Annotated in this window: 42 protein-coding genes (1 of these 42 only partly in view); 30 read left to right on the top strand and 12 right to left on the bottom strand. The window is 42.9% G+C overall.

The window, feature by feature from the left end; genetic code table 11:
• The 6 genes from AC3WJC_RS09095 to AC3WJC_RS09070 form a co-directional block, all read left to right on the top strand.
• On the top strand, positions 1 to 378 hold the 3' portion of the coding sequence (locus AC3WJC_RS09095) for a UbiX family flavin prenyltransferase (RefSeq protein WP_492398766.1). 186 nt of this gene lie to the left of the window's left edge; only the last 378 of its 564 coding nucleotides appear in the window; the start codon falls outside the window, past its left edge; its stop codon occupies positions 376 to 378.
• A gap of 97 nt (positions 379 to 475) precedes the next feature.
• Positions 476 to 1,561, top strand: coding sequence for an SGNH/GDSL hydrolase family protein (locus tag AC3WJC_RS09090; protein WP_492398765.1), 1,086 nt, complete (start codon positions 476 to 478; stop codon positions 1,559 to 1,561).
• A 245-nt stretch (positions 1,562 to 1,806) separates the two neighbouring features.
• Entirely contained in the window at positions 1,807 to 5,949 is a 4,143-nt protein-coding gene (locus tag AC3WJC_RS09085) for a CshA/CshB family fibrillar adhesin-related protein (RefSeq protein WP_492398764.1), read from the top strand.
• 42 nt (positions 5,950 to 5,991) lie between these two features.
• Positions 5,992 to 6,957: a PorP/SprF family type IX secretion system membrane protein gene (locus tag AC3WJC_RS09080; RefSeq protein ID WP_492398763.1), complete on the top strand. Its 966-nt coding sequence runs from the start codon at positions 5,992 to 5,994 to the stop codon at positions 6,955 to 6,957.
• A gap of 4 nt (positions 6,958 to 6,961) precedes the next feature.
• Positions 6,962 to 8,917 carry an OmpA family protein gene (locus tag AC3WJC_RS09075; RefSeq protein WP_492398762.1) on the top strand — a complete coding sequence of 652 codons (1,956 nt, stop codon included), beginning with the start codon at positions 6,962 to 6,964 and terminating at the stop codon, positions 8,915 to 8,917.
• A 145-nt stretch (positions 8,918 to 9,062) separates the two neighbouring features.
• The gene (locus AC3WJC_RS09070) at positions 9,063 to 12,479 is read left to right on the top strand and encodes a ThuA domain-containing protein (RefSeq protein ID WP_492398761.1); all 3,417 of its coding nucleotides are present in this window, start codon (positions 9,063 to 9,065) and stop codon (positions 12,477 to 12,479) included.
• Here AC3WJC_RS09070 and AC3WJC_RS09065 read toward each other — a convergent pair.
• Entirely contained in the window at positions 12,463 to 13,527 is a 1,065-nt protein-coding gene (locus AC3WJC_RS09065) for a hypothetical protein (protein WP_492398760.1), read from the bottom strand. The genes AC3WJC_RS09070 and AC3WJC_RS09065 overlap by 17 nt on opposite strands.
• Positions 13,528 to 13,652: 125 nt before the next feature.
• On the opposite strand from AC3WJC_RS09065, the gene eat reads away from it, so the two are divergent.
• Genes eat through eutC form a run of 3 tightly spaced genes read left to right on the top strand, consistent with a single transcriptional unit; the run spans position 13,653 to position 17,135 of the window.
• Complete coding sequence (gene eat, locus AC3WJC_RS09060) at positions 13,653 to 15,005, top strand: ethanolamine permease (protein WP_492398759.1); 1,353 nt, start codon at positions 13,653 to 13,655, stop codon at positions 15,003 to 15,005.
• 1 nt (position 15,006) lies between these two features.
• Positions 15,007 to 16,383, top strand: a complete 1,377-nt coding sequence (locus AC3WJC_RS09055) for an ethanolamine ammonia-lyase subunit EutB (RefSeq protein WP_492398758.1) — start codon at positions 15,007 to 15,009, stop codon at positions 16,381 to 16,383.
• A complete protein-coding gene (gene eutC / locus AC3WJC_RS09050) occupies positions 16,380 to 17,135 on the top strand; it encodes an ethanolamine ammonia-lyase subunit EutC (protein WP_492398757.1) in 756 nt (251 codons plus the stop codon). The genes AC3WJC_RS09055 and eutC overlap by 4 nt, the downstream gene beginning before the upstream one ends.
• Here the strand turns inward: eutC and AC3WJC_RS09045 are convergent, their stop codons facing one another.
• From AC3WJC_RS09045 to purB, 4 genes are all read right to left on the bottom strand, one after another.
• On the bottom strand, positions 17,136 to 17,639 hold the full coding sequence (locus AC3WJC_RS09045) for a DUF4251 domain-containing protein (protein WP_492398756.1): 504 nt from the start codon (positions 17,637 to 17,639) through the stop codon (positions 17,136 to 17,138). It abuts the gene before it with no gap.
• 168 nt (positions 17,640 to 17,807) lie between these two features.
• On the bottom strand, positions 17,808 to 18,356 hold the full coding sequence (locus AC3WJC_RS09040) for a NifU family protein (protein ID WP_492398755.1): 549 nt from the start codon (positions 18,354 to 18,356) through the stop codon (positions 17,808 to 17,810).
• Positions 18,357 to 18,425: 69 nt separating this feature from the next.
• Positions 18,426 to 18,872, bottom strand: a complete 447-nt coding sequence (locus tag AC3WJC_RS09035) for a hypothetical protein (RefSeq protein ID WP_492398754.1) — start codon at positions 18,870 to 18,872, stop codon at positions 18,426 to 18,428.
• Positions 18,873 to 18,875: 3 nt separating this feature from the next.
• Positions 18,876 to 20,219, bottom strand: coding sequence for an adenylosuccinate lyase (gene purB, locus AC3WJC_RS09030; RefSeq protein ID WP_492398753.1), 1,344 nt, complete (start codon positions 20,217 to 20,219; stop codon positions 18,876 to 18,878).
• Positions 20,220 to 20,374: 155 nt separating this feature from the next.
• Here purB and AC3WJC_RS09025 point away from each other — a divergent pair, with 155 nt between their 5' ends.
• The 5 genes from AC3WJC_RS09025 to AC3WJC_RS09005 all read left to right on the top strand — a co-directional run bounded on the left by AC3WJC_RS09025 (position 20,375) and on the right by AC3WJC_RS09005 (position 27,052).
• Positions 20,375 to 20,989 (top strand): TetR/AcrR family transcriptional regulator, encoded by a 615-nt coding sequence (locus AC3WJC_RS09025; RefSeq protein ID WP_492398752.1) that lies wholly within the window; start codon positions 20,375 to 20,377, stop codon positions 20,987 to 20,989.
• Positions 20,990 to 21,071: 82 nt separating this feature from the next.
• Entirely contained in the window at positions 21,072 to 22,424 is a 1,353-nt protein-coding gene (locus tag AC3WJC_RS09020) for a TolC family protein (protein WP_492398751.1), read from the top strand.
• A 150-nt stretch (positions 22,425 to 22,574) separates the two neighbouring features.
• Positions 22,575 to 23,564, top strand: coding sequence for an efflux RND transporter periplasmic adaptor subunit (locus AC3WJC_RS09015; RefSeq protein WP_492398750.1), 990 nt, complete (start codon positions 22,575 to 22,577; stop codon positions 23,562 to 23,564).
• A gap of 24 nt (positions 23,565 to 23,588) precedes the next feature.
• Entirely contained in the window at positions 23,589 to 26,048 is a 2,460-nt protein-coding gene (locus AC3WJC_RS09010; RefSeq protein WP_492398749.1) for an efflux RND transporter permease subunit, read from the top strand.
• Positions 26,049 to 26,056: 8 nt separating this feature from the next.
• Positions 26,057 to 27,052, top strand: coding sequence for an efflux RND transporter permease subunit (locus tag AC3WJC_RS09005; RefSeq protein ID WP_492398993.1), 996 nt, complete (start codon positions 26,057 to 26,059; stop codon positions 27,050 to 27,052).
• Between the two features lie 198 nt (positions 27,053 to 27,250).
• Here AC3WJC_RS09005 and ung read toward each other — a convergent pair whose 3' ends face one another.
• Positions 27,251 to 27,928 (bottom strand): uracil-DNA glycosylase, encoded by a 678-nt coding sequence (gene ung / locus AC3WJC_RS09000; protein ID WP_492398748.1) that lies wholly within the window; start codon positions 27,926 to 27,928, stop codon positions 27,251 to 27,253.
• A gap of 75 nt (positions 27,929 to 28,003) precedes the next feature.
• Here ung and AC3WJC_RS08995 point away from each other — a divergent pair, with 75 nt between their 5' ends.
• The gene (locus AC3WJC_RS08995) at positions 28,004 to 28,555 is read left to right on the top strand and encodes a tetratricopeptide repeat protein (RefSeq protein ID WP_492398747.1); all 552 of its coding nucleotides are present in this window, start codon (positions 28,004 to 28,006) and stop codon (positions 28,553 to 28,555) included.
• Between the two features lie 55 nt (positions 28,556 to 28,610).
• On the opposite strand, the gene AC3WJC_RS08990 is transcribed toward AC3WJC_RS08995, so the two are convergent.
• Positions 28,611 to 28,823 carry a hypothetical protein gene (locus tag AC3WJC_RS08990; protein WP_492398746.1) on the bottom strand — a complete coding sequence of 71 codons (213 nt, stop codon included), beginning with the start codon at positions 28,821 to 28,823 and terminating at the stop codon, positions 28,611 to 28,613.
• Positions 28,824 to 29,046: 223 nt separating this feature from the next.
• Positions 29,047 to 30,768 (bottom strand): lysine--tRNA ligase, encoded by a 1,722-nt coding sequence (gene lysS, locus AC3WJC_RS08985; RefSeq protein WP_492398745.1) that lies wholly within the window; start codon positions 30,766 to 30,768, stop codon positions 29,047 to 29,049.
• 145 nt (positions 30,769 to 30,913) lie between these two features.
• Here lysS and alaS point away from each other — a divergent pair, with 145 nt between their 5' ends.
• Positions 30,914 to 33,628, top strand: a complete 2,715-nt coding sequence (gene alaS, locus AC3WJC_RS08980) for an alanine--tRNA ligase (RefSeq protein ID WP_492398744.1) — start codon at positions 30,914 to 30,916, stop codon at positions 33,626 to 33,628.
• A 74-nt stretch (positions 33,629 to 33,702) separates the two neighbouring features.
• Here alaS and aroQ read toward each other — a convergent pair whose 3' ends face one another.
• Positions 33,703 to 34,116 (bottom strand): type II 3-dehydroquinate dehydratase, encoded by a 414-nt coding sequence (gene aroQ / locus AC3WJC_RS08975; RefSeq protein WP_492398743.1) that lies wholly within the window; start codon positions 34,114 to 34,116, stop codon positions 33,703 to 33,705.
• 42 nt (positions 34,117 to 34,158) lie between these two features.
• Between aroQ and xerD the strand changes: the two genes are divergently transcribed.
• The 12 genes from xerD (at position 34,159) to AC3WJC_RS08915 (ending at position 53,531) form a co-directional block, all read left to right on the top strand.
• Positions 34,159 to 35,061 (top strand): site-specific tyrosine recombinase XerD, encoded by a 903-nt coding sequence (gene xerD, locus AC3WJC_RS08970; protein WP_492398742.1) that lies wholly within the window; start codon positions 34,159 to 34,161, stop codon positions 35,059 to 35,061.
• A gap of 551 nt (positions 35,062 to 35,612) precedes the next feature.
• Complete coding sequence (locus AC3WJC_RS08965; RefSeq protein ID WP_492398741.1) at positions 35,613 to 38,597, top strand: SusC/RagA family TonB-linked outer membrane protein; 2,985 nt, start codon at positions 35,613 to 35,615, stop codon at positions 38,595 to 38,597.
• A 31-nt stretch (positions 38,598 to 38,628) separates the two neighbouring features.
• Positions 38,629 to 40,128 carry a RagB/SusD family nutrient uptake outer membrane protein gene (locus AC3WJC_RS08960; protein WP_492398740.1) on the top strand — a complete coding sequence of 500 codons (1,500 nt, stop codon included), beginning with the start codon at positions 38,629 to 38,631 and terminating at the stop codon, positions 40,126 to 40,128.
• 11 nt (positions 40,129 to 40,139) lie between these two features.
• Positions 40,140 to 41,249, top strand: coding sequence for a fasciclin domain-containing protein (locus AC3WJC_RS08955; protein WP_492398739.1), 1,110 nt, complete (start codon positions 40,140 to 40,142; stop codon positions 41,247 to 41,249).
• 183 nt (positions 41,250 to 41,432) lie between these two features.
• The gene (locus AC3WJC_RS08950; protein ID WP_492398738.1) at positions 41,433 to 42,371 is read left to right on the top strand and encodes a DUF5007 domain-containing protein; all 939 of its coding nucleotides are present in this window, start codon (positions 41,433 to 41,435) and stop codon (positions 42,369 to 42,371) included.
• A 20-nt stretch (positions 42,372 to 42,391) separates the two neighbouring features.
• The gene (locus AC3WJC_RS08945) at positions 42,392 to 45,541 is read left to right on the top strand and encodes a SusC/RagA family TonB-linked outer membrane protein (RefSeq protein ID WP_492398737.1); all 3,150 of its coding nucleotides are present in this window, start codon (positions 42,392 to 42,394) and stop codon (positions 45,539 to 45,541) included.
• Positions 45,542 to 45,552: 11 nt separating this feature from the next.
• Entirely contained in the window at positions 45,553 to 47,070 is a 1,518-nt protein-coding gene (locus tag AC3WJC_RS08940) for a RagB/SusD family nutrient uptake outer membrane protein (RefSeq protein WP_492398736.1), read from the top strand.
• Between the two features lie 26 nt (positions 47,071 to 47,096).
• Complete coding sequence (locus tag AC3WJC_RS08935; RefSeq protein WP_492398735.1) at positions 47,097 to 47,819, top strand: hypothetical protein; 723 nt, start codon at positions 47,097 to 47,099, stop codon at positions 47,817 to 47,819.
• A 16-nt stretch (positions 47,820 to 47,835) separates the two neighbouring features.
• The gene (locus tag AC3WJC_RS08930) at positions 47,836 to 49,452 is read left to right on the top strand and encodes a DUF5008 domain-containing protein (RefSeq protein WP_492398734.1); all 1,617 of its coding nucleotides are present in this window, start codon (positions 47,836 to 47,838) and stop codon (positions 49,450 to 49,452) included.
• Positions 49,453 to 49,486: 34 nt separating this feature from the next.
• Positions 49,487 to 51,190 carry an alkaline phosphatase family protein gene (locus tag AC3WJC_RS08925; protein ID WP_492398733.1) on the top strand — a complete coding sequence of 568 codons (1,704 nt, stop codon included), beginning with the start codon at positions 49,487 to 49,489 and terminating at the stop codon, positions 51,188 to 51,190.
• A gap of 35 nt (positions 51,191 to 51,225) precedes the next feature.
• A complete protein-coding gene (locus AC3WJC_RS08920; RefSeq protein ID WP_492398732.1) occupies positions 51,226 to 52,665 on the top strand; it encodes a PA14 domain-containing protein in 1,440 nt (479 codons plus the stop codon).
• A gap of 17 nt (positions 52,666 to 52,682) precedes the next feature.
• A complete protein-coding gene (locus AC3WJC_RS08915) occupies positions 52,683 to 53,531 on the top strand; it encodes a PKD domain-containing protein (protein ID WP_492398731.1) in 849 nt (282 codons plus the stop codon).
• A gap of 74 nt (positions 53,532 to 53,605) precedes the next feature.
• On the opposite strand, the gene AC3WJC_RS08910 is transcribed toward AC3WJC_RS08915, so the two are convergent.
• Together AC3WJC_RS08910 and AC3WJC_RS08905 are read right to left on the bottom strand one after the other, a co-directional pair.
• On the bottom strand, positions 53,606 to 54,556 hold the full coding sequence (locus tag AC3WJC_RS08910; protein ID WP_492398730.1) for an aldo/keto reductase: 951 nt from the start codon (positions 54,554 to 54,556) through the stop codon (positions 53,606 to 53,608).
• Positions 54,556 to 54,801 (bottom strand): hypothetical protein, encoded by a 246-nt coding sequence (locus AC3WJC_RS08905; protein WP_492398729.1) that lies wholly within the window; start codon positions 54,799 to 54,801, stop codon positions 54,556 to 54,558. The genes AC3WJC_RS08910 and AC3WJC_RS08905 overlap by 1 nt, the downstream gene beginning before the upstream one ends.
• A gap of 126 nt (positions 54,802 to 54,927) precedes the next feature.
• Between AC3WJC_RS08905 and AC3WJC_RS08900 the strand changes: the two genes are divergently transcribed.
• Entirely contained in the window at positions 54,928 to 55,869 is a 942-nt protein-coding gene (locus AC3WJC_RS08900) for an MBL fold metallo-hydrolase (protein WP_492398728.1), read from the top strand.
• 12 nt (positions 55,870 to 55,881) lie between these two features.
• On the top strand, positions 55,882 to 56,130 hold the full coding sequence (locus tag AC3WJC_RS08895) for a DUF3820 family protein (protein ID WP_492398727.1): 249 nt from the start codon (positions 55,882 to 55,884) through the stop codon (positions 56,128 to 56,130).
• A 40-nt stretch (positions 56,131 to 56,170) separates the two neighbouring features.
• Here the strand turns inward: AC3WJC_RS08895 and AC3WJC_RS08890 are convergent, their stop codons facing one another.
• Positions 56,171 to 57,553, bottom strand: coding sequence for a sigma-54-dependent transcriptional regulator (locus AC3WJC_RS08890; RefSeq protein WP_492398726.1), 1,383 nt, complete (start codon positions 57,551 to 57,553; stop codon positions 56,171 to 56,173).
• Between the last annotated feature and the right edge of the window lie 118 nt (positions 57,554 to 57,671).

The following is a 57,671-nucleotide window of genomic DNA, read 5'->3' as shown; positions in this document are numbered from 1 at the left end:
TTTTACAGCAAGTATGATTTTAACGCGCCTTTTGCATCAGGTTCGGCAAAGTTTGATACCATGATCATCGTACCCTGCTCCATGGGTACATTGGGGCGTATAGCAAGCGGCGTATCTGATGATATGACTACCCGTGCTGCTGATGTGATTTTAAAAGAACGCCGAAAACTGATACTGGTAGCCCGTGATACACCACTTAACCTAATACAACTGCGTAACATGGTTACCGTTACTGAGGCGGGTGGTATTATTTGCCCGGCAATACCATCCTTTTACAGCAGGCCCCAAACCATTGAAGAGGTTGGTATGACGGTAGTAAACCGTATAATTGACCTGGCTGGTTTAGAGAACGAAAGCTACAGGTGGGGGGAGCAATAATTTCATCCTGCTAAAACTATAACTGTATCTTGAATATTGCTGTTTAAATAGATGTTATATATTTGTGGTGCTGCATGTTCAATGCGGTAAATCAATTATGAACAAGTTCTATCAGTACTTAATCGCCCTTTCGTTTATAGCTTCCTCATCTGCCTGTACTGCGCAGGATGTGTTGGTTAAAAACAATGATAAACATATACTTTATACCGGCAGGGTAGCGGTTACTGACAGCAATACCATGCTGTCATGGACGGCCACAACCGTAAAGCTTAACTTCAAAGGCACCGGTGTTAAAGTGCTTTTAAACGATGAGGACGGAGATAATTATTATAACGTTATTGTTGACGGGAAAGTAACGAGTGTGCTTCATCCAGAAAAAGGAAAAAAAGATTATACGCTGGCTGCCGGGCTTTCAAACAGCACCCACAGCCTGGAACTATTTAAGCGTACCGAATGGTCAATGGGGCGCACGTGGCTGTATAGCTTCTCGTTTGATAAGGGGACAACGTTATTAAAAGCGCCATCACCTAAAAAACGTAAAATAGAGGTTTTCGGTAATTCAATTACCTGTGGCTATGCCGTTGAGGACACCACCGGCCAGGATAGGGGGAGCTCGCCGTACGAAAATGGCTACATCAATTACGCGGCCATAACGGCCCGCCATTTTAATGCAGACTATTACAGTACTTCTAAAAGCGGCATAGGTATAACCATAAGCTGGTTTCCGCTGGTTATGCCCGAGATGTATGATCGCCTTTACGCTAATGACCCTGCTGTAAAATGGGACTTTTCAAAGTACACGCCGGATGTGGTCATCATTAACCTTTTTCAGAATGATTCATGGCTTACGCTCAGGCCCGAGCATCCGGAATTTAAATCACGCTTTGGTACCACAGCGCCAACGGCCGAGCAGATCACAAAAGCTTACCTTGATTTTTTAACTAACGTACGTGCCAAGTATCCGCAGGCTCAAATTATATGTGCCCTGGGTAACATGGATGCCACTAAAGATGGTTCGCCATGGCCCGGTTATATTAAGAAGGCGGTTGCCAGGCTTAATGATAAAAAGGTATATACCTGTTTCTTCCCGTACAAAGGTACTCCGGGCCACCCCAATGCTTCCGAACAGCAAACCATGGCCAGCCAACTGATTGATTTTATAGACAAAAATATTAAGTGGTAATAACGCTATACCACATTTAGGAATAAATTATTAAATCAAAAATTAAACGTGAAACAGGCAAACACGTAACTATTTGGTGTGCATAATAGTATAAGGTTTAATAAACCGATTTAATATTATACCATGGTTACACTTGGTGATCGCATCCTTTTTAGTCTTTTTTCAGGCAAGCGTATTTTATCTGCATACTCTATATTCTCCTGTTTATTCATGGGCAGGCCATCTCTTATCCTTAATACTCTTTCATGAAAAAACTCTACCTGTTCAAAATACTTTTAATACTGGTTGCCGTGTTTTTTTATAAACAGGCAAAAGCACAATACGCCATTGGTGGTGATGCAGGCACTAACCTGGTCAATTCGGTTTATTGGCTTACGTGGGATAAAGCCGCTACCGGCACAACACTTATTACCTCCCCGACAGGTTCAGATGCGCAGCATATATTGGCCGGTAATTATGTATGGCAATTTTCGCCCACAGTACAAATACGTGCTACTATTAGCAACCTTTCAACTACGGGTAATCAACCCATGCAATCCTACACACCGGGCAGTTACGCCAGCGATGGGCTTGATCTTATTTACTCAGGCAATAACCGGCCTAAGCCTGATTCGCGTGGTGTAGCGGCATCCGCCTTGGTTACGCCGTATGGTGGCACCGCTAATTTTGATATTGATGTTAAGGTTTTTATACTGATTAATAACGTGTGGACGGATGTTGCTTATCCGGGAATGATCATAGCTGATGCGGAATCAATTGATGCCGGTGGCGAGTATATTTCGGCAGACAGCCCGAACCCGATAGCCTGGCAACTCCTTAATAAACGCACGCAGAACAACGCGGCTGATAATGAATATAAGCTACAGCTAAGCAATAATGGCCGGTCTTTCAGGCTATACGCCAACCTGCCGCCGGGAAACTTTGGCGTGCAGGCGGTAATGTTTGCCCGTGGGGCACGCAACCTCACCAATGTGGGCATGAAGGGTTCAGGCTTAACCGCTGTAGCCCTTGGTTTTGTACTACCGTTTGATTTAGGCGACGATCCGCTGGGATATGGCAATACCGGCCATTACATGGAGGATTTCCAGATAACTAATTACTTTGCCGGTGATGGTACTTATGCGGTGGTAAACTATCAAACCACGCCGCTGGTTGCAAAATCAACCGTATTTATTGGGGCGGATAATGTTGACCCCGATGGTGAGCCCCAGGGTACACAGGATGCCAATGGCGATGATACCACCGGTAATAATGACGAAAATACTATAAATCCGGCTAATTTGCCTGTTGTTAAGGTTAACCAGGCCGGCAATATTGTTTTTAGCGTACCGGTAACCAACAATAAAAACATACCCGCAACACTACGTGTATGGCTTGATTTTGACGGCAACGGTATATTTGAAACTGATGAGTTGGTAAGCATAATTGTACCTGCAAATACTATCAACCAAACCCAGACTGTAACCTTCCCTAACGCGCAGTTTGCGAATAAAATAAAGGTGGGCCTATTGTATGCGCGCATGCGGATCACAACCACGGTGCTGACCGATAATCCGGCGACGGTAGCTGACGAGCGCAGTACATCATTTGCCGCTGATGGTGAAACTGAAGATTACCGGCTGAAAGATATTACCGGTATCACCATATTGGGTTCAGTTTTTAATGATGGTAATGGCGGCCGCAACGGCTCTATTTCTGGCACAGCACTACAGCAGGTATCAGGTTTGCCGTTGTATGCTTACCTGGTTGATGTTAGTACTAACAAAGTAATACAAAAAGCTGTAGTTGGGGCTAATGGTGCTTACATACTCCCTAATAATAATAACGGTACATACACGGTTGCCATATCAACCAATAGTGTTGATACAGGCGCGACACTTGCGGCTGTAGCGCCTAACCTGCCCGAAAACTGGAAACCATCAGGCGAAGCCTATGGTACAAATAACACAAGTGGTACAGGTATTGAAACAGGTACACCAAACCTGCAAATAAGGGTTGGCACGCCGGGCACCAGTTTAGATATTACCGGCGTTAACTTCGCGCTGAATCAAATACCGGTTGCCGCGGCAGATGCTGATACTACCACCGCCGGTGTACCGATAGTGATTAATGTTCCGGCTAATGATGAAGATGCCGATGGCACGATCAATCCGGCTCAGGTGTTTTTAATTGATCCGATTGATAATACCGAAAAACGTTCCGTCAGCGTAGCAGGGCAGGGTACTTACGTAACCAATACCACAACGGGCCGGGTTACCTTTACACCGGTAGCATCATTCGCCGGCAAAGCGATCCCGATATCATACACCATTAAGGATAATTATGGTTCTGAAAGTTTACCTGCGCTGATATCAATAATAGTAAAACCAACCGGAGTTAACGATACGGATTTAACAGCCATTGGCACGCCTGTAACTACCGTTGTTAAGGCTAATGACGGCACCGATGCTACAGCGACCACTGTTACCGCCACTAACGGTACACATGGCACTACAACTGTTGACGCGCAAGGCCGTGTAACTTACACGCCCGAGGCAGGCTATGCAGGTGCTGATACTTATACCTATATTTTGACAACCGGTGATGGTATATCGTCTGACCCGGTAACGGTTACTATCAATATCACGCCAAATGGTGTAAATGATGAGGTTGTAACCAATATTAATACATCCGTTACTACCAATGTTAAAACTAATGATGGCCAGGCGGCTACCGGTGCTACGGTTACACCTACGGCTGGGGCGCATGGTACCACAACGGTTGACGCGCAAGGCAATGTAGTTTACAAACCGGCTACAGGCTACGTCGGTAAAGATGTTTATACTTATACCTTAACCCGTGATGGTATTGTATCTCCGCCAATTACGGTTAATGTTACCGTAAAGCCGGTTCCGGTTAATGATACGGATATAACACCGGTAAATACGGCCGTAACCACAACCGTTAAAGCAAATGACGGTGCAAGCGGCATTGGCACAACGGTTACCAGTACAAATGGGCAGAATGGATCAACCGTAGTGAACGCGCAGGGGCAGGTTATTTATACACCCTTGTCAGGATATACAGGTGTTGATACATACACCTATACACTAACAACGCCTGATGGCGTGGTGTCTGATCCGGTTACGGTAACCATAACCATTTATGCTGCATCAGTAGAGCTGACCAAAAAAGCCGATAATACCGGCAGCAAAGCAGGTGATGTAATTAATTATACCCTGATAGTTACCAATACAGGGCAAACACCGCTTACTAATCTGGCTGTTACTGATGTTGGTGCCGATGCGGGCAGCATATCACCGGCTAACATCCCTAATCTGGCGGCAGGTGCTTCACGCACGGTTACCGCCAGGCATACGCTTACGCAGGTTGATATAAATAACCGCCGTTTCAGCAACCAGGCCAGCGTAACCGGTACCGATCAAACAGGTAATCCGGTGAGTGATAACCAATCTGATGATCCGACAACCCCTTCGGCTAATGATCCAACCATTGTAACTATTAATCCCGCGGCATCTTTACAGCTCGAAAAAACCGGCGTATTTACCGCTAACTACATTACGTATACTTTCACCATAACCAACACCGGCGATGCGGTACTCAATAGCCTAAAGCTTACCGATAGCAAGCTCGCGCTCAATAATACCGAAGTTGCCGTACCTACAGGTGGATTAATACCGGGTGGCACGGTATCATTAACCTTTAGGTACACGCTTACACAAGCTGATAAGGAGGCCGGTAAGGTTACCAATAACGCGACAATCACAGGCGTTGACCCGGTAGGTGTTACCGTTACCGATAATGCTACGGTTGATGTAACTGTTGACCCTGCGCCCATCGCCGTAAATGATAACTCATCAACGCAAAAAAATACACCTGTTATTATTGATGTTGACCGGAATGATTTGCCCGGCAATTCAAGCTTTGATCAGCAATCCATTGAAATACTTACTCAGCCGCTGCATGGTACAGTGCAGGCCGGTGCTGATGGCACAGTTACCTATACGCCTAATGACGGTTACAACGGCACCGATTCATTTATCTACCGTATTAAGGATCTGTATGGCTATTATACTAACCCGGCAACCGTCAATCTTACTATAAATACCAATGCGCCGTTTAAAATACCTACGCTGTTTACGCCGAACGGTGATGGTATAAACGATGTATTTGAAATTCGCGGTATCGAGCAATTCGGCCAAAACAAGTTGTCGATAATTAACCGTTGGGGTAACGAAGTTTACAAGGCAACAAATTACCAGAATACCTGGGCAGGTACCGGTCTTAACGAGGGTACATATTACTACCTCCTCCAGGTGCAGGATAGCGAAGGGAAGTGGAACGTGTATAAAGGTTACATCACCCTGATGAGGAGTTTGAAGAAATAAGCTGATGAAATACCTGCCCCTGAGGGCGGTGAAAAACATAACATGAAAAGATTTTTAACCATATTAATTTTACTGATAAATACAGGGTTGCTGTATGCCCAGCAAGATGCGCAGCAAAGCCAGTATATGTTTAATGGTATTTACATTAACCCGGCTTACGCTGGTTATAAGGAGATTTTGAACCTGCATGCTTATTACCGCGCGCAATGGACAGGGGTTGAAGGTTCACCGCGCAGTATGTCGCTGGCGGTTGATGCTACGGCTAACAATGGCAATGTTGGGTTGGCTTTCCAGGTAGCCAGTGATAAACTTGGCGCGCAGGAATACCTGTCGGCCTATGCGAATTACGCTTACCGCTTACGCATGAACGAGGATGGCAGCTCACGGCTGGCTTTTGGCCTTGGCGCGGGTTTAATGCAACTCGGCATGAATGGCTCAAAGCTTAGTCCGAATGATCCGGAGCCGGATATGTTTACCGGCACACAAAGTACTATTGTGCCGGATGCGCGGTTGGGCGTTTACTATTCGGACAATAAGTTTTACGCAGGCCTGTCTGCCGATAACCTGATCGCGCAGCATATTAATGTACGTAAGGATGGCTACATCGCGCAGCCCAAAGCACACTATTATCTTACCGGCGGTATGCTTTTACCGCTTAGTCAGGATATTATGCTTAAACCAAGTTTTTTATTGAAGGACGACCGTGGCGGCCCAACCAGTTTAGATTTAAACGCTTTTGTGCTGCTTGGCGAAAAGCTGTGGCTTGGTGGATCATACCGTACCGGGGTTAAGTTGTATGATAAAAGTTACCTGCAAAATGATCTGTCGCCGCTGAATTCAATAACCGCGGCGGCTGAGTTTTTCCCGAACCCGTATTTGCGGATAGGCTACGGTTATGATTTTTCTATCGGCCCGCTGCGCGGGTATGACGGCGGTACGCATGAAATATCATTAGGTATCTATTTTAAAACCAGGCAAAGCCGAATGCTAACGCCAAGATATTTTTAAGCAGATGAAAAGAACCCTGATCAAAACCGGACTTTTTGCAGCGCTGCTTTTAAGTGTTGAGGTAGTTAGCGCCCAAAATATACTCAAGCAGGCTGATGAGCAATACAACCTGTATAACTACAAAAAAGCTGCGGAGCTTTATCAAAACGCTTACAAGCGAGACACGTCATCATTACATATTATTGAGCGGTTAGCCAATACTTACCGCATGCTGCATGACTATCCGGAAGCGGAGGTTTGGTATGAAAAAGTGGTATTGATGCCCGAAAACCCGAACACCAATATATACCGTTATGCCGAAGTGCTAAAAAACAACGGCCGGTATGCCGAAGCCAAAAGGCAGTTTGGTAAATACTACGCATCAGACAAAGCCATTGATAAAACCCAACTTGCGTTTTGGACCGCGTCGTGCGATTCGGCTATCAAGTGGATGAAGAACCCGACGAATGTACAGGTGAAGAATGAGCAGTTAATGAACAGCGTTTATAGTGACTGGGGCGCGCGCAGCTATAATGGCCAATTGCTTTTCGCTTCTGACCGTGAAAGCCGCTTTACCAAAAATATAGTCAGGAATGATGAGCCATTTTTTAAGTTCGATGGTGCCAAAGCGCCTGATAAAAGAACTTATGGCTGGACAGGTAATAGCTATTTGCACCTGTATGAAGCGGCTAAAACCGATAGCGGACGGTTGTTCCCCGTGGTTAATAACATAGCTTACCATACCGGGCCTGCATCATTTACGGCTGATGGTAATGAGATGTACTACACCATAACCCGTGTACCTAAAAACTGGAACAAGGATATAGCAGGTATTAAAACTTTTAAGCTGGAGATCTACTCAAGTAAAAAAGATGGTAACGGCAAATGGGCCAAACCGGTAGCGTTTAAATTTAATAACGAGAAGAAATATTCAGTAGGCGATCCTTTTATTTCAACGGATGGCAATACGCTTTACTTCGTGTCCGACATGCCGGGCGGTGCTGGGGGGACGGATATTTATTATACGGTAAAAGATGAGGCAGGCAACTGGCAACTGCCGGTTAACCTGCAAAGCATCAACACCGCAGGCAGTGAGCGTACACCATTTATTGATAACGACGGCAACCTGTTTTTTTCAACCGATGGCTTAATTGGTATGGGCGGACTGGATATATACCGTGCGCTTAAAACCGGCGATTTTACATTTAATAAGCCCGAAAATCTGCAATACCCTATCAACTCGCCGCGAGATGATTTTTTTTATGTGATATATGATGGCCGCACCGGCTACTTATCGTCAAATCGTTTGGGTGGCGTGGGTAGTGATGATATTTACAGCTTTGCCCAACAGCCCGAGCTTAACCTGCGCCTTGAAGGCATCGTTTACGAAAAGGGCACTCGCCAGCCAATATATAACGTCAAAGTTGGTTTAAGCGGCGGTGCCATAATTACTACCAATAATACCGGTTACTATAGTTTCGGCCTCAGGCAAAACAATAATTATAATTTGCGTGCCGAAAAGCAAGGCTACCTGAGCGATAACCAGCAAGTGGTAACTAAGGGGCTAACTACTTCACAAATACTAAAAAAAGACCTCTACCTGGAAAAGATCGTTTTAAATAAGGCTATCAGGCTCGAAAATATTTATTATGATTTTGACCGTTGGGAGATCAGGCCGGATGCTGCCATTGAACTGGATAAATTGATCAAGATATTACAGGATAACCCCACCATACAAATTGAACTTGGCTCGCACACGGATAGCCGTGGCAATGATGATTATAATATGGAACTATCCCGCAAGCGCGCGAACGCGGCTGTGGATTATATACTGGATAAGGGCAATATTGACGAAGGCCGCATAGTTGCCCGTGGTTATGGCGAATCGCGCCTGCTTAACCGCTGCGCGAACGGTGTTAAGTGCAGCGATACCGATCACCAGCTTAACCGCCGCACCGAGTTTACCATCGTTAAAATGTAAATCAGAAACACCGCCGCATACCTAAAGCCTCACTGCCAAATAGTGAGGCTTTTTTTGTTGCTTCCATAACCGAAATATTACGTTGTGCTATTGGCATACAAGGGTCAAATCAATATGTTTGTTTTAACCAACTAACCCATCCGCATTGAAAAACAAGTACTTGCTTTTTGCACTCATCCCGATATTATTCATCAGTATCCTGTCGTTTACAAAAATGGATAAGCGGCCAAGGGTATTAGTTTTTTTTAAAACAAAAGGCTATCACCATGAGTCAATTGCAGCGGGTGCTGCCGCTATTCAAAAATTGGGTGCCCAAAACGGGTTTGATGTAGATACTACCGCCGATGCGAAATACTTTAAAGATGACCTGCTGAAAAACTATGCCGCGGTGATTTTTTTGAACACCACCGGCAATGTTTTAAATGTGGTACAACAAACCGCTTTTGAGCGCTACATACAAGCGGGAGGGGGCTTTGCCGGTGTACATGCCGCCGCCGATACGGAATATGACTGGCCATGGTATGCCAACCTTGTGGGCGCTTATTTTGAAAGCCATCCTAATAATCCAAACGTGCAGAAAGCTGTAGTTAATGTAGCTGATAAAAATCATCAGGCTACAAAAGATTTGCCTGCTAAATGGGAACGTACGGATGAATGGTATAACTACCGGTCGTTTTACGTTGACCTTAAAATATTTGCCACATTAGATGAAGCTACCTACCAAGGTGGCACAAACCCGGGTAATCACCCTATAAGCTGGTATCATGATTTTGATGGCGGCAGGGCGTTTTACACAGGTTTAGGGCATACAGCCGCGAGTTATACCGAGCCGTTATTTTTATCGCATTTGCTTGGGGGTATTAAATATGCCATAGGCGATAACAAACCGCTGGACTATAGTAAGGCGCATGCTGTAGTTATGCCTGAGCAAAACCGCTTTGTTAAAAAGGTATTGGTTGATGACCTGGATTCGCCGATGGAACTGGCCATAGCTAATGACGGACGTGTTTATTTTACACAATTAGGCGGCGATCTGTCAGTATATAACACAAAGACCAACACCTACAAAAAGATATTGAAGATGCCGATCACCGACCGCCATACCGGGCTTATCGGCATCGCGCTCGATCCCGCGTTTGAGCAAAACCACTTCATCTACCTGTATTATACCCCGGCCGGGCAAACAGCGGAGCCAATATATTTCAGGTTATCGAGATTTACCCTGGATGTAAATGATAATATCGATCTGCAATCAGAGAAGGTATTGATCAGCGTGCCGGTGCAGGAAAATAGCGGCAACCACCACGGCGGCTCATTGGCCTGGGATAAAAATGGTAACCTTTACCTTTCAACCGGTGATAGTACCAGCCCGTTCTCGTCAAACGGCTATTCGCCTATTGATGAAAGGTCAGGACAACAGTATTTCAGCCTGGATGCTCAGCGTGGGGCTGCTAACACTAATGATTACAAAGGCAAAATACTACGCATACACCCTGAAGCTGATGGCAGTTATACTATACCGGATGGTAACCTTTTTGCTAAAGGTACCGGCAAAACCAAACCCGAAATATATGTGATGGGCTGCCGTAATCCTTACCGTATAGCGGTAAACCCCAAAACATCAACTGTGTATTGGGGCGAGATAGGGCCTGATGCAGGCAAGGATGGTGCACAGGGCCCAAGGGGTTATGACGAGTTTAACCAGGCCAAAAAGGCGGGCAACTTTGGCTGGCCTTACTTTGTAGGTAATAACTTTGCCTATACCAGGTGGGATTATGCTACTAACACCGGTGCTCAAAAATTCAATGCGCTAAAACCCGTAAATACATCGCCTAACAATACAGGGTTATCGGAGCTGCCCCCGGCACAGCCCGCCATGATCTGGTATCCGTATGCTGTATCAACAGAATGGCCGGAGCTCGGGATGGGTGGGCGCTGCGCCATTGGTGGTACGTTTTATGAATATGATAAAAGCACTGCATCGCCCAATAAGTTCCCCGAGTATTATGATGGCAAACTGTTTGTTGCCGACTGGATGCGCAACTGGGTAATGGCCATCAGTTTTGATGATAAAGAGAACTATCGTTCCATTGAGACTTTTATGGGTAGCAGCGGAGATTTCAGGCGGCCGATTGATATGGCCTTTGGTAAAGACGGTGTGATGTACATGCTGGAGTATGGCTCGGTTTACGGCGCGGCTAACAAAGATGCCCGACTGGTGAAAATTGAATACAATAGCAGTAACCGTGCGCCGGTGGCACAAGCCGCGATAATCGATTCGACCACACTTGAGCTACGTAAAAGGGTGTGGATAACCAACGAGGGTAAAAATATTCCGAGGGTAAAGCAAGCATCAGGGCAGGCACCTTTAAAAGTTAACTTTTCGGCAAACGGCAGCGCGGATGCTGATGACGACGATGATATAACCTACCAATGGTATTTTGATGGTAAAACCCCGGGTGCTAAAACCACAGGGGCCAGCTATATATATCGTAAACCCGGTACTTACAAAGCCATTTTAAAAGTAACCGACAAAGCGGGTAAAAGCAGTCGTGATACCCTTACGGTAAAAGTTGGCAACACCGCGCCGGTTGTAACCATAGCAAGCACTAATAATAAGTCATTTTACTGGCAGGGCCAACCCTTTAATTACAGCATTAAGATTAAGGATAAAGAAGATAAAGTAATATCGCCCGCCCATATCAAGGCGTATTACACTTATTATCCATCCGGCCTGCCCACAGCGTTGGGGGCATCCGGGCAAAAAGGGGGGCATCCCGGCTTGGCCATTATGGCTAAAAGTGATTGTAAGGCCTGCCACCAGGTTGATCAAAAAGCGGTGGGGCCGAGTTTTATCGCGGTAGCAAACCGTTACAAAACACAACCGGGCTCCGTTGAAAAACTGGCTGCTAAAATAATAAGCGGTGGTGGCGGTAGTTGGGACAAAGAGCATGTAATGAGCGCGCATCCGCAACTCTCTGTTACCGATGCAAGCGAGATAGTGCGATACATTTTCTCCTTAACGGATAAACAAAATGTAAGTAAACCGTTGCCGTTAAAAGGGGCGTTAGAGCTTACCTATAATGATAAAGAGCCCGAAGGGGTTTATGTTTTAGAAGCGTATTACAGCGACAAGGGCAGCAAATTCACCGGGCCTATAACCGCGAATGATAAGGTATACCTGCGTTATGCTGACCTGAAATCTATTTATGTTGACGAGTACAAAGGGTTTGAACGTTTCCGGATGGATCTATCGGACGGTGATAATAAATCATACCTGATGCTACGCGATATAGACCTGAATGGCATCAGGAATATTGTATTCAAATACGCCTCCCAAAAAGTTAGTGGTGATCTATTATTACGCATCGATTCGCAGGCAGGGCCGGTGATCGGTAAGGTGAGCTATGCCGCGACCGGGGGCTGGGATAAGATGGCGGAAGCTATATTAAACCTTACTCAATGGCCAAAAGGGAAACATGATTTATATTTTGTAGCCTCTAAACCCGGCGAAAAGAATATCATCAAGATCACCAGCATCAAATTTAACGCGCTAAAATAACTTCAGGCTGATGGCGCATTTTACCGATATAGTAGCTGGATAGTATTGCTACGATCTTGCTGATGTAAAAAACAAAAAATATTATCTGAGAGCTTTCATTTAATATACTGCCCAACAGCCAGATAAATAATGGTGCTACCTGCGCTGCCAGGATGTTGGTCAGGCCGTTTTTGGAGTAACTTAGCATCCAGCCAATTATAGAGAATAGTATTACCGAAAGGCTAATAATAATAGTCATGCGCACAGCATCGCTACCACTAAAAATATGCGAGAATTGTATAGGTGTTTGTGCCAACAATCCGAGTATAAGCGCATGTTTCCAGTTAATGTTGCGGTTGAATTGCTTGAAGGATACACTTTCGCGCGCGTAATACCTGATGGTTGCAAATGCCGCTACAAATATCAGCGGAAAATAAAAGCCGAACATGAGCACGCTGAAAGCCGTCCGGGTATCATCGCTATAACCATTTATAGTGGCCGCCATTGGGTATTTTACAAAGGTAATATAGCTGCAAAACCCGGCCCACAAGCCGGCTATGATGGCTACAATAGCATATAATGATGCATTTTTGGTTAGTGAATTGGTAAAGCGATTGATAAAATAACCACTTCTTAAAGTTATCAGTATAAATAAAACAAGCAATATCACCGCCATGGCGTAGTACTCATTTTTAATAAAGTTGTCGCTATCAACAGGCTGAAACACACTGATAAAAGTTTGATTGAATAACTGCGGCATAACTATAAATACAGCCTGCAATATCAGTACGCCAACAGCGCCCCAAAGCATCATCATCCAGTTGCGGTTAGCATTACCTGCCGGAGATTTTTCGGCAGGAGCGGCTACCGGTTCGGGCTGGCCGATACGGTGGGTAGCTACCAGCCAGGCTTCTTCATCGCTTAAATTTTTAGCGCGCAGTTCCAGGTAAGTATCCTTCAGCAGGGTAGCAAGCTCATCAATGTCATCGGCAGTAAGTTGCGAGTTGGTGCAGTGCTGTTTCCAGCTTTGTATGCGGGCCTCTAACGCGGCAAGTTGATAGGTATCCATAAGGCATTTATATCGGTTTTATAAATGTAGCAGAAAATAACATCATACAAATGTTTTTTAAATATTGATTATAAAAAATGCTTTAACTAACTTATAGCGGCATAATTACGCTCACAAACACTAATATGGAGCATACCACGGCAGGGCAATTAAAGCGGGTTTTAAAACCGGTACATTTATGGGCGATAGCTGTGGGCCTGGTTATTTCGGGTGAATATTTTGGGTGGAATTACGGTTGGAAAGAAGCCGGTACAATTGGCTTTTTAATTACTACCGGCGTAGTTACCGTGATGTACCTCACCTTTATATTCAGCTATACCGAACTTACCACGGCCATACCACATTCGGGCGGAGCATTCGCTTACGCTTATCGGGCTATGGGCCCATACGGCGGATTGATTGCCGGTTACGCTACACTCGTCGAGTTTTTATTTGCCACACCCGGCATAGCCTTCGCACTGGGTAGTTACCTGCATTTTCTGTATCCGGCTATACCCGTTTTAGGTTCGGCTTTATTTTTTAATGTGATCTTTATACTGATCAACATATCGGGTATCAAGGAGTCGGCGGCTTTTTCGGTATTTATTACGCTACTTGCCGTAGCTGAATTGCTGTTGTTCATGGGGATCATAGCGCCATCATTTAAGATGGATAATTACGTGGCTAACGCCATGCCCTTAAATTGGAGCGGTATGGTAGCCGCGCTGCCTTTTGCCGTTTGGTTTTACCTTGCTATTGAAGGTGTTGCGCAAGTGGCCGAAGAAGTACAAGACCCTAAGCGCAATATACCCAAAGGCTATATATCGGCTATGCTTACTTTGGTGCTGTTAGCTATAGGGGTAATGGTACTTACAGGCGGAATAACCGATTGGCGCAAATTAAGCAATATTGATTATCCATTGCCTGAAGCTATAGCCATCGTGTTGGGCAGGGGCAACAGTTGGACGAAGATATTTGCTAGCATTGGCTTGTTCGGGTTGATCGCCTCTTTTCATGGCACTATCCTGGCATCATCACGGCAGGTGTTTGCCATGGCACGCAGTGGTTATCTACCCAAAAAATTAGCTGTTGTAAATAAAAAATTCAATACACCGCATTGGGCCATTATAGGGGGCGGGGCGGTAAGCTTTATCGCCTTGCTAACAGGCACTACCAGCCAGATCATTATTTTATCGGTAATGGGTGCTGTGCTGATGTATATGATGAGCATGGCCAGCCTTTTCATCCTTCGCAAAAAAGAACCTATGCTTGAACGGCCTTTTAAGTCGCCGGTTTACCCGGTGTTTCCGGCAATAGCATTGGTAATTTCAACCCTTTGCCTCATTACAATAATGTATTTTAACCTGCTGGTAAGCCTTATATTTATAGTAGGATTGATATTTTCTGTATTGATATTTGTTGCCCTTGATAAACATAAGGCAAATATTATGGATGATGATATGCTGCAATCTCCGGGCACTTTAATTAAGTCGGAATAATATGAGCTACCGGTATACTATAAAAAACAATGTTTACCGGTTTGATAGCCTTAAACAGCTATTGGCCAAGGCATCGCCATACCGTAGCGGCGATGTACTGGCCGGTGTAGCCGCCGAAACCTATGAAGAGCGTGTTGCCGCGCAAATTGCTTTAAGTGATGCTCCCCTCAGTAATTTTTTGAATGAGGCTGTTATCCCGTATGAAACGGATGATGTAACCCGGCTGATTATTGACAGCCATGATGCCGTAGCTTTTAGATCGATCAGCCATCTTACTGTAGGCGGCTTTCGCGATTGGTTATTGAGTGATGCAACAGACTGCCTTACTTTGCAAAATATCAGCAAAGGCATTACGCCCGAAATGGCCGCCGCTGTGTCAAAGCTGATGCGTAACCAGGATTTGATAGCCGCGGCAAGCAAATGCGAGGTGGTTACGCGCTTTCGCAATACTATTGGTTTAAAGGGGCATTTTTCAACCCGCTTACAACCCAATCATCCTACTGATGATGCAAAGGGTATCGCGGTAAGTATTATTGATGGTTTGTTATATGGCAGCGGCGATGCGGTAATTGGCATTAACCCGGCTACAGACAGCCCGGCCGTAAGTGCCAACCTGCTCAGTTTGATGGATGAATTAAGGCAGCGTTTTGATATCCCCATACAAACCTGCGTGCTTAACCATATCACTACAACCCTAAGTTTAATGGAAAGTGGTGCGCCGGTTGATCTGTGTTTTCAATCTATTGGTGGTACCGAACTTACCAACAAAAGTTTTGGCACCAGTATCGGCATGATCGAAGAGGCTTACCAGGCAGCCCTTGCATTAAACAGGGGTACAGTTGGCCAAAACGTAATGTATTTTGAAACAGGGCAGGGCAGCGCGCTATCGGCCAACGCGCACCACGGTGCCGACCAGCAAACCTGCGAAGCAAGGGCTTATGCTATAGCCCGAAAATTTAATCCGCTGCTGGTAAATACGGTGGTCGGTTTTATTGGTCCCGAATATCTGTATGATGGCAAGCAGATCATCCGTGCGGCACTCGAGGATCATTTTTGCGGAAAGTTGCTGGGGCTGCCTATGGGTGTTGATGTGTGTTATACCAACCATGCCGAGGCCGACCAGGATGATATGGATAACCTGCTTACCTTGCTTGGCGTAGCAGGCTGTAATTTTATTATGGGTATACCCGGCTCAGATGATATTATGCTCAATTATCAATCTACCTCGTTTCATGATGCATTGTACATCCGTAAAATGCTTGGTTTAAGGCACGCGCCTGAATTTGAGCAATGGCTGTTAAGAAATGATATTATTGACGATGAAGGTATGCTGATATCTGATGGCCGTAACCGTTTACTTAAAGCAGCCAGTTTATGAGCGATGAGCTAAGCAAACGTAACCTGTGGGATAAGCTAAAGGAATATACTTCGGCACGTATAGCCATAGGCCGTACCGGTAATAGCATTCCTGTACAAAATGCGCTGGAGTTTAAGCTGGCACATGCCCACGCACGTGATGCTGTTTATTCAAAGCTTGATACTGAAAAGTTGTATGCTGAACTCAGCAAACATCAACTGCCCATAATCAGCCTGAAAAGTAAAGCAGCTTACCGCGAACAATACCTGCAACGGCCAGATTTAGGAAGAAGGATGGATGAAGAGGCTTACGGTCTACTTGAACCTTATAGAAGCAATTATGATATCACTATTATTATTGCTGACGGACTTTCAGCTACGGCTATTAATCAGAATACGACTCCTTTGCTTGATATATTGATACCGGCTTTTGCATTGGCTAAATTCAGCCTTGCGCCGTTATGTTTGATGGAGCAGGGCAGGGTAGCTATAGGTGATGATGTGGGATCAATGCTCAACGCCAAATTATCCCTGGTACTCATTGGCGAACGTCCCGGTTTGAGTGCTGCTGATAGTATGGGGGCTTATATTACCTATTTGCCAAAACCCGGCTTGACGGATGAAAGCCGTAATTGCGTATCAAATATCCGTCCGCAAGGCTTGCAGGCTCATTTGGCAGCCGAAAAAATTTTCTATCTGATACAGCAATCAATCCGCAGGCAGTTATCAGGAGTACAGTTAAAAGATGATGCCGATGAAAAGTATTTCCCGTAATTATATCTTGATATCGATATTGCCCTGGAAGTAGATCGGATCGCGGCTATCACTGATTATACTGGCTGTGGCCGAACCATTTTTAAAAACATCCATTGTTAAACGGCGCGCCTTACGGGTATCCTTAAAATTGATGATCACCTGCCAGCGGTCTTTTTTAGAGGTGATCTTATAATCAAATTGGGTAGAAGTAAATTTGATGCCGCCATCTTCACCGGCTATGGGCGCGTTCATATACACACGGCCAAAATAAGGCAGATAAGCGATCACGGAGTCTTTACGTATCTTGATATCATAAGTATTGGCAGGGGTAAGATACACCTGTTGACCACCAAATGGATTCATCCATTGAGCTACAAAAGTATATTTCGATGAATCAATTTTACCTTTAACCGCTTTCTCCTGTTTGGCTTTTTTATCGGCTTTGGCATTTTGCGCAAAGGTGGCGGAATTTACAACCAATCCTAAAATGGCTATAAATAATATTTTAATGAGGTTTTTCATAGGCTTTATAAATGTCAGACTGCCTGATTAACAAATGGTTTAACCATAAGTTGCTGTTATTTTAATTAAATTAAAAAGGCATGGAAAAACAAACAGCCTTCCAATTATGAAAGGCTGTTATGCTTATTTTATAAGAACTGAATAGCTTAAACCATTTGGTAACTGCAATTAATATGCTTCTGATACCACCTCGGTTACTCCCGGTACCATGCGTTTAAGCAGGTTTTCAATACCGGCTTTAAGCGTTACGGTTGATGACGGGCATCCGCTGCATGAACCACGCAGTTCAACAGTAACTATACCTTCATCAAATGATTTATAAGTAATAGCGCCGCCGTCCTGCTCCACAGCCGGACGAACATAATCATTCAGTATCTGCTGTATTTTGATCTCGGTATCTGTACCTTCAAAATCAACTTCTACATGCTCTTCAGCCTTAACGGTAAGCTCTGATTCAACCGCGCCTTTTACAAACTCTTTAAGTATAGGCTCAATATCAGCCCAGTCGGTGCCTTCGGTTTTAGTAACAGTAACAAAGTTGCTGGCAAAAAATACGCCGTTAACAAACGAAAATTTGTATAACTCTTTAGCAAAGGTCGAGCTTTCCGCGCTCTCCTTGGTGGCGTAATCAACACTGCCGTTTATCAGCAACTTGTTCACAATGAACTTCATAGTTGCCGGGTTTGGCGTAGATTCGGTATATACGTTGATATTCATTTCTTTCGGGATTGTTATTTGTATTTATAACAAATTTAAACAGCTTTTTTGTTAAATGAGCAATCCAATTTAGTTATGACCGCTTAATGACTTTGATTTTATAACTATGTAATTGTAAGTGCTTGCTATAAATGCAACAATCATGCTGCTAAGCCATAACCAATAACCTGCTTTATATGCTGTAATTTTAGTAAGTGACCCGCCCTCATCGGCTAAAACTGATTTGACCGATAAAAAACTCAATGAAAGCGCTAATGCAAGAGTTGACAGTACGAAGGAGAATTGTTTTTTACTTTTGGTTCCCAATAATATAAAATAGAATACGTTAGCTAACCACGGAAATCCACCGGGACTCGCAACAGTAAAAACACCTAACAAAACTAAAAATATATTTACACCTGGGTCATAACATCCTTTCTCAGTACAGTAAGCAGGAGGTATTAACGATAACAAATAAAGCGCTATACTTACCCAATACAATATCCGGCTGGTTAGTGCTTTATCAATATTTATCATAAATTATATACCTGTATAATTCGATGGTGTTATCTGTTTAAGTTCTTCCTTTACGCTATCGCTCACATCCAATGTATCAACAAAAGCAGCTATGGTTTCGGCATTTACATGGGTATTGGTGCGGGTCAGTTCTTTTAATGCTTCGTATGGGTTAGGGTAAGCTTCGCGGCGTAAAATAGTTTGTATAGCCTCGGCAACTACCGCCCAGTTGGATTCTAAATGCGCGTTAATAGCGGCCTCATTAAGCAGCAATTTATTTAACCCTTTAATGGTTGATTTAACAGCGATCAGCGTATGCGCCACCGGTACGCCAATGTTACGCAGTACAGTACTATCGGTAAGGTCGCGTTGCAGGCGGGATATCGGCAGCTTAGCGGCCAGGTGCTCAAACAAGGCGTTAGCTATACCCAGATTACCTTCCGAGTTTTCAAAGTCAATTGGGTTTACCTTATGCGGCATGGCTGATGAACCAACCTCACCCGCTTTGATCTTTTGTTTAAAGTAATTCATGGATATATAAGTCCACATATCACGGTCAAGATCGATCAGGATGTTGTTGATACGTTTCAGCGCGTCACACTGGGCCGCGAAATTGTCGTAATGCTCAATCTGCGTAGTGTATTGCGACCGGCTGAGGCCTAAAACGTTGTCGACAAAATGGTTACCAAAGGCTTTCCAGTCGATAGCAGGGTAAGCGATATGATGGGCGTTAAAGTTACCGGTAGCACCGCCAAATTTGGCCGAAAATGGTACTTGTTGTAACTGGTGCAACTGTTTTTCAATGCGCTCTATAAATACGCTGATCTCCTTACCCAAACGGCTTGGCGATGCAGGCTGCCCGTGTGTATGTGCCAGCATGGGGATGTTTTGCCATTCGGTGGCGTAAGCTTTAAGGGTATTGACCAGTTCAGTTATAGCCGGGTAGTAGCTCTCGTTAAGTGCCAGTTTAAAGGAGTAGGGTATAGCGGTGTTATTAATATCCTGCGAGGTAAGCCCGAAGTGGATAAATTCCTTATATTCTTCAATCCCCAACTCATCAAATTTTTGCTTGATGAAATATTCAACCGCTTTAACATCGTGGTTAGTGGTTTTTTCTATCTGCTTGATGCTTTCGGCATCCGCTTCAGTAAAATTCTCATAAATATCATGCAGCTTAACAAATAATGATTTATCAAAACCGGCTAACTGCGGCAGCGGGTGTTCACACAAAGTTATAAAGTACGCTATCTCAACATATACCCTGTATTTTATTAAAGCATATTCAGAAAAATAGGCGGCAAGGCCGGAGGTTGTATTTCGGTACCTGCCGTCAACAGGTGATATAGCTGATAAAGCGTTTAGCTGCATATTATTTTATTTTTTGGCAAAGATACATTTTTGAAAGCTGAGTTTTTATAAGTTCTGAACCCATGCAGATCAAACAAATACTAAACTATATGACATTCAGACTACTATTGGAAACTATATAATCAAAAAATGTTTCCATAGTTTTGTGGATAGTTATGGAGCAGGCAGACAGGATATTAAAAGGAGCTGAAGACCTTTTTTTGCATTCAGGTATTAAAAGCGTAACAATGGATGATATTGCCAGGCATCTCGGCATGTCAAAAAAAACCATCTACCAGTTTTATAAAGATAAAAACGAACTGGTTATTAAGCTGGTACGTAAAAGATTAGAAGAGGATATTAATGATATCGACAATATAATACGAGGCGGAGGCAACGTTATACAGCAGATGCTGGATATGATGAAATGCTCGGGAGACATATTATCAAAGGTAAACCCGGTGGCGATACATGACCTGCAAAAATACCATCCCGAAGGCTGGGAGTTATTCAGGAGTTTTAAGGGAGAGTTTTTGGTTGAAAAACTTGAGCAGTTGCTTACAAAGGGGAAAGAACAGGGTTACATACGCCCTGAGGTGGATGTGCGCATTATAGCCCGTATGCGGGTTGCACAGGTAGAAATGGGTTTTGATACACGCCTATTCCCGGTAGCTGAATTTAATAGCTGGAAGGTGCAATACCAGTTTTTAGAACATTTTAATTTTGGGGTGTGTACGCTCGAGGGCTATAAACTGCTGGAAGAATATTGTAAAAATGTAACGCCGCAATAAACCTGCTGACATAGGGCTGTCAACCAAGGCCCGGTTATTTGTAAACCAAACATAAAATAGCAATTACAACAATCACACATACATGAACAAAAGGGGGAAATTTTTAATTGGCTTGTTAAGCTGCCTGTGGTGGTTTAACGGGTATGCGCAACAATCGCCGCCGGAGGGTACGGTACACAACTTTAGCCTGGCCGATTGTATCAACTACGCTTATGAGCACCAGGATTCGGTAAAGAATGCCGCCCTTGATGTAAAAAGCGCGGAGTACAAGGTTAAGGAAACTATTGGCATTGGCTTGCCGCAGGTCAATGGGTCAGCTCAGTTTCAGGATTACTTTAAAGTGCCTGCACAAGTAGCACCGGGTGATTTTTTTGGTAGGCCAGGCGAATTGGTTCCTTTAAGGTTTGCAGTAAAATATAGCACAACGCTTACCTTACAAGCTACTCAATTACTATTTGACGGAACTTTTCTTGTTGGCTTGAAATCTGCAAAAACCTTTAAAGAGTTATCACAAAAAAGCTACACGCGTACTAAGATCGAAACTAACGTTAATGTTACCAAAGCTTACTATCAGGTACTGGTTAGCAACGAACAGGTTAAACTGTACGATGCCAACATCAAACAACTGAAACAGCAACTTGATGAAACTACACAGCAAAACAAGCAAGGTTTTGTGGAGAAGATAGATGTGGATCGTTTAGCTGTACAATACAACAATTTGATCACTAATCGTGAGAATGTAGTAAGAGGAATAGTTATTTATAACCAGATGCTCAAATTTCAAATGGGTATGCCGGTTGATGATGAATTGACACTTACAGACCAATTAGCAAGCGTTAAGTTTAGCGACCAACCTGAGGCCATTAAAGACACTGCCTTTTACCGAAACCGGATAGAATACAGTTTGCTTGAAACCAATAAAAAGCTGAATGAATTTGATGTGAAAGAAAAGAAAGCGCGCTTCCTGCCGTCTTTATCAGCTTTCGGCAATTTATCAACTTCGTTTTATGAGAATAATCTAAGCAGATTGTTCAATAATAATTATCCCTTTAGCTTTATAGGTTTAACTTTAAATGTGCCCATATTCAATGGCGGGCAACGTAACAATCAATTAAGGCAATCTAAAATTAATGTTATCAAATCACAAAATGATCTGCATAACTTAAAAAATGCATTAATGCTACAAGCTAATGCAGCCAATGTAACTTACATAAATAGTTTAAAATCCCTTAATAATCAAAACAGCAACCGTGAGCTTGCACAAGAAGTGTTGAGAGTAACAAAAATTAAGTACCAGCAGGGTGTGGGATCAAGTATTGAGGTTTCACAAGCGCAAAACGAGCTTGAAAGTGCCGACAATCAATACATACAAGCGCTTTATAATGTATTGGTGAGCAAAGTCGACCTGGATAAAGCCTACGGACGTTTAAACTAAATCATAAACATACAATCACATAATTATAACAAATGAAAAACCTCATATATATAGCCGCGCTGATGTTTCTGGCCTCATGCGGTGGCAAAAAGGATAAGAAAGCCGAACTGGCCGACTTAAAAAAAACAACAGGCTGAAATTAACCAGAAAGTGGCCAAATTACAGGCAGAAGTAGGCGGTACCGATTCAACCAAAACGATGGATGTAACGGTATTTGATGTACAGCCTGGCCAGTTCAATAATTACGTAGAGATACAGGGCCGTATTGATGCCCAGGAAAATGTTACCGCTTTTTCGCAGGCGCCGGGTACCATTACCGCTATTTATGCAAAACCGGGCCAGCATGTAAGCAAAGGGCAGGTACTTGTACAGTTAGATAATACCGTGCTTCAACAGCAAATAGCCCAGTCTGAAGCACAGGTACAGCTTTCGCGTACCTTGTACCAGCGTCAAAAAAACCTGTGGGATCAAAAAGTAGGTACCGAGGTGCAGTTTTTACAATCGCAAACCACTTTGCAAGCCAATGAAAAAGCGCTGGCGGCGCTTAAACGCCAGGCAGATCAATACCGTATCAAATCACCCATCAGCGGGTCAATTGATCAGATGGACCTGAAACTGGGCCAGGCCATATCACCGGGTCAGCAGGGCAGCGGTATACAGATCGTTAATGATGACATATTGAAGGTTAAGGCAAACGTACCGGAATCCTATTCGGCGAGTGTAAGCACCGGCAATAAAGTAAAGATCGTTTTTCCGGATGTAAAGGATTCACTGACCACCAAGGTAACCTTTGCCGCCAAAGCTATTGACCCGACTTCACGCAGTTTCCCGATAGAGATCAAACTGCCCAATACCAAAAGCCTTCGCCCGAACATGACGGCCGTGCTCAAAATATCAGATTATAACAAAGCCAATGCGCTGGCTATTCCTATCAAAGCTATTCAGAAATCAGAAAGCGGCGACTACGTTTTTGTAAACGTTAACGGCGTTGCAAAGCAAAAAACCATTAAACAAGGCGCGGTATCAGGCGGCAGGGCCGAGATAGTTTCGGGCCTCAACGCCGGTGATAAAGTAGTGGTTGAAGGTGCCGCTGATATTGAAGATGGCGACAAGGTTAAAGTATTACAGGGCGTAAACTAATATAAAACACTAAACCGGTTTGTTATGAAAGATAATGAAAAGGAATTTGCGCCCTCCAGTTGGGCCATAGATAATAAAACGGCGGTGTATGTGCTGGTATTTATCATTACCTTATTGGGTTTGGTAAGCTACGTTACGCTGCCTAAAGAGAATTTTCCGGATATTGCCCAGTCAAAGGTATTTGTTACCACGCAGTACCTTGGCCAATCGCCGGAGAACATTGAGCTGCTGGTTACCCGGCAGATTGAAAAGCAATTAAAATCGCTTAAAGGCTTAAAAAAGGTAACTTCTAACTCCTTACCCAACGTATCGGTAATTACGGCGGAGTTTAATGCCAATATCAATATCCGTAACGCCAAGCAGGATGTTAAGGAAGCGGTTGACAAGGCTAAACCCGATCTGCCGCAGAATGATGATAACCTGAAGGAATCGTCAATATCAGACATCAACGTTGCCGATTTGCCTATACTTTACATTAACCTTTCAGGCAATTACGATCTGAAAAAACTGAAGGAATATGCTGATAACCTGAAGGATGAGATCGAGAGCTATAAGGAGATCTCCAAAGTAGAAATGGTTGGTGCTTTAAAGCCCGAGATTGAGATCAACGTCGACATTAATAAAATGACGGCGGCCCAGATCGGTTATAATGATATAATTACCGCGGTAGGCGGCGAAAACGTGATCGCATCTGCCGGTACCATCAAAATGGATGGCGTGCGCCGCAGTGTTGATATCAGGCAGGATTTTAAGAATGCCGAAGAGGTAGCCGCCATGATTATCCGTAACCCCAATGGCAGGGCGGTTTACCTGCGCGACATTGCCGAAATTAAAGATGGCTTTGCCGAGCAGGAAAGCTACGCACGCTTAAAAACCAACGATCAAAAGAACTTTAAGAATGTAATTACGCTTAACATAAGCAAACGATCAGGCGAGAATCTTATTGAGGCATCAGACAAGATCAATCAACTCATCGAACTAAAAAAGAAAAATGAGTTCCCCAAAGGATTGGATATTACCGTAACAGGCGATCAGAGCGATAAAACCCGTGTTACCATTAATGACCTGGTGAACACCATCATCATCGGTTTTGTGCTGGTAACGCTTATCCTGATGTTTTTTATGGGCACTACCAATGCCATATTTGTGGCGTTATCGGTGCCGTTATCCTGCTTTATAGCCTTTTTAATTATGCCGGCCATAGGCTTTACGCTCAACATGATCGTGCTGTTCTCGTTCCTGTTGGCGTTGGGTATTGTGGTAGATGATGCCATTGTGGTGATTGAAAATACGCACCGTATTTTTGATAACGGTAAGGTACCTATAAAAAAAGCCGCTAAAATTGCCGCAGGCGAAGTATTCCTCCCGGTATTTTCAGGTACCATGACCACGCTGGCCCCCTTTGTACCGTTAGCGTTTTGGAACAGTTTGATCGGGCACTTTATGTTCTTTCTACCCATCACGCTTATTATCACTTTACTGGCATCGTTGCTGGTAGCTTATATCATTAACCCCGTATTCGCGGTTGATTTTATGAAACCGCATATTGAGGGTGAGCACGATAATCCCAAGTTTGATAAGCAGACTAAGCGTGTAACCTTTATAATGCTTGGCATAGCTGCATTTTGTTACATTACGTCTTTTGCCGGGATAAAACCAATGGGTATGAATCTATTTGGTTTGGGCAATTTCATGATATTTTTTACAATATTATACCTGCTTAATCACTTTGTGTTTGTTAAATGGATTGATAGTTTCCAAAATAAAGCATGGCCCAAGTTTCAAAACTGGTATGGCCGGATGATAGAAAAGGCGGTACGCAGGCCGTGGCAGATATTGCTTGGCGTAATTGTCCTTTTCTTTTTTAGTATCGCTTTTATGGTGGTCAGGTCGCCAAAGGTGGAGTTTTTCCCGCAGGCCGATCCTAACTTTGTATATGTGTATGTTACCATGCCAACTGGTACAGATCAGGCCTATACCAACGAGGTTACGCAAAAGCTGGAACAAAAGGTTGCGGCAACGGTGGAGCCATACAAGCATATCGTTTCATCCATCATATCTAACGTTACCGTAAGCGTAACCGACCCACAGGATGAAGATCAGGGTGATTATCCTAATAAAGGAAAAATTACCGTGGCCTTTGTTGAGTTTGGTGAACGTGATGGCGCGGATACCAAGATCGTACTTAAAAAAATACGTGAATCGGTAAATGGCGTGATACCCGGCGCGCAGATATCTGTAGCGCAGGAGAATGGCGGCCCGCCAACCCAAAAAGATATCAGTATTGAAATGGTGGGCGATGACCTAGATACTTTGGCCAAAGCAGCCGGCCGGCTAAAAAACTATATTGTTAAGCAAAATATAGGGGGTATTGAGGAGTTGATGCCGGATGTGCAGGATAATAAACCGCAAATTGTATTTGCCGTAAACCGTGAGCGTGCTAACCGTGAGGGTATCAATACAACGCAAATAACGCAGGCTTAGGTGCCACAATTTATGGTGCAAAAGCTGCCGATTTCAGAAACACCACGGAGGATAACTACGAGATAAACGTACAAGCCAAAGAGGAGCAGCGCCATGATATTGACGCTATACGCAACTTAAAGATCACCTATCGTGATTTTGCTACCGGTGGTGCTATACGCCAGGTACCTATATCGGCTTTTACTGATATTGAATATAAAAACACATACAGTAACATTAAGCACAAGCAACAGCGCCGGGTAATCACCCTTGGCTCAAACGTTATAAAAGGCTTTAATGCTAACGAGGTTAACCAGCAGATTTTGCAGGCTATCAGCAATTACAAATTGCCTGAAGGCGTGGTTATCCGTCAGGGTGGCGGTCAGGAAGATCAGATTGAAGCAGCTACATTCCTGGTAACCGCGCTTGGTATTTCCTTTATGCTGATACTGGTTATTTTGATGATGCAGTTTAATTCCATAGGTAAAACCTTTATTATTATCAGCGAGATCTTATTCAGTATTATAGGTGTGCTGTTAGGTGTAAGTATCTTCGGCATGACTATTACTATCGTAATGACCGGGGTAGGCATCATAGCTCTTGCCGGTGTGGTGGTACGTAATGGTATTTTACTGGTTGAGTTTACCGACTTACTGCTTGAGCAAGGGATGAGCCTGCACGATGCCGTGGTTGAGGCAGGCCGCACCCGGATGACCCCGGTTATCCTGACCGCTACTGCTGCCATATTAGGTTTGATTCCGTTGGCGGTTGGTTTTAATATTGATTTTGTGGGCTTGTTCACCTCATTTGAACCACACATTCACTTTGGTGGCGATAACGTTGCTTTCTGGGGGCCATTATCATGGACAATGATCTTCGGGTTGGCTTTCGCGACCATTATTACACTGATACTGGTACCGTGCTTATACCTGATACGCACCCGTATCAAGGACAGGCTTGCTGGTAAAAAACATGATGAAGACGTACCTACCGAACCACATGTTTTAGAAACAAAAATTAGCTAATAAACAGAGGGGCCCGCTACTTGCGGGCCTCTCTGTTTATTATTAAACTCTAAAAAAATAGAATCTAAATACTAACAAATATCATAAAACAGAATCGGTTAATTATAGTTTACACTGACCACTGACCACTGACCACTGACCACTGACCACTGACCACTGACCACTGACCACTGACCACTGACCACTAACCACTAACCACTAACGTATCTGCCAGTCAATTGGCTTTTTCCCTTCTTTTGTAAGGATATCATTGGTTTTTGAGAAATGCTTGCAGCCGAAAAATCCGCTGTCGGCAGAGTAGGGGGAGGGGTGAGCGGCTTTCAGGATGTGATGTTTCCCTGCATCAATCAGTTCGGCTTTTGCCTGTGCAAACTTACCCCATAGTAAAAACACAATGCCTTCTTTTTGGTCGGATATGGTTTTGATCACCGTATCAGTAAAAATCTCCCAACCCTTTTTTTGATGCGAGCCGGGGTTGCCCGCGCGTACGGTTAGCGTAGCGTTAAGCATCATTACCCCTTGCTCTGCCCATTCAGTGAGCTCGCCATGCGATGGTATATTAAAACTGAGAATGTCCGTCACCAATTCCTTATAAATATTTTTTAATGATGGGGGAGGATTTATACCTTTTTGCACGGAGAACGACAGGCCATGTGCCTGATTAACGCCATGATAAGGGTCCTGACCAAGGATGACTACCTTCAGTTTATCAAAAGGTGTTTTATTGAACGCGTTGAATATGTCGCTGTTTTTAGGGTATACAGTTTGCCCGTTCTCTTTTTCTGATTTCAAAAATTCTCGCAGTTTTACCATGTAGTCTTTTTGGAACTCATCGCCCAAAACATTCAGCCACGAAGGCTCTAAATCTATCGCCATAAATATTGTTTGCAGATGTTGATTAAGAGTGCAAATAAACGGATATTTGCGCTTCAAATTGTTATATTACAAATTATGTCAAATATTGTTCGCTTAGTTATAGCGTGTGTAATAATGGGTGCAGGTATAACACTGTGCGCATTTGGCTTTTGGGGTTGGGGTATACCCTTGTTTTTGTTTGGCGGCATTGTGCTGGCAACCTTCTTTTTTAACGAGAACATGATTATAGCGCAATACTTTTTGCGCAAAGAAAATACCGAAAAGGCCGAAGAATGGCTGAATAAGATCACAAATTACGAAACGCAGTTGTACCGTAAACAACATGGTTACTATAACCTGCTGGTTGGGTTGATCGAGTCGCGCAAAGCACCGATGAAGTCTGAAAAATTCTTTAAAAAGGCGCTGACATTAGGTATGGGCATGTCGCATAACATCGCGTTAGCTAAACTTAGCCTTGCGGGTATAGCCATGGCTAAACGCAACAAGCGCGAAGCGCAAATGTATTTGCAGGAAGCTTCAAAAGAAGATAAGAATAAATTACTTGCCGATCAGATAAAGATGATGAAAGCGCAGATGGCGCAAATGGACAAGCAACAGGTGGTACGTGGTGGCTACCGCCAGTTCTAAAAAGATATTATTGAATTAAAGCAAAGAAAGCGATACAAGTTAAATTGTATCGCTTTTATTTTTCGTCAATAGTGCTGAAGTAGCCCGGCTCAGATGAATTACCCTGAACAGGTGTATATCTTCTTTCAGGAAACCTGAAATCATCTTCCGTCGGGTTTGAAACCTCAACCATTTTTAAAATATTCCTGATCAGCGACAAGTCAAATGTGTTCTTGTTTAATTTGATCAGGTATTCGTTTTCCGTTATCTCAAGGATTGAACCAGTCATAGTCTTTCGTATTTGCTATATTAACCATAAAGCTAAACAAGTGTTTTGATACGAAAGTTTTGTGAATTTTAACATTTCGTTAAAGAAATGTTATCAACGAAGGTGCAAAATGAAAAAGGACGGCAAATGTTGTTAAAGATTTGCCATCCCCAGAGTTATTAAAGTTATGTATTTAGCTTAATTCTGTCAACTCCCAAATTCTAAAAATTCAGGTTCAGAATAATTACGCGAACCAAGCCATTACCTCGTCCTTAGTTGGCATAGGTATATCAAGCTTCATTTTTTTACGCATACCGCCAAGGTCATTAAATACCTTGTTCGGGTTACCTGCTTTCAGTTCTTCTATCGTGTTAAAGCCCATTTTGTTCAGCACCGGCACCCATTCTGCCTTTACGCCAATGTTTACAAAATCCTCAACCGAAGTAACTTTCGCTTTCTTTTCAGGGCGCATCTGCGGGAAGAATAATACTTCCTGGATGGTGCTTTGGTTGGTCATCAGCATCACCAAACGGTCAATACCAATACCCAGGCCTGACGTCGGCGGCATACCATATTCCAGTGAACGTAAAAAGTCGTCGTCCATAGCCATGGCTTCCTCATCACCACGACCGGCCAATATCAGTTGCTCTTCCAAACGCTCACGTTGGTCTATCGGGTCATTTAACTCCGAATAAGCATTTGCGATCTCCTTGCCATTTACAAACAGCTCAAAGCGTTCTACCAAACCATCCTTGCTGCGGTGCTTTTTGGCAAGCGGTGTCATTTCGATAGGGTAGTCGGTAATAAAGGTTGGCTGAATCAGGTTAGCCTCAACCTTGGCACTGAATATCTCATCGATCAGTTTACCCTTACCCATAGAGCTGTCAACCTCTATAGCCAGGTCAGCACATACCTTGCGTAAGCCTTCCTCATCCATTTGCGATACATCTATGCCGGTGTATTTCAAAATAGAATCATACATCGAAAGCTTTTCATAAGGGCCTGCAAAGTTGATCTCGTTAGCGCCAACCTGTACCGCAGCCACACCATGTACGGCTTTGGCAACGGTTTCTAAACAAGCTTCAACCATGCTCATCATCCAGATATAATCTTTGTAAGCAACGTAAATTTCCATTGCTGTAAACTCGGGGTTGTGCGTACGGTCCATTCCCTCGTTACGGAACATTTTGCCGAACTCGTAAACCCCGTCAAAGCCCGCTACGATCAATCTTTTCAGGTAAAGCTCGTTGGCTATACGCAGGTATAAAGGCATATCCAGCGTGTTGTGGTGGGTTTTGAAAGGCCTTGCCGCCGCGCCGCCATGTATGGCTTGCAGTATTGGCGTTTCAACTTCCATCCAGCCCTGCGCGTTAAAATAATTACGCATGGTGCTGATCACTTTTGAGCGGTTGATGAAGATCTGCTTAAAATCCGGGTTTACGGTCAAATCCACGTAACGCTGGCGGTAACGCAACTCAGGATCGGTAAAACCATCATATATATTACCTTCCTCGTCGCGCTTAACCACCGGTAGCGGTTTTAACGATTTTGAAAGGATGGTCAACTCTTCGGTGTGTACTGATATTTCGCCGGTTTGGGTCAGGAATACAAAGCCCTTAATGCCGACATAGTCGCCAATATCAAGCAGTTTTTTAAAAACGGTATTGTATAAGGTCTTGTCCTCACCGGGGCAAATATCATCACGTTTAATGTAAACCTGCACACGGCCGGTAGTATCCTGTATCTCAAAAAACGATGCGCTGCCCATAATACGGCGCGTCATGATGCGGCCGGCAATGGTCACCTGTTTATAAGCATCTGGGTTGCTGCTAAAATTTTCGTTAATGTCCTTAGCCCAGGCGGTAACCTTGTATTCTTCGGCCGGGTAGGGGTCAATACCTAAATCGCGTAGATCCTGTAACGATTTGCGACGTAAAATTTCCTGTTCGGATAGCGCAATGCTCATAGTAAAAAGGTGTTTTTATTAAGGCTGCAAAAATAGGTATTTTTTATGTAAGGGCGTATTAAACGCCTAACCTTATATTAAACAATAAATTCGGTAACAATAAACCGATTAATAATTACTTTTGCACTCCAAAATTATACTGTACATGACAGCTAACGAGATACGCAAAGCTTTTCTTGATTTTTTTGCTTCTAAAGGCCATACCATCGTGCCATCCGCACCTATTGTAGTTAAAAACGACCCTACACTGATGTTCACCAACGCGGGCATGAACCAGTTTAAGGATATATTTTTAGGTGAGGCACCGGCGAAAAGCTCACGCGTGGTTGATACCCAACGCTGCCTGCGTGTATCGGGCAAACATAACGATCTGGAAGAGGTGGGCATTGATACCTATCATCATACCATGTTTGAGATGCTGGGCAACTGGAGCTTTGGCGACTACTTTAAAAAAGAGGCCATTGCCTGGAGCTGGGAGCTACTGACCGAAGTATATAAATTACCAAAGGATCGCCTCTACGTAACCTACTTTGAAGGCGACCAAAAAGAAGGACTGGAAACAGATACCGAAACCCTGGAGCTTTGGAAACAGTATGTTGACGAAAGCCATATACTGCCCGGCAACAAAAAGGATAACTTTTGGGAAATGGGCGAAACCGGACCTTGCGGACCTTGTTCGGAAATACATTTTGACAGCCGACCTGACAGCGAACGTGCCGAAGCGGATGGTGCAAAGCTGGTAAATGCTGACCACGACCAGGTTATCGAGATATGGAATAATGTATTTATGCAGTTTAACCGTTTAAAGGATGGTTCGCTGCAACCGCTACCGGCCAGGCATGTGGATACCGGTATGGGCTTTGAACGTTTGGTGCGTGTGCTGCAAGGCAAAACATCAAATTACGATACCGATATATTTCAGCCGTTGATTCAGTTTATTGCGGAGAAAAGCGGTATTAACTATGGGATTAATCCTTCCGAGCATGTGATAGGAGGGATTAACGGAACGGTTAGAAGTGATAAATCAGATATTGCTATGCGAGTTATTGCTGATCATATCCGTGCCATTAGCTTTGCTATTGCTGACGGGCAACTACCATCAAACAATAAAGCCGGCTATGTTATCCGTAGGATATTACGTAGAGCCGTGCGCTACTCATACCAATACTTAGGTTTTAAGGATCCATTTATTAACCAATTAGTGCCTGTTTTGGCTGAACAGTTTAAGGGTGTGTTTGATGAATTGTGGGAGCAGAAGGATTTCGTGCAGAAGGTAGTGAATGAGGAAGAGGTTGCATTTTTGCGCACGCTCTCATCTGGTATTAAGAGATTTAATGAAATTACTTCTGTTGCTTATCTTGGACAAACAACAATCCATGAAGATGGATCGCAAACCCATGTAAATTATCCGAATGTTGTTTCTGGTAAACATGCATTTGAATTATCTGATACCTATGGCTTTCCAATAGATTTGACAGAGCTCATGGCACGCGAAAAAGGTTGGACAGTTGATATAGAAGGTTATGAAGCCGCTCTCCAAGAACAAAAAAACCGCTCCCGTGCTGCCACCGCCATTGATACTGGCGACTGGATCGTGTTAAAACAAGATGATGTGGTAGCGTTTGTTGGTTATGATGAAACCGAGGCTGTTGCCCATGTGGTAAAATACCGCAAGGTAACGGCTAAAGGTAAAGAGCAATACCAGATCGTGCTGGATAAAACACCTTTTTACGCCGAAAGCGGTGGCCAGGTGGGCGATAAGGGCGAACTCGTTTTTCCGGATGGAGAGATCGTTTACGTAACCGATACCAAGAAAGAGAATGGCCTTACCGTTCATTTTACCGATACCTTGCCAGAGGGCATCAGCGATGCGTTAACCGCCATTGTTGAGCCTGCTTTACGCCATAGCAGCGAGAGCAACCACTCGGCCACACACTTACTGCACGCCGCGCTTAAACAAGTGTTAGGTACGCACGTAAACCAAAAAGGCTCTTTAGTTAATGCCGATTACCTGCGTTTCGATTTCTCGCATTTCGCTAAGGTGACCGACGAGGAAATAGCGCGGATAGAAGCGATAGTCAATGCCAAAATACGCGAGAACATCAACCTGAAAGAAGAACGTAACGTGCCGTATCAGCAAGCCTTAAACAGTGGTGTAACCGCACTGTTCGGCGAGAAGTATGGCGATCATGTACGCGTTATCACTTTTGATGATGATTTTAGTAAGGAGCTTTGCGGCGGTACGCACGTAAAAGCTACCGGGCAAATCGGTTTCTTTAAGATAACCAGCGAAAGCGCTGTGGCCGCCGGTGTACGCCGTATCGAGGCTATTACGGGTATAGCTGCCGAGAATTACATCAATGCGCAAAGTTTTCTGATCAACCAGTTGAAAGAGCTGCTTAAAAATCCGAAGGATATTACCAAAAGTATCGAGAGCCTGATCAGCGAAAATGCCGGACTTAAAAAAGAGCTTGAAAAAAGCGTGCTCGAAAAAGCTGCTGGTTTAAAAGATGATCTGGCTAAAACGGCCGAAAATATAAACGGCATCAACTTCATCGCCCAAAAAGTGGCGCTGCCAAATGCCGACGCGATCAAGAACCTGGCTTACAACCTGAAAGATATCGTCAGCGACCTGTTCCTGGTATTGGCTGCTGAAATTGACGGCAAGCCAAGCCTTACCGTGATGATAGCTGAAAACCTGGTGAAAGATAAAGGTCTGAACGCTGGCACTATTGTACGCGAACTGGCTAAGGAGATACAAGGCGGCGGCGGTGGTCAGCCATTTTATGCAACTGCCGGTGGTAAAGATGTTACCGGGATTGATAGGGCACTCCAAAAAGCGAAAAGTTTTGTAGCCTAACCTGGCACCGGTAAAATAGTAAAGGGTCAATTACCACAAGTAATTGACCCTTTTACAATTACAAAAAACTGATTTTACAGCAAACTTTCAATCGCCAAACGGTATGAATCCATTCCAAAACCGGCAATAACACCCTTGCAATTTTTAGCCAGCATGGATGAATGCCTGAAGTCCTCACGTTTATATACATTGCTGATGTGCACCTCAACCACCGGGGTGTTAATGCCCGCAATAGCATCACCTATGGCTACAGAGGTATGCGTGTAAGCTCCGGCGTTTATAACAATGCCGTCAAACGTAAAGCCTACTTCATGCAGTTTATTTATAATTTCGCCCTCTACATTGCTTTGGTAGTAGCTAATGGAAACATCCGGGTAGCGGGCTACCAGTTGTTCCAGGTAACTTTCAAAACTGGCATCGCCGTAAATTGATTTTTCGCGCACGCCAAGCAGGTTTAAATTGGGGCCGTTAATTATCTGTATATTCATGGTGCCCAAACTTAGGTATAAATTAATAAAAGTAAAATTACGGTGAACTGGCAGCAGGCAATAAAAAGTTTTCAGGCGTATTTAAAGCTCGAGCGTTCGTTGTCGGCAAACTCTGTTGAGGCCTACAGTCGTGATATTGATAAGCTGGCCCAGTTCTCGACAGTTGATCCTGGCAACATAATCCAGCCGAATAAAATAACCCTTGCTGATCTGCGCCGTTTCCTGGTATGGGTAAATGAGTTGGGTATGCTGCCCGCATCCCAGGCGCGTATACTGTCGGGCATTAAAGCATTCTACAAATATATGCTGATGGAGGACTTGATGGCCATCGACCCGTCCGAACTGCTTGAAGCACCTAAAATACAGCGTAAGTTGCCCGATACACTGAGTTACGATGAGATCAACCGCATCATATCCGTGATCGATCTGTCAAAACCGGAAGGCCCGCGAAACAAGGCTATACTGGAGGTACTATATAGCTGTGGGCTACGGGTGTCTGAGTTAACCGAACTCAAAATATCAAACTTATACCTCGATATTGAATTTATAAAAGTTACCGGTAAAGGGGATAAGGAGCGGCTGGTACCCATTGGTGGAGCCGCTATAAAAGCGCTCAAAATCTGGCTGGATGAAGTAAGGATTCATATCCATGTAAAGAAAGGGGAGGAGGACATGGTTTTTTTAAACCGCCGGGGCAGCAAGTTAAGCCGGGTATTTATTTTTATGATGCTAAAGGATCTGGCCATACTTGCCAGTATACATAAAAACATTAGTCCGCATACATTCAGGCATTCATTCGCTACTCATTTAGTTGAGGGCGGCGCGGATCTGCGTGCCGTTCAGGAAATGCTTGGCCATGAAAGCATTACAACGACAGAGATCTATACCCACCTTGATCGGGACTTTTTGCGGTCAACTATTAACCAATACCATCCAAGGCGATGATGTTCTATAAAGAATTAAAGAGAAATTAAACACAAAATAATATAAAAGGTTTTGTAGCCTTCATCCTGATAAGCCCTAAGAAAGCCAGTTTGTAACAATCGTTTAACTAAAATAAATTATTTAGGAGTAAAATCAACATCGAAATCATAATGCTAAAACAATTAAGTATTTGCATATTTTAATAAAATTATAAATTCTGATGCTCAAAATGTAACAATTGCAATACAAGCATAGGTTTAGTGTCATATTTTGAAAAGCGTATTTTTTTTGAAATAATATTTTGATAAACCGTTTTTGTTGATTTAATTTGTTGTACCGATTAAATAAACGTCACAATCACAAGTAAAACGTTCAAGCTTGTTAGGTTGACAATATATAGCTCTAATAAATAACCATTTTTTTAAACTTTCTAACCCGAAATCTATGCGTAAAATTTTTACTTTGCACATTCCTCTTATTGCTTGATTGCGTTAACTATTTGTTAATCAGCAATATGCCGCTACGCGGTTAATCATTTCTTTTATTTCAACAATCTAAAAATATCCATTAATATGCGATACTTATGGCTGTGCTTTGTGGTTTTTTCTGCAACCACTATTAAAGCATCAACAGGCTTGGCTAAGGGTAAAAGTGAGAGGATAGGCAAATTTGAACTATTTTTACAACAGGATACTGTTCGTAAAGATACCTCAGCAACAGACAGCTTATTAAAAGACAGTTTAGTTGGCATGCAACGCACGTTGTATAACCGCCGTACTGACAGTGTGAAGGTTAAGCCCGATGAACTAACCTTATTTCCTGCTATTTCTCTTCAACAATATTTGAAAGGCCAATATGCGGGCTTGTACATTCAGGAGCCATCCGGCGAACCGGGAACTGTACAAAATATGTTTATACGTGGTGCGGCAATGCCTTTGCTGTCTCGTAAGGAACTATATCAAACACAACCACTTATCGTGCTTGATGGCATCCCGCTCATCACTGAGCACCCGTTCGCGTTTGACCTGCAACAGTATGATTTTAACCGCCCCGGCCCGGCAACAAACGTTTTTGCCAATATCGATATGAATAATATCGCCTCGGTTGAAGTATTGTCAGACCTAGCCGCTTCGGCTGTATATGGTCCGCGTGCGGTAAACGGCGCTATTGTGCTTTCATCAAAAAGGCCGGGCAATGTTCGCAGCATCAGCTTTAACTCTTATATAGGCATGGTGCAGCGCCCATCGGTAACAACAATCAATGGTAAGTATGAAAATGCTTTCAGGCAGCGTTTTTATGACCTTTATACCACCAACGGCCGTTATTCAGATGACGAAAATTACCCGATCTACCTGAGCGATTCCTTAAACAATGTTTACAGCGGCCGTTCAGACTGGACCGACCTTTATTACCGCAATGCCTTGATACATGGTATTAACTTCGGTATTTCAGGCGGTACAGACCGTGCTAACTTCCGTTTCTCTTTAGGCAATACAAAAAGCCAGGGAGTTGCTGATAATACCGGCATTGACAGGTACAGCGCCATGTTTAACATCACCATGAAACCTATAAAATGGTTATTGTTCTCGGCTATGGTGAATGCTAACCGTTTAGAGCGCGACCGCAACCGTTATCTGCGCGACCGTTTTACACAGGTTAATTATTTCCCTGACCTGAGTGCACCGCTGCCTCCGAACAAGCAATACTATGCTGATTATATCAATCAGTATAATAAAGGTTTTGACGATAATAAAACCAACCTTATACAGGGTTACGCCCGTATTGGCATAGAGCTGGGTAAATTTAAATGGAACACAACATTTGGTGTTGATTATAACGAGGGTTACCGCGATGTGTTTTATGCACGTACCTTATTACAAGGTAGCAGCTACGCATCTAACTATTATGGCTTTAACCAGCGTTTAATGTTGGATAACAAAGGCACTTATGATTTAAAGATCGCTAAAACACAGGACCTGCATTTAGAGATCGGCCAGTCAATACAGTGGGACACTTATAAGTATACCAATGCGTATGCTTATAAAGGTGCCAATGATTACATCAAGATCAACCTTCTGGAGTCTGACCCGGGCAACGGTAATTATCTTAACCCGGTAGCCTTTCCTAAGGAGCTTACCTACCGTTTTCTGGATAAGACAGGCGATAACCTGATCTCATTTTATGGTAAGGCAGACTATACCATAAATGATAAATACATGTTTTCGGCAACCATGCGTACCGATGGTTCATCAAACGCGCAACCAACACACCGCTGGTTTTTCTCACCGGTGCTATCGGCTGCTTGGAGCATGAAAAATGAGTTTTTGCAGGATAACAATACTTTCAGTGATTTGATATTGCGTGCAAGCGTAGGCCGTATGGGTCGCCTTAACGCGTATGACAATTACGCGCAAGGGCCACAGTATACTGCTACAACAGGTTACACAGGCAATATTACCGTACCAGGTTACAACGCTATAGCGGTATTAACAAGGCCTTACTCTGCCGGTTGGATAGGATACGGTATTCCGTGGTCTTATTCAAACCAGATCAACGTAGGTGTTGATGCCGGTTTTTTTGCTGAGCGCTTACGCCTGTCAATAGATGTTTATTCAAAAACTGAAAAGAATCTGATCATTGGTATTCCTGATTTTGCTGAGTATGGTTATAAGCAAGCGCTTGAAAGCGGTATGTCAGTAAATAACCGTGGTGTTGACCTTACAATAAAAGCTGACATTATTAGGCAGAGCACATTTGGCTGGACTTCATCCCTTAACCTTAACCACAACAGCAATAAACTAAAAGCACTACCTCGCGGACTTAACGAACTGATAATCGGTAACCGTTTACTAAAAGTAGGGCAACCGTTTGATCAGTATTGGGTATTGCAAAATGAGGGTATTTACACCAATAACAGTGAAATACCAGTTGTTAACGGCCAGCCATTAAAATACAATGGTATTGCCTTGCAGCCGGGTGACCCTCGCTGGAGAGATATTAATGGCGATAACGCGATAGATAACAATGATAAAGTACTGGCAGGCCACTCATTGCCAACTATTGCAGGTGGTTTTGATAATAACCTGCGTTACGGTAGCTGGAACCTGAACCTGAACTTCTACTTTAATCTTGGCCGTAAGCTGATCAACCAGGAAATGGCTAACAGGTTTGATTTTGTAAACCACGAAGGTAATAGCAACATCAGTTCAGTTAAAGAGATCACTTTTTGGGAAAAACGCGGCGATTACTCAAAATATCCGCTTTATAACCCATGGAGCACGGTTATACCATATCGTACCGATCAGGATCTGTTTTTGGAGAACGCCTCTTTCCTGAAACTGCGCACCATTGCTTTAGGGTATGACCTTACCAAGCTGCTCAGCAAAAAGAATATCAAGGTAACCAGGATATATGTTTATGGCTCGGTACATAACGTGTTTACCATAACACCTTATACAGGCCAGGACCCTGAATTGGTTAGTTACGATGGTTTTGATACCGGTTACGGCCAGCCAATACCGCGTACCTATACGCTTGGTGTAAAAATGGATTTATAAACAGGATGTAAAGAAAATCTTAAAATCAATAATGAAAAAGATATTATACATAAGCCTGATGTTTTTAGTAGCTCTTGCCGGGTGTAACAAAATCCTTGATAAGGATTCGGTACGCGTGGTTGGCGAAAAGAACATGTGGAACAAACTGGAAGATGCACGTGCCGGTATAATGGGTGTTTACGCGCTTACCAGGGCAGCCCTGTCTGACAATAATGGACACTGGATATACGGTGATGTACGCACGGGCGAATTTATGAGCCCTAACCGCCAAGATTTAAAAGCGATAACTTCGAACCAGTTAAATGCCTCTTACCCAACAGTTGAAGCACTGTCAGACTGGACACGGTTTTACGCCATAATAAACTCTGCCAACATTTTTTTAGAGCGTATTGGCGAAATTAAAGCTGTTGACAGGCGCTACACCGAAAACAATATGGTGGTTGATATGGCGCAGGCCCGTTTACTAAGGGCATTCGCTTATTTTTACATGGTACGTATATGGGGCGATGTGCCTTTTATAGTAAGCTCACACGATGGTAAGTTTGAAAATAAACCCCGTGAAGCACAAGCGAAAATATTGGTTTGGGTTGAGCAGGAGTTACTTGCCGCGGCCAATGATCTGCCATTTATTTATAGTGGAAACGATGAGCAGCAGCCGGGCCAATACTATGGTGAAAATGATACCAGGTGGGGTGGGGCGCTGGCTACAAAAAATTCAGCTTATGCCATATTAGCCCATGTGGCCGCATGGCAGGGTAACTATGATGATGTAGCCACTTATGCAAAATTTGTTGAAGACAATTACGGCAAAAGCCGCATAGGTTATCAGTCAACCAATGATCTAACAAAGTCTGATGGATTTTTCTATAATAAAAATACCAGCCAGATGTTTGGTTTCAACTCTGATTGGGGGCATATAGATGGTTCAGTAACCGGCCATATCGAAGAGCTTACACTTGCTCAGCCGGTAGTTACCAAAAACGTACCTGACATATACATGCCAAAGGATACCATTATTAAAGTGTTTAACCTGACAAATGATGAGCGGTTTAGCCTTGATACACTCGGCCAGCCGAGAAGCGAAAGATACTTTACCAATTTTAATGGTAAGTACCCCATCTTCAGTAAGATCAAAGTTATACAAGGCGGTACTACTGATCCCAACTTCAGGTACTTTACCAGCGCGTTGATATTTACCCGCTTGGAAGATATTGTGTTGTTGCGTGCCGAAGCATTAGCCGTATTAGGCGATCGGAGTGGTGCGCTAACAGAAATTTCTAATATCGTATCTCGTCGTGGAGTTAATGAAATAACAATCAACGGAGAGATAATCGATTTTGTTTTTCAGGAACGGAGACGTGAATTGATGGGTGAGGGGCAGCGCTGGTATGATCTTGTTCGCTATAATAAGATCAAACAAAATAATCCTGAATTTATGCAGCTTATTGCTTCACAAGGTATTTACTGGCCGGTATCGCGCAAACTTATCTCTCAAAATAGTCAATTAACACAAAATCCTTACTGGAAATAAAATATACATATATGAATACTTTGAAAAGATATATGAAAGCTCCGGCACTGCTGTTTTGTGTAGCAGCAACGCTTTTTGCCTGTAGTAAAGATGGCGGGTATTATAATGCATCAAATAACGATCCGCAGTTTGCGGGCAATACTTACGAGTATTTAAAAAGCAAACCAGGCGTATATGATTCATTGATATCAGTGGTTGACCGCATGGGTTTAAAACAAACGCTTACTGATAGTAACGTTACTTTGTTTGCGGTAACCAACCCCAGCTTTCAATTAGCTATTACCAACCTTAATACGCTGCGCAGGCAAACCGATAAAGATCCGCTTTACCTGTCAAACATTGATGGTGTACACCTTGATACCATGGCTTCCTATTATATCATAAGAGGTAAGCTAACGTCAGACTCATTAACTCTGCAAGACGGGCTTGATCTATCGAGCGTACGTTTCGCGTTCCCGATGCATGGCAAACTAATCCGGAATTCAGCTTCGGGTAACGTAGGTGCCGGCCCCGTAGCAGTTGAATTCAGTAACACAAAACGCAGCAAGTTTGTGCGTAACTGGTCAACTACTACAACCGGCTCAAACAACATCATGACTAAGAATGGTGTAGTACATGTAGTTAGCCCTGACCATATTTTTGGGTTTGACGAGTTTGTTACCCGCCTCACATTCGTACCGCCTCCACCAAACCTGATGACGGAAATAGGCGGTAAGCTTACTGTATTGCGTGATAACAATGGCGGGCCTGACAATGGTGAAGGTTCAAAAAAAGTTATTGATGGAGATGACCATACCAAGTTCCTGGCTGAATTTCAAGGCCGTATATGGATGCAGTATGAACTTAAAGAGCCGGCAGTATCAGGCGTTTACACGCTTATATCAGCAAATGACTCACCTGACCGTGACCCGCGAGCCTGGACTTATGAAGGTTCAATGGACGGTAAAATATGGTTTGAGTTAGACAGGCGCAGCAATTTCTTTTTTGAAGATAGATATCAAACCAAGGTATTCAGATGCAGCAACACTGTCGCTTATAAATACTATCGCATAGATATTACCGAAATTAACGGTAGCGGCGCGTTTCAGTTAGCCGAATGGACAATTAACCGTGCAAATTAAGAGATGAGTTTAAAAAGATATAACATGATCCCTAACATGCATATAAAAAATAATAAGCAATTTATATTGTTACTGCTCACGCTTGTAACACTAAGCAGTTGCAAAAAAATATTTGACTTACCTGATGAGAAGGACTATTTAAGCTCAAATATTAATTACAACAACAAAGTTTTTGAACCAATAATGGGACGTAACAATTTGATGGGTGGTTTTAATGGAGATAACTCAACACAACCTATCAAGTTTGAGATTATCAATGCCCGTTACGGTGATGGCCGCCCGGTAACAGACATATTCCAGGTAAAGCCAACTTATGTTTGGACAAAGGCTTACAACGGCCTTGAAAAAAGCATTGAAGAGATTGAGTCAAAACGTAAACTTGAAGACCACCCGCTTTTTGAAGTTCGTAATTCAGGCGAATTTATTATGTGGGCATCAGCAACTAACGAGTTGGTAACTCCGCGTGCTGCTGATAGTACAAACTTTCCGCAAAACACCCGTTACTTTGATGTAAAAATCACTAATACAGGCGGTACTAAAACTATACGTGATTTGCAGGTACGCCCTTTCCGTGAGCGCCCTTATGAGCCTTCAGACGATTTCAATATTTATTCAGGAGGGCCGGCACCGTTTCCTAATTCACCTAATCCTAATAGCCGTAATTATATCCGCCCTTTTTTGGAAAATGTAATCGGCAGCCAAAAAGAGGAACCATTAAGAAGTGATGATGAACAAAAAGATGTAGTTGTGTACATACGCCCTTATACGGGTGGTAGTGGAAATTCAATTAGGTTCAAATTTTTGGATAAGGATTCAGTTGCCATTGATCCGGTAAAATTTAATGAAACCAGATGGAACAGGATAGTACACGGTTTTGATATGGAAAAAACCAATGAGTATGTAAAATATACCGTAGCCTACCCTATACCTTTGGTTGAAGTACCTACCAATTACGCTCCTGGTGGTAGCCGCGATCATGCCGAGTTTAGCTATTCCAGAATAGGCTTTGGTGGCGTACGTGTTATAGCAAAATTTGGTATTGACTTCGCCATTTATCAAAAGGGTGATTGGGAAGTTGTATTCCATTTTTTGAAAGAGAATCCAAAGTTTGAAGACGAATAAAAATCTATAAAGCCATCACAATGAGAATACTTAGACTATTTTATACCGTGCTTATAGTTTGCATAATATGCGGCACAAAAGTTTATTCGCAGCAAAAAAAGGTTGTAACAGTTAGTGGTACTGTAATAGATAAGGTAGCCAATATAGAGTTGCCCGGCGTTACAGTTGCTGCTGATGGAAAGGGGTTGATACAAACTGACGGTAAAGGTCGCTTTACCGTAAACGTACCCGAGAATGCCACACTTTCATTTTCGTTTATGGGTTATGCTACCCAAACTATAAAAGCCACCGCCGCATCAAAAAATGTGGTGATTAATATGAGTGAAGATAAAAAAGCCCTGAACGAGGTTATTATCGTTGCTTATCAAAAACGTTCAAAAGAAACGACTACAGGTGCTGCCGTTAATATTTCACCCAAGGATATACAGGACGTACCGGTTGCTAACTTTGAGCAATTGTTACAAGGTAAAGTTGCCGGCTTAAACGTTCAGAACAATACTGGTGCACCGGGTTTCCGTGGTTCGGTACAGGTACGTGGTTTATCAACCCTGAGTGTTCAGGGTAGCGGTAACGAATCATTCCTGCAGCCTACTTCACCGCTATATATTATAGATGGTGTACCGCTTGATGCTGATAAGGCTTCGGAGTTTGGTTTTCAAACCCAGGGTCCTGGTGTAAGCCCATTGTCATTGATTCCGGTTGAGGATATTGAGAACATACAGATCATGAAAGATGCTCAGGCTACCTCAATGTATGGTTCGCGTGGTGCTTATGGTGTAATTATCATCACCACCAAAAGAGGTAACTCAAAAGTACCACGTGTACGTTATACCTCAAACTTCTTTGTTGAGGCACCGCCAAAACTGCGTGAAACTTTGGGTGGTAATGCGGAACGCCAATCTAAAATACAGCAGATATTATCAAACGCGCGTACTGTTGAGCAGCTACAAAGATTAGGTTTAACCGACTTTTTGGCCGACAGTTTAAATGCATATTGGAATAATTCAACTGATTGGCAATCTGTATTTTATGCTACCACATACAATCAAAGCCACAACCTTGCGCTTGACGGTGGTGATCAGCGGTTTAATTACAAAGCTAACGTTGGTTACTACTCACAAAAAGGTGTAATTAAAAACACCGGGTTTGATCGCTACAACCTTAACATGAACATGGAGTTTAAACCGAACGATAAGTTTCGCTTCTTTGGTTCATTGTTTGGCTCGGTAGGTAACCAGGCAAAGGGAGACGGGGTAGGCTTACTGCAATCAGGTGTTGCCGCCAATGGGCAGGCATCAACCTTACTGCCGCCGCCATCCTTTTATTTATCATCAAACGCGGTAACCTCGGCATTACAAACGCAAAACAGCAACAGTTCGCGTAACCTGCGTACCAATGTTGATGGCAGATACGAATTTATACCGGGGCTTGCATTGTCATCAAGTATAAGTTATGATTATACATCAGATGCTGAAGCTACTTTTACTCCGGCAGCCGCCAACTCACAGTACGCCAAGGTTTATGATTTTGAAGGCCGCAATTTTACCTTGTATAACCGTAATGCTATTACTTATGCAAAAACCTTTGGAACCGATCATACCATATTTGTTAACACCTTTAATGAGATCTATAAACAAGGTGCCCAAAGCGGTATTATACGCCAGGAACGTACACCTAACGATCAGTTACAAGGCCCGATAGGTTATGATGCTTACTACTCGAGAGGTGGTGGTGTATTGTCAAATTACCGTAATGCTACCATCGCGTCATTCGCGGGGTCATTTACTTATGATTATCAGAAAAAGTATGTAGCTGAGTTTTCATACCGCCTGGATGGTACCTCGTCAAACGGCCTGGAAAATCCATACTCAAAAAACCCGGCGATTGGTTTGAGGTGGAACTTTAACAAGGAGAACTTTTTGAGCGACCTTTCTTGGTTAAGTTTTGGTAGCTTACGTTTAACCTGGGGGCAGAACATTGTACCAAGCGGATCATTGCAAAGCATTTATGGTGTTTATAACCTTAATGGCAACTTTAACAATAATCCAACTATCGGTATTAACTATGGCTTTATACCCAACCCATCTTTAAAGCCAACAACAACAACACAATACAACTTTGGTTTTGACCTGGGCTTTTTTCAGGAAAGGCTTACCTTAATGTTTGATACTTATTATAAACATGTTGATAATTTATTGTTTGACAGGAATTTAGCGAATACAACCGGTTTTAATACTTTAGCAAGTAATGATGTAGGTATAGCCAACTATGGTTATGAATTAATGATTACGGCCAGGCCGATATCTAAAAAGGACTTTAACTGGACCATATCAGTAAACGGTGCCATCAACCGCGATATGTTGTTAAAATTGCCGGTAGAGTATAATGGCCAGTACATCCGTTTTGATAACAGTGCCTATCGCCAGCATTTGGTATACCGCGTAGGTAAGAATACGCTTTCAAACTACCTGCGTATTAACGAAGGTGTTTATGCTTATGATACTGATGTACCTGTTGACCCTGTTACCGGTAAACGTTACCAAACTAACAACACCGCATTTGAAGGCGGCGACCCTAAATTTAAGGATGTTAACGGTGATTATATTCTTGATGACCGTGATTATGAAATTACCGGTAACTCACAACCTTTAATTACAGGCGGTTTATCAACCAGTGTTAACTATAAAAACTGGGGTTTGAATGTTTACGGCTCATTTACCGCAAAAAGAACCATATTAAACAACTCCCTGTCTGACCGTATGGCCATCATGCGCGATCCATTCTCATTACTGGCGGTTGTACCTCTATCAAACCTGAACATATGGCGTAATCCGGGTGATGTTACCAGATACCCTAACCCGTATGATTTTGCGAGGTTTGATCAAATTCAACCCCTAAGGCCGGATCAAACGCTATGGGCTGAAGAGGGAACATATTTCAAGTTAAACACGGTAACTGTATCATATATGTTCAACAAAAACGCTATCAGGAGATATGGTTTTAATAACCTGCGTGTGTACTTCTCAACAAATAACCTGGTAACGTTTTCAAGTTACTCAGGCCCTAACCCTGAGAACGTAACCTCATTAGGCCGTGATATATCAAACGGTTACCCTGTTGCACGTACCTACAACCTGGGCTTAAATCTTGAACTTAATACAGGCAAATAATTTAGCAGTCAATGAAAAAGATCAGTGTATTTGTTTTGATAATTGCAGGAAGCTTTTGTTTGCCTTCCTGTAAAAAATTCCTGAATATTCAGCCAATTGATAAGCTGACAGGTAATAACTTCTATCAATCAAAAGAAGACGTTATAGCTAATATTTACGACATGTCCCGTCGTTTTTTTGAAAAGATAAATGAAACCCATTTTATAGGCGCAACCGGCGAATATCGATCAGGCGAGGTCCTACATGAGGCTCAGGCTGATAACGGCCCTGCACGTGCCTATGTTGAAGTACTTGGCCGTAATGACCTTATTGGTTTATTAAGTGGTAACAAACCCTGGGATGGCTTTTATAATTTCGGCCGCATAACTGATTGGACAGGGTATTACCAGGTTATACAAAGTGCTAACATCCTGATAGAAAAATTAAACGAGGGGGTACCAGGAGTTAGTGCTACTGAAGCTAATCAGTTTAAGGCTGAAGCTGCATTTATACGCTCACTATCGTACTTTTTTATGGTAAGGTTATATGGTGATGTGGCTTATTATACTGATGCATTCCATTCTGAGCCAACAGGCCGTGAAAATATGGTATCAGTGCTTAACAAATGTATAGCTGACCTTAAAACTTACAAAGATTTTTTACCATGGGCTTATTCAGATCCTGCTTTAAAAGGTGTACGTGCCAGCCGCGGCAGTATTATCGCCCTGATCATGAATATGAATATGTGGAATGCAGGCTTTGATCGTGCCAATGCCACAAAATACTATCAGGAAACTGCTGACTTAGGCCGTGAGCTTGTAAAAAGTAATGCTTATAAATTATTACCTATTGAGCAATGGGCTACGGTGATAAAAGGCCGTTCAGATGAGAGCTTGTTTGAGTTTTACCGCAGTATTAACTACGGCGACCAAAACTCGGCAGTTGCGCCTTTTGGCGATATGTTTTTGCATTATCCATACAAACGTCCGGAGTATAATCACCGTGTGAGCTTTGCCTATTACCGTGGCGAGTATATGCAAAAACTCTATCCAGGATCTGATAAAAGGGCAGACGTGTGGTTTAATGAAGATATATTTGCCGATAACGGCAAATTTATGATGCTCAAGTTCGCTGCCAATTCATTCGCTAACGGCGAAGAAGATGCCAACCCTGATAATACCTTTCTGATATTCAGGTATGCCGGTGAAATATTGCTTTGTGCTGAGGCACTGGCTGAATTAGGTGAGACTACAGATGCTATAACCATGCTTAACATGGTCAGAAAAAGGGCTGAAGCACCTTTGTATACCTCAGGCGATGACCTGAAAGACTTTATATTTTTGGAACGTTCTCGTGAGTTAATGGGCGAGGGGCACCATTATTTTGATTTGGTACGTACCCGCCGTATCCTTAGCAGCCAATGGTCATACAATGTATTAACGCTCGATAAATTTAACCGGGGCGCATGGACATGGCCAATAAACAGCAACTCGCTGAATAACAATCCATTTATGACACTGAACTCTTATTGGGTAAACGGAGGTAATTAATAATTAGCATTAAAATGATAAAAAACATGAAAGCTATATTGATCGTTTGTGCCGGCCTGTTAATACTGCTTACCGGATGTAAACGCGACGAATATTATACAGATGGTGGTAAAGCCCAGGCTGATTATCCAGGTACAATGATGGATTACCTGGAGCAAAAGCCGGTACCGTTTGATACCATTGCGCAGATAGTAAAGCTTGCCGGTATGGAAGACACCTTTAGAAATGCCGACTTTACTTTTTTTGCACCTGATGATGATGTTGTAAAACGCACCATAGGATCTTTAACAAGCGGAAGGCTTAATGCTGACCTGTACACGTTAGGAAGAGATACCGTTAAAAAACTCTCAGACATTAGCCCTGTAGTGTGGCGTAAATTTTTAACACGCTACATGTTTGCAGGCATTAACCGATTAAAGGATTACCCGCAGATTGATCTTAATTTACTGAGCCAGTACCCGGGCCAGTTGTATTACAGTAACAGTAACGAAGTATTTAATATCGGCGTTATATATGGTGATGCCAACGGCGTAAGGTACATCGGTCCCAGAAAACTGAATATAATGTATATACCTGATATATCTAATCCTAATTCAACTTCATTGTCAACTAGCATATCATCTTCTGACATTAAACCTAAAAATGGGTTAGTACACACATTGGCTTATTCTGGTGAGTTTTTTGGATATAATTATGGTGAATTTTTTGATGACGTTTATTTTACCGGCTTAAATTCCTCAAGTAATTAACGGCAATTTGTATAATATGAAAAGAAATATCTACACAATCATATTCCTGATAGCTGCGATAGGCCTGCAAGGATGCCGCAAGGAAAATGTTATTTTAACTGATCCGTATGCAGATGGTAAGGAGCCACTTGGCATCAACCTTAACCGGAATACCGACCCGACTCCGGAAGCCGGAAACCCTGGTACCGAAGTTACTTTTAAAGTAACCGGACTGATGCCGTATAAGGATAAAGTACGCTTTTTGTTTAATGGCGAGCAGGCTGAAATAGTATCAATGAATGAAACTGAGATTAAGGTAAAAGTACCTGAATTCGGCAGTACGGGTGTTACATCTATAGCAATTGATGACCGTTTGGTGATTGGCCCGGAATTTAAGGTGAATGGTTTGATTAATTTCGATCCGTCGTTCAGGCCAACGAGGGGTACCAATGGCTCTGTAAACCAGGTGTACCCACTGGCTGACGGACGTAACCTGGTAATAGGTTCATTTAACAATTATGACAATAAAGGTATTATTGTACCTATAAACCGCATTGCCAGAGTATCCGGTGATGGTGAATACGATCGTAGTTTCCGTACAGGCAAAGCAGCAAACGGAACGTTATCAAGTGTTATTGAGATAAATAATAAATTTTATATCTCAGGTGGCTTTAGTGGTTACAATCAACGTACCGAAAACATCAGTAACATTACTGCCCTTACTAATACCGGCGCTGTTGACTCGGTAGGAATAAGAGTTTTCAAAAGGCCTGAACCAGGTGGTTCAGTAGATACGCTAAAATGGTTTCCTAAATTTAATGGCGGTACTAACAGTTTTATTGATAAAATATACAAGCATCAAAATAAAATATTGGCCGTAGGCAATTTCAGATACTACGTAAACCGTACTTATGGTAAACCTACTAAAGATTTTTCACGCGATAGTGTTATTATTGATAGTACTGAGATACGCCAGGTGCTGCGTTTTAACCTGGATGGCTCGCTCGACAAAACTTTCCGTTTCAATACCTCAACAAATAAAGGGAATGTATCTGCAAACGGACCGGTTAGTTCGTACATGCATACTGAGGGTGCTAATCTGGAAAAATTAGTATTATTTGGCCGTTTCAGCACCTTTGATGGTAAAAAAGCTGGCAGTATTGTGCGTTTAAATGTAGATGGCAGTATTGATGAGTCATTCCAAACCGGTATAGGTGTTGATAATACCATATCATCGCTAACCTATAACAGTGTTACCAAAAAATACCTGATCTCGGGCATATTCCGTAGTTATAACGGTAAATCTGTATTTGGTATAGCGCTGCTGAATGAAAACGGAACACTTGATGAAACATTCACTCCTAAAACATTTGATAATTATATAAGCTTTTCACGGCAGTTAAATGATGGCTTGATCGTGATAACGGGAGGATTTAAAAAATACAACAATGTTACCCGTAATGGTTTCGCGGTGCTAACACCTACCGGCGAACTGGCTAAAGGTTATAATGCCACAGGCCCATTCCGTGGCAGTGTTAACGATATTGTTGAAACACAATCAGCCGATGGCAAGCGGGCTTTATTAATTATGGGCAGCTTCTACAAGTTTGACAATGAAGACAAAAACAATATCATTAGGGTAACTATTGAATAACACCAAATTATAATATACCAAACAGATGAGGAATATGAAAAAAATAAAAGCGGTAGCATTACTGTTCATCTGCGCCTTGTTAACCGCGGCAATAGTATCCTGTAATAAGGATTTTGCCCGGGTACTGCCAGATAAAGAGTATAATGATTCGGTGAATGTATTATACGGTAAGCGCAAAGTGCTATACCTTATAGTTGATGGTGCCCGTGGCGCATCAGTAAGTTCAGCTAATGTGCCAAACATAAAAGCGTTATTACCCAAATCTATTTATAGCTGGGTAGGTTTGAATGATCCGGCATCAAAATCAGATGTGCGCAACTGGGCTGATATGCTTACCGGTGTAAAAAGTGATAAGCATGGCGTAGTAAGTAATGATTTGGAAGGTAATAACCTGGAACGTTACAAGCTGGTGTTTGAAAATATTAAATCAATTGATCCAACCATTAAAGTAGCCACGTTTTCAGCATCAAACCTTTTTAAAACAAAGCTTACGGCAGGTGCCGACATTAGTGAGGCATTTAGTACTGACGCGGATGTGAAAACGGCGGTTGTAAACAACCTGCAAACGGATACATCATCATTAGTTGTGGGGCATTTTAATGATATTGATGAAGCCGGTGCACAATATGGGTACGATAATTCCTTCCCTCAATATAAAGCCGCTATTGAAACTTTTGATGGTTATGTTGGCGAAATTGTAAACGCGGTAAAAAGCCGTGAAAACTACGCCAATGAGGATTGGATGATTATTATCGCTTCAAGCGGTGGCGGCGAATTCGCCATACCTGCTAATCAAAATGATAATACCGTATTCAGCAATACTTCGGCTAATACCTTTACAATTTATAGTGCTTTAAAATATAACACACGCATTATAACCAAGCCCTTTACCGGTAACCGTTACCTGGGCCGCACGGTTAGGATGACAGGAGAATCGGTACGTGCTGAAATTGATACAGCCGATGTATTTAACGTTGGTGGTGATACGTCAAAGTTTACCATCGAACTTAAAGTAAAAAAGAATGCTGAGAAATTTAACTGGCCGAGTATTTTAGGTAAAAGACGCGAGTGGTCAAGCGGGCACCCTTCAGTAGGTTGGGTAATTTACCTTGAAGAAAAATACTGGTATTTTGAACTGCGCGGTGTTAAGGATATCAATGGTGATTACAGGCAATGCCGTGGCCGCGACTTGGAGCCGGGGCAATGGAAAAACTTATCTGTAAAAAGTGAGATACGAGCCGGCCGTCGTTACATACGCACCTATACTAATGGCCAGTTTGATAATGAGATAGACATTACCGATGCCGGTAGTTTAGATAATAACGATAAGCTGAAACTTGGTTACCTTAACGGTACAGGCCATGGATCACCTGATGTTTATTTAAGTGATGTACGTTTCTTTAAAACATCTGTACCGGATGCTACCATTGCTGAGTACGCATGCCAAACCAATATTGACGAAGGCCACCCTTACTATAGTTTTTTAGTGGGTTACTGGCCGGGTACTGATGGGCAAGGTGGTTTAATCAGAGATTTTGGCCCGCAGGCACGTGATTTTAAACTGATAGGCGACTATAAATGGGAAGATTTTAATGATCTGATCTGTCCGCCGGATGCAGCTACACTCGCGCAGTATGTGCCGCAAACCTCAGATATCCCATCGCAGATATTTAACTGGTTCAGAATAGCAAGCCGCCAAAGCTGGAATTTGGATGGCCGTGTGTGGATAGATCAATAAACAGAATTGTAGAGAGATAGCTAAATATAACCATTATGAGAAAAGTTATATACGCCCTTACGGCATTATGCCTGGCCGGGGTAATTATTGCATCGTGCAGTAAAAGTAAACTGGATAATGTTGACCCGTTGAGTAACGAGCAGCGTAGTGTATCTGGCGAAGGCATTATTGCCAGTGGTGTGGTTGCCGATAACGAGTCGGTACGGGTTCCATTTAAAATAACCCTTAATGCACCTGCAACAAAGGCATTTCAGGTTGGCATAACATTAAACACCGATACTATTGTTAAGTTAATTAATGATAGTACATTAAAAAACACCGTTGCGATGCCAAGCGGGGCTGTTGATTATCCTAACGTAGTTAATGTGCCTTATGGGGCTACCACTGCCGAAGGCGTGGCGGTAGTACGTTTAAATGTGCTCGAAAAAAACTTTGGTAAAGATGTTGCCTTTGCTTTTAGGCTTAACTCACCAGGTAAGGGCAATCAGATAAGCAACAAAAATTCAAACATTATGGTGATTATGGATAGTGATGCCTTGATAAAAGAAAGCGATATCCATTACATCTCCATACAAAACGGCGGCGGTATATTGGATGTTGATTTTAATAAAAACTATAGCAAGATATGGCCGGGTGGTATAACCATACCTATCCCTATCAACCTGGCAGGTAAACCTGCCGGTGCCTTTAATGTTAAAATTGAGCTTGATAATGATTCGTTAGCTACCTTGATTGCTAATAAAGTATTACCCGCTAATACTATCGCTTTAAAGCCCGAACAATTCACTTTAGATACCAACATCCGTATTATAACAGGTTCAAGCGGTGCCGTAGCCCGTTTGGCAATTGGCTGGCCGGTTTTTGATGCCAATATTATACCTAATAAACGTTTTGGTTTCGTGCTTAAAATTACCGATCCGACCAAGCACCTGCTTAGCCCTACAAAAAGCAGCATAGTTGTACTGGTACAACCTACGGTAAACCTTGATAATAACTCTTACATAACCGGTAATGGTACAGGCCTTAAAGCCGAATATTTTTCTGATTATCAATTTTTAGACCAGGATGGACGAAAACCAACTTTGGTTAGGATAGAAGAAAATATTAACTGGACTGGTGATGGCCCTTGGCAGTCAGCAACACCGGGTATAAGCCGTGATAACTTTTCGACCCGCTGGACCGGTGAGTTTTTAGCACCTGTACGCGGCGAGTACAGATTTTTCCAAACCGAGTGGGATGACGGAGCCCGCTTATTTATCGATGGCAAAACCATTGTTAATGATTTTACCGACAGGTGGGATATACCTGAACGCAACGGCACCATTGTACTTGAACGTGGTAAGCGTTATAAAATAGAGGTTCATCACCGCGAAAATGTTGGTGGACAACGTGCTATATTATCTTACGAAGTAAAAGATGTAATCAGCAGGCGTGTTGTACCTATGAGCCAGTTATTTCCGGCACCATTAAATTAAATTATCAGATAATGAATATGAAACATATTTTTAAAATTTCATCAGCCATTGTACTGGTAGCTATGCTGTCTGTTGGCTGTAAAAAGGAGAAAGAAGTAGCCGTAGTAGAGGTTGAAGAGCCTAAGCCAACAGTTGATTTTACATCCGTTGCACCTGATACAATTGAATACAAAACATTTAAATTTACCAGTACTGCAACCAACTATAAAGAATTACTTTGGAATTTTGGTGACGACAGTACATCTACGGAGGCTTCACCAATACATACCTATGTATTTGACGGTGATTACCGTGTCAATCTCACTGTTCGTAATTCCCAGGGTTTTTCAGCAAGCAAAGAGATAATACTTAAAGTAAACGATCCAAATTTTGACCCAAAGAAAATTGGACCGAATTACTTTAAAACTATTGGAGGTAAACTTAAAGTATCAAGAGATAACCAGGGAGGTGCCGAAGGAGACGAAGGTTCTCTTAAATTGTTAGATGAAAATCCGGATACGAAATTCTTACAATCAGGCTTTGCCGGAGATTTAGTTATGACATTTGAGTTAGATACACCAGCCCTTGCAGGCGCTTATTCAATGACATCCGCTAATGATGCTGATGACCGTGATCCTAAAGTATGGACTGTACAGGGCTCAGAGGATGGCATCAAGTGGATAACACTAACATCTGCCACCGCCACTGATGACCCTAACAGTACAGGGTACAAATATAAATTTACTGGCCGAAAACAAAGGAAGTTCTGGCATTTCAATAACAATGTTGCTTATAAATTTTACAGGATAAGCATTAAATCTAACTGGGGAAGCAGGGATTTTCAGTTAGCCGAATGGACTATTAATCAAAAACAGCCTGATAAATAATATTTACTACTTAAATCCTTCACAAAAAAGCCGCTTAACAAAATTAAGCGGCTTTTGAATTTCTAAATATAACGCTACTTATTGCCCGCGCTGGTTAGCAGGTTTACCTCTTCATCTGATAATTTAAGTTGAGCGGCTTTAGCTATATCATCCAGTTGCTTAACGCTTGTAGCGCTGGCAATAGGGGCGGTTATACCCTGTTGGGCAATCAGCCAGGCTACGGATACCGTAGCTACCGGTACGTTATGATTTTGGGCGACCTCATCCAAAGCGGCTAATATTCCGAATCCTTTATCATTCAGATATTTTTTGATACCACCGCCACGCTGGCTTTTATTAAGGTCAGCTTCTGAACGGTATTTGCCGGTTAAAAAACCGCTCGCGAGTGAATAGTAGGTGATAACACCTAAGTTTTTTTCGAGGCATAGCGGTTTAAGCCCGGCCTCAAAACCTTCACGGTCATACAAATTGTATTCAGGTTGTAAGGATTGGTAAGCGGCCAGGCCATTCTCCTCGCTTACTTTAATAGCCTCGGCAAGGCGGCCGGCAGTAAAGTTTGAGGCACCAATGGCGCGAACTTTTCCATCCTTAATTAATTGATCAAAAGCATGCATAGTTTCTGCAAGCGGTGTATCCTTGTCATCATCATGCGATTGATAAAGATCAATATAATCAGTTTGTAAACGTTTGAGCGATGCTTCAACGGCACTATTGATATAGGCTTTTGAAAGGCCTTTTAATCCATCACCCATGGGTTTGCCCACTTTAGTGGCCAGCACAATTTTATCGCGTTTGCCCGATTTTTTAAGCCAGTTACCAATGGTGATCTCTGATTCGCCGCCTTTGTTACCCGGCACCCAATAGGAGTATACATCGGCTGTATCAACCAGGTTAAAGCCTTTGTCAACAAAGGCATCCAATAATTCAAAGGATGTTTTTTCATCGGCTGTCCAGCCAAACACATTGCCACCAAAAGCGAATGGTTTTACCAGTAAGCCCGAGTTTCCAATTTCTCTATCTTCCATTACAATGTTTGATTAGGGGTGTCTATTTGTTCTGCCAGTTCATCAACCCAGCCCGAAAAATAAGGTTCGCTGCCTGCCACACGTTCCCAGCGGCCATCTTCATTACGGGCAATTATTAATTCTAATGTGCCATCAATTGAGCGAAAAATATATCCTTCGCCATTGCCTGCCTGTACTACCGAGCTAACTATACCATCAATAGGCCCGTCAGATCCTGTTAATATTGCTTCTGTTTCTTCACTCATGATTTTTATTTTTAAATAATAATGATGTAAAATAAACGCTGTTAGTTTAATTATTAACTTAATAACGCTTTAACCAAAACCATTAAACAAAATGCATTGTTTGCATTTAATACATCTATGTGAATTATGAGGAAAAAGACTAATTATTTCCAGGTTGCCCAAAACGTGTGGGGAATGAAGATAACCTTCGTAAATATTTATATGATTGCGAACAGGAGAGGGGCAGGTAAAGGTTGGGTACTTGTTGATGCCGGTTTACGCGGTACCGCGAAACGTATTATCGCTATGGCCGAAAGTATTTTCGGGCCGGGTACCAAGCCTGCCGCTATTGTACTTACCCACGGGCACTTTGATCATGTTGGCGCTTTAGAAGAATTGTTAAAGGTTTGGGATGTACCGGTATATGCTCATCCGCTTGAGTTACCATATCTTAACGGTCAATCATCCTATCCACCTGCCGACCCAAGTGTTGGCGGAGGCTTAATGAGTTTAATATCTTTTGCTTATCCTCTTCAACCGTTAAATTTAGGCAACCGTGTTATACCTATTGATAAATACGAAGGTATACCTGAGTTACCGGAATGGAAAGTGATCCATACACCGGGGCACACGCCGGGGCACATATCATTATTTTTACCGTTAAATACCACCTTGATTGCCGGCGACGCGTTTACCACTACACAAAACGAATCGGTTATAAACGCCCTCAATTTCAACAAAAAGCTGTCAGGCCCGCCAAAATACTTAACCACTGATTGGCATGCCGCCGAAAAATCGGTACGTAAACTTGCCGCCCTACAGCCACGTATTGTTGGCACCGGGCATGGTTTTGTAATGCGCGGTAATGAATTGCAAACCTCGCTTAATTACCTGGCTAATAACTTCAGAGAGCTGGCCGTACCAAAACAGGGCCGGTATGTTAGGCGTGCCGCCATGGCTGATGAAACGGGCGTAAAGTATGTTCCATCATACACCGAAACGGCTAATTTTAAATTAAAGGCAGCAACATTAGCATTAGGCGCGGCTGCTGTGGCATTTATAGTAACCAAAGCCATAGCTAAAAGATAGTATATTTACCGGGTGGGAAATATTGTACCCGACAAACAGGTTTTAATTGATGCCGTAACCTTTAAAATGCCCTTTGGTAAATATAAAGGCACGTTACTATGTGATTTGCCGGTTTATTACCTGGAGTGGATGCATAGCAAAGGTTTCCCGCCGGGTAAACTGGGCATGCTGCTTTCAACCGTGTTTGAAATAAAAACTAATGGCATAACACCTGTTTTAATGCAGATAAAAGCTTATGTTGAGCAACAAAAAAAGCGATAGATAATAAAATCTATCGCTTTTTTGTTGGATCAGCTTAGGTTTATTCCCCCCGCTTCAGTCCGTATTTTTCTATCTTACTATATAAGTGACTGCGTTGTATATCAATATCATCCGCTGTTTTTGATACGTTCCAGTTATTTTTTTCCAACTTGAATTTAATAAATTCGCGTTCGGCAAAATCTTTGTATTCCTGGAAGTTTTTGAACTGGTTAAAGTCTGTTTGTGGTGCCGCGGCTTGCGCGCCATTTGCAGGGGTAGCCGGTGCAGATGGGTTAGCGAATGAGCGTACATCATTATCGGTGATCATTTTATCACTCATGATAATAAGGCGTTCAACCATATTGCGCAGTTCGCGTATATTACCTGTCCACGGTAAAGCCTTTAAGGCTTCAAGCGCGCTATCAGATATCCGTTTTGTCGGCATACCATATTCGCCGCAAATTTCATCCAGAAAGCTTTGGGTAAGCAGGGGGATATCATCTTTACGGTCAGCCAGTGGCGGCACGTGTATCAATATAACGCTAAGGCGGTGGTACAAGTCCATACGGAAATTACCGGCTTCGATTTCTTTCAACAGGTCTTTGTTGGTTGCCGCGATAACACGTACATCTACGTCGATCTCTTTCTCGCCGCCTACACGGGTTATTTTGCTTTCCTGCAAGGCACGCAATACTTTAGCTTGTGCCGAGTGGCTCATGTCGCCGATCTCATCCAAAAATAAAGTACCGCCGCTGGCCGATTCAAATTTACCTATACGTTGTTTAATAGCTGAAGTAAATGATCCCTTTTCGTGACCAAACAACTCACTCTCAATTAATTCTGATGGAATTGCCGCGCAGTTTACTTCTATTAACGGCGCGTTTGCACGATTTGATTTTTCGTGCAGCCAGCGCGCAACAAGTTCTTTACCGCTACCATTGGCACCGGTAACCAGTACACGGGCATCGGTAGGGCCAACACGTTCAATGGTTTCCTTGATCTTATTAATGCCCTGCGACTCACCAAGGATCGGCCTGACCTTTGAAACTTTGCGTTTTAAGGTTTTGGTTTCAACAACCAGGCTGCCACGGTCAAGCGCGTTACGTACGGTGATAAGCAGCCGGTTTAGATCAGGTGGTTTTGATATAAAATCGAACGCGCCTTTTTTGCTGGCTTCAACCGCGGTTTCAACGGTACCATGGCCGGATATCATGATAAATGGCAGGTCAGGCTTAATGCTCAGGCCTTCCTGTAATACCTCCATGCCATCCATGCGGTTCATTTTAATATCGCATAGTACAAGGTCGTAATCGTTGTTTTGGATCAGTGATAGCCCATCAATCCCGTTATCTACATCCTCAACCTGATAATCTTCATATTCCAGAATTTCGCGCAAAGTGCTGCGGATCGCCCGCTCGTCGTCAATTATTAAAATTTTAGCCATGTGTAATTAGTTCGATAACTATCCGATATTATGAAGTGTGGACTCAATAGAATTTGTATACTAATATATGTATACAAAAATAAACACTTTAGGTTTTTTGAAAAAATAAAAAACCCTG

Source organism: Mucilaginibacter sp. FW306-07-L (assembly GCF_058782065.1).
This window is presented reverse-complemented; position numbering and strand designations above follow the sequence as displayed.

What these genes read in the sequence shown, in the direction of transcription:
- AC3WJC_RS09090 (WP_492398765.1), top strand. Translation starts at nt 476, where the DNA reads ATGAACAAGTTCTATCAGTACTTAATCGCCCTTTCGTTTATAGCTTCC.
- AC3WJC_RS09085 (WP_492398764.1), top strand. Translation starts at nt 1,807, where the DNA reads ATGAAAAAACTCTACCTGTTCAAAATACTTTTAATACTGGTTGCCGTG.
- AC3WJC_RS09080 (WP_492398763.1), top strand. Translation starts at nt 5,992, where the DNA reads ATGAAAAGATTTTTAACCATATTAATTTTACTGATAAATACAGGGTTG.
- AC3WJC_RS09075 (WP_492398762.1), top strand. Translation starts at nt 6,962, where the DNA reads ATGAAAAGAACCCTGATCAAAACCGGACTTTTTGCAGCGCTGCTTTTA.
- AC3WJC_RS09065 (WP_492398760.1), bottom strand. Translation starts at nt 13,527, where the DNA reads ATGGATACCTATCAACTTGCCGCGTTAGAGGCCCGCATACAAAGCTGG.
- eat (WP_492398759.1), top strand. Translation starts at nt 13,653, where the DNA reads ATGGAGCATACCACGGCAGGGCAATTAAAGCGGGTTTTAAAACCGGTA.
- AC3WJC_RS09055 (WP_492398758.1), top strand. Translation starts at nt 15,007, where the DNA reads ATGAGCTACCGGTATACTATAAAAAACAATGTTTACCGGTTTGATAGC.
- eutC (WP_492398757.1), top strand. Translation starts at nt 16,380, where the DNA reads ATGAGCGATGAGCTAAGCAAACGTAACCTGTGGGATAAGCTAAAGGAA.
- AC3WJC_RS09045 (WP_492398756.1), bottom strand. Translation starts at nt 17,639, where the DNA reads ATGAAAAACCTCATTAAAATATTATTTATAGCCATTTTAGGATTGGTT.
- AC3WJC_RS09040 (WP_492398755.1), bottom strand. Translation starts at nt 18,356, where the DNA reads ATGAATATCAACGTATATACCGAATCTACGCCAAACCCGGCAACTATG.
- AC3WJC_RS09035 (WP_492398754.1), bottom strand. Translation starts at nt 18,872, where the DNA reads ATGATAAATATTGATAAAGCACTAACCAGCCGGATATTGTATTGGGTA.
- purB (WP_492398753.1), bottom strand. Translation starts at nt 20,219, where the DNA reads ATGCAGCTAAACGCTTTATCAGCTATATCACCTGTTGACGGCAGGTAC.
- AC3WJC_RS09025 (WP_492398752.1), top strand. Translation starts at nt 20,375, where the DNA reads ATGGAGCAGGCAGACAGGATATTAAAAGGAGCTGAAGACCTTTTTTTG.
- AC3WJC_RS09020 (WP_492398751.1), top strand. Translation starts at nt 21,072, where the DNA reads ATGAACAAAAGGGGGAAATTTTTAATTGGCTTGTTAAGCTGCCTGTGG.
- AC3WJC_RS09010 (WP_492398749.1), top strand. Translation starts at nt 23,589, where the DNA reads ATGAAAGATAATGAAAAGGAATTTGCGCCCTCCAGTTGGGCCATAGAT.
- ung (WP_492398748.1), bottom strand. Translation starts at nt 27,928, where the DNA reads ATGGCGATAGATTTAGAGCCTTCGTGGCTGAATGTTTTGGGCGATGAG.
- AC3WJC_RS08995 (WP_492398747.1), top strand. Translation starts at nt 28,004, where the DNA reads ATGTCAAATATTGTTCGCTTAGTTATAGCGTGTGTAATAATGGGTGCA.
- AC3WJC_RS08990 (WP_492398746.1), bottom strand. Translation starts at nt 28,823, where the DNA reads ATGACTGGTTCAATCCTTGAGATAACGGAAAACGAATACCTGATCAAA.
- lysS (WP_492398745.1), bottom strand. Translation starts at nt 30,768, where the DNA reads ATGAGCATTGCGCTATCCGAACAGGAAATTTTACGTCGCAAATCGTTA.
- alaS (WP_492398744.1), top strand. Translation starts at nt 30,914, where the DNA reads ATGACAGCTAACGAGATACGCAAAGCTTTTCTTGATTTTTTTGCTTCT.
- aroQ (WP_492398743.1), bottom strand. Translation starts at nt 34,116, where the DNA reads ATGAATATACAGATAATTAACGGCCCCAATTTAAACCTGCTTGGCGTG.
- AC3WJC_RS08965 (WP_492398741.1), top strand. Translation starts at nt 35,613, where the DNA reads ATGCGATACTTATGGCTGTGCTTTGTGGTTTTTTCTGCAACCACTATT.
- AC3WJC_RS08960 (WP_492398740.1), top strand. Translation starts at nt 38,629, where the DNA reads ATGAAAAAGATATTATACATAAGCCTGATGTTTTTAGTAGCTCTTGCC.
- AC3WJC_RS08955 (WP_492398739.1), top strand. Translation starts at nt 40,140, where the DNA reads ATGAATACTTTGAAAAGATATATGAAAGCTCCGGCACTGCTGTTTTGT.
- AC3WJC_RS08950 (WP_492398738.1), top strand. Translation starts at nt 41,433, where the DNA reads ATGGGACGTAACAATTTGATGGGTGGTTTTAATGGAGATAACTCAACA.
- AC3WJC_RS08945 (WP_492398737.1), top strand. Translation starts at nt 42,392, where the DNA reads ATGAGAATACTTAGACTATTTTATACCGTGCTTATAGTTTGCATAATA.
- AC3WJC_RS08940 (WP_492398736.1), top strand. Translation starts at nt 45,553, where the DNA reads ATGAAAAAGATCAGTGTATTTGTTTTGATAATTGCAGGAAGCTTTTGT.
- AC3WJC_RS08935 (WP_492398735.1), top strand. Translation starts at nt 47,097, where the DNA reads ATGAAAGCTATATTGATCGTTTGTGCCGGCCTGTTAATACTGCTTACC.
- AC3WJC_RS08930 (WP_492398734.1), top strand. Translation starts at nt 47,836, where the DNA reads ATGAAAAGAAATATCTACACAATCATATTCCTGATAGCTGCGATAGGC.
- AC3WJC_RS08925 (WP_492398733.1), top strand. Translation starts at nt 49,487, where the DNA reads ATGAAAAAAATAAAAGCGGTAGCATTACTGTTCATCTGCGCCTTGTTA.
- AC3WJC_RS08920 (WP_492398732.1), top strand. Translation starts at nt 51,226, where the DNA reads ATGAGAAAAGTTATATACGCCCTTACGGCATTATGCCTGGCCGGGGTA.
- AC3WJC_RS08915 (WP_492398731.1), top strand. Translation starts at nt 52,683, where the DNA reads ATGAAACATATTTTTAAAATTTCATCAGCCATTGTACTGGTAGCTATG.
- AC3WJC_RS08910 (WP_492398730.1), bottom strand. Translation starts at nt 54,556, where the DNA reads ATGGAAGATAGAGAAATTGGAAACTCGGGCTTACTGGTAAAACCATTC.
- AC3WJC_RS08905 (WP_492398729.1), bottom strand. Translation starts at nt 54,801, where the DNA reads ATGAGTGAAGAAACAGAAGCAATATTAACAGGATCTGACGGGCCTATT.
- AC3WJC_RS08900 (WP_492398728.1), top strand. Translation starts at nt 54,928, where the DNA reads ATGAGGAAAAAGACTAATTATTTCCAGGTTGCCCAAAACGTGTGGGGA.
- AC3WJC_RS08890 (WP_492398726.1), bottom strand. Translation starts at nt 57,553, where the DNA reads ATGGCTAAAATTTTAATAATTGACGACGAGCGGGCGATCCGCAGCACT.